Source organism: Enterobacter sp. PL_is379, from assembly GCF_055817355.1.
In genome coordinates, this window is the sequence record NZ_JBVPGT010000032.1 from 229439 (window position 1) to 283545 (window position 54107).

General features: G+C 56.9%; 60 protein-coding genes, 3 tRNA genes and 1 pseudogene (2 of these 64 running past the window's edge). 24 read left to right on the top strand and 40 right to left on the bottom strand.

Annotated features, from left to right (window positions below; all coding sequences use genetic code 11):
* Window positions 1-249: the 5' portion of a MocR-like pyridoxine biosynthesis transcription factor PdxR gene (pdxR, locus tag AC0TOY_RS19910; RefSeq protein WP_473722428.1), read on the bottom strand. The gene continues 1140 nt to the left of window position 1, outside the view; only the first 249 of its 1389 coding nucleotides appear in the window; it begins with the start codon at window positions 247-249; its stop codon lies off the left edge, out of view.
* Between the two features lie 101 nt (window positions 250-350).
* On the opposite strand from pdxR, the gene AC0TOY_RS19915 reads away from it, so the two are divergent.
* Window positions 351-830: a carboxymuconolactone decarboxylase family protein gene (locus AC0TOY_RS19915; protein ID WP_023310248.1), complete on the top strand. Its 480-nt coding sequence runs from the start codon at window positions 351-353 to the stop codon at window positions 828-830.
* Here the strand turns inward: AC0TOY_RS19915 and AC0TOY_RS19920 are convergent.
* Window positions 817-1719: a LysR family transcriptional regulator gene (locus AC0TOY_RS19920; RefSeq protein WP_157188563.1), complete on the bottom strand. Its 903-nt coding sequence runs from the start codon at window positions 1717-1719 to the stop codon at window positions 817-819. The two genes, AC0TOY_RS19915 and AC0TOY_RS19920, sit on opposite strands and share 14 nt — an antisense overlap.
* A gap of 100 nt (window positions 1720-1819) precedes the next feature.
* Here AC0TOY_RS19920 and AC0TOY_RS19925 point away from each other — a divergent pair, with 100 nt between their 5' ends.
* The 7 genes from AC0TOY_RS19925 to AC0TOY_RS19955 all read left to right on the top strand — a co-directional run bounded on the left by AC0TOY_RS19925 (window position 1820) and on the right by AC0TOY_RS19955 (window position 7446).
* Window positions 1820-3235: an aldehyde dehydrogenase family protein gene (locus tag AC0TOY_RS19925; RefSeq protein WP_048992908.1), complete on the top strand. Its 1416-nt coding sequence runs from the start codon at window positions 1820-1822 to the stop codon at window positions 3233-3235.
* 75 nt (window positions 3236-3310) lie between these two features.
* Window positions 3311-3634: an antibiotic biosynthesis monooxygenase family protein gene (locus AC0TOY_RS19930; protein WP_023618387.1), complete on the top strand. Its 324-nt coding sequence runs from the start codon at window positions 3311-3313 to the stop codon at window positions 3632-3634.
* On the top strand, window positions 3627-4004 hold the full coding sequence (locus tag AC0TOY_RS19935) for a hypothetical protein (protein WP_063436513.1): 378 nt from the start codon (window positions 3627-3629) through the stop codon (window positions 4002-4004). The genes AC0TOY_RS19930 and AC0TOY_RS19935 overlap by 8 nt, the downstream gene beginning before the upstream one ends.
* Window positions 3997-4692: an ArsR/SmtB family transcription factor gene (locus AC0TOY_RS19940; protein ID WP_473722430.1), complete on the top strand. Its 696-nt coding sequence runs from the start codon at window positions 3997-3999 to the stop codon at window positions 4690-4692. The genes AC0TOY_RS19935 and AC0TOY_RS19940 overlap by 8 nt, the downstream gene beginning before the upstream one ends.
* 150 nt (window positions 4693-4842) lie before the next feature.
* Window positions 4843-5313 (top strand): MarR family winged helix-turn-helix transcriptional regulator, encoded by a 471-nt coding sequence (locus AC0TOY_RS19945; protein ID WP_473722431.1) that lies wholly within the window; start codon window positions 4843-4845, stop codon window positions 5311-5313.
* Window positions 5310-6377, top strand: a complete 1068-nt coding sequence (locus AC0TOY_RS19950) for an HlyD family secretion protein (protein ID WP_090393039.1) — start codon at window positions 5310-5312, stop codon at window positions 6375-6377. The genes AC0TOY_RS19945 and AC0TOY_RS19950 overlap by 4 nt, the downstream gene beginning before the upstream one ends.
* Window positions 6378-6381: 4 nt before the next feature.
* A complete protein-coding gene (locus AC0TOY_RS19955; RefSeq protein WP_473722432.1) occupies window positions 6382-7446 on the top strand; it encodes a DUF2955 domain-containing protein in 1065 nt (354 codons plus the stop codon).
* On the opposite strand, the gene AC0TOY_RS19960 is transcribed toward AC0TOY_RS19955, so the two are convergent.
* Together AC0TOY_RS19960 and AC0TOY_RS19965 are read right to left on the bottom strand one after the other, a co-directional pair.
* Window positions 7437-7817, bottom strand: a complete 381-nt coding sequence (locus AC0TOY_RS19960) for a tautomerase family protein (RefSeq protein WP_148768522.1) — start codon at window positions 7815-7817, stop codon at window positions 7437-7439. The genes AC0TOY_RS19955 and AC0TOY_RS19960 overlap by 10 nt on opposite strands.
* On the bottom strand, window positions 7817-8125 hold the full coding sequence (locus AC0TOY_RS19965; RefSeq protein ID WP_148768523.1) for a carboxymuconolactone decarboxylase family protein: 309 nt from the start codon (window positions 8123-8125) through the stop codon (window positions 7817-7819). The genes AC0TOY_RS19960 and AC0TOY_RS19965 overlap by 1 nt, the downstream gene beginning before the upstream one ends.
* Before the next feature lie 97 nt (window positions 8126-8222).
* On the opposite strand from AC0TOY_RS19965, the gene AC0TOY_RS19970 reads away from it, so the two are divergent.
* Window positions 8223-9086 carry a LysR substrate-binding domain-containing protein gene (locus AC0TOY_RS19970; RefSeq protein WP_148768524.1) on the top strand — a complete coding sequence of 288 codons (864 nt, stop codon included), beginning with the start codon at window positions 8223-8225 and terminating at the stop codon, window positions 9084-9086.
* Here the strand turns inward: AC0TOY_RS19970 and AC0TOY_RS19975 are convergent.
* Window positions 9076-10344 (bottom strand): DUF445 domain-containing protein, encoded by a 1269-nt coding sequence (locus AC0TOY_RS19975; RefSeq protein WP_473701982.1) that lies wholly within the window; start codon window positions 10342-10344, stop codon window positions 9076-9078. The two genes, AC0TOY_RS19970 and AC0TOY_RS19975, sit on opposite strands and share 11 nt — an antisense overlap.
* 242 nt (window positions 10345-10586) lie before the next feature.
* Here AC0TOY_RS19975 and AC0TOY_RS19980 point away from each other — a divergent pair, with 242 nt between their 5' ends.
* From AC0TOY_RS19980 to AC0TOY_RS19990, 3 genes are read left to right on the top strand one after another with little or no spacing between them, the layout of a single operon-like run.
* Window positions 10587-10949 (top strand): tlde1 domain-containing protein, encoded by a 363-nt coding sequence (locus AC0TOY_RS19980; RefSeq protein ID WP_021240619.1) that lies wholly within the window; start codon window positions 10587-10589, stop codon window positions 10947-10949.
* Window positions 10949-11461, top strand: a complete 513-nt coding sequence (locus tag AC0TOY_RS19985; protein ID WP_024908305.1) for a hypothetical protein — start codon at window positions 10949-10951, stop codon at window positions 11459-11461. Before AC0TOY_RS19980 ends, AC0TOY_RS19985 begins: the two co-directional genes overlap by 1 nt.
* Window positions 11462-11953 carry an Hcp family type VI secretion system effector gene (locus AC0TOY_RS19990; RefSeq protein WP_473722434.1) on the top strand — a complete coding sequence of 164 codons (492 nt, stop codon included), beginning with the start codon at window positions 11462-11464 and terminating at the stop codon, window positions 11951-11953.
* 21 nt (window positions 11954-11974) lie between these two features.
* Here the strand turns inward: AC0TOY_RS19990 and AC0TOY_RS19995 are convergent.
* Window positions 11975-12601, bottom strand: a pseudogene (locus AC0TOY_RS19995) (LysE family translocator).
* Between the two features lie 47 nt (window positions 12602-12648).
* Window positions 12649-13392: a helix-turn-helix domain-containing protein gene (locus AC0TOY_RS20000; RefSeq protein ID WP_032649933.1), complete on the bottom strand. Its 744-nt coding sequence runs from the start codon at window positions 13390-13392 to the stop codon at window positions 12649-12651.
* 150 nt (window positions 13393-13542) lie between these two features.
* Here AC0TOY_RS20000 and AC0TOY_RS20005 point away from each other — a divergent pair, with 150 nt between their 5' ends.
* The gene (locus AC0TOY_RS20005) at window positions 13543-14913 is read left to right on the top strand and encodes an NAD-dependent succinate-semialdehyde dehydrogenase (protein ID WP_473722435.1); all 1371 of its coding nucleotides are present in this window, start codon (window positions 13543-13545) and stop codon (window positions 14911-14913) included.
* 45 nt (window positions 14914-14958) lie between these two features.
* On the opposite strand, the gene AC0TOY_RS20010 is transcribed toward AC0TOY_RS20005, so the two are convergent.
* Both AC0TOY_RS20010 and AC0TOY_RS20015 read right to left on the bottom strand, forming a co-directional pair.
* Window positions 14959-15279 (bottom strand): hypothetical protein, encoded by a 321-nt coding sequence (locus AC0TOY_RS20010; RefSeq protein ID WP_048992924.1) that lies wholly within the window; start codon window positions 15277-15279, stop codon window positions 14959-14961.
* Window positions 15279-15824 carry a YfaZ family outer membrane protein gene (locus AC0TOY_RS20015; protein ID WP_047746519.1) on the bottom strand — a complete coding sequence of 182 codons (546 nt, stop codon included), beginning with the start codon at window positions 15822-15824 and terminating at the stop codon, window positions 15279-15281. The genes AC0TOY_RS20010 and AC0TOY_RS20015 overlap by 1 nt, the downstream gene beginning before the upstream one ends.
* Window positions 15825-16235: 411 nt before the next feature.
* On the opposite strand from AC0TOY_RS20015, the gene AC0TOY_RS20020 reads away from it, so the two are divergent.
* Window positions 16236-17594 (top strand): esterase-like activity of phytase family protein, encoded by a 1359-nt coding sequence (locus AC0TOY_RS20020; protein ID WP_473722436.1) that lies wholly within the window; start codon window positions 16236-16238, stop codon window positions 17592-17594.
* A gap of 289 nt (window positions 17595-17883) precedes the next feature.
* Here the strand turns inward: AC0TOY_RS20020 and yjiA are convergent, their stop codons facing one another.
* The 14 genes from yjiA to hpaG all read right to left on the bottom strand — a co-directional run bounded on the left by yjiA (window position 17884) and on the right by hpaG (window position 32743).
* Window positions 17884-18837 (bottom strand): GTPase, encoded by a 954-nt coding sequence (yjiA, locus tag AC0TOY_RS20025; protein WP_417927890.1) that lies wholly within the window; start codon window positions 18835-18837, stop codon window positions 17884-17886.
* A 10-nt stretch (window positions 18838-18847) separates the two neighbouring features.
* Complete coding sequence (locus tag AC0TOY_RS20030) at window positions 18848-19051, bottom strand: YbdD/YjiX family protein (protein WP_003856610.1); 204 nt, start codon at window positions 19049-19051, stop codon at window positions 18848-18850.
* A gap of 65 nt (window positions 19052-19116) precedes the next feature.
* Window positions 19117-21270, bottom strand: a complete 2154-nt coding sequence (locus AC0TOY_RS20035; protein ID WP_032649928.1) for a carbon starvation CstA family protein — start codon at window positions 21268-21270, stop codon at window positions 19117-19119.
* Between the two features lie 191 nt (window positions 21271-21461).
* Entirely contained in the window at window positions 21462-22379 is a 918-nt protein-coding gene (locus AC0TOY_RS20040; protein WP_024908296.1) for a helix-turn-helix transcriptional regulator, read from the bottom strand.
* Window positions 22380-22558: 179 nt separating this feature from the next.
* Window positions 22559-23071: a 4-hydroxyphenylacetate 3-monooxygenase reductase subunit gene (locus AC0TOY_RS20045; protein WP_024908295.1), complete on the bottom strand. Its 513-nt coding sequence runs from the start codon at window positions 23069-23071 to the stop codon at window positions 22559-22561.
* A gap of 17 nt (window positions 23072-23088) precedes the next feature.
* Window positions 23089-24651, bottom strand: coding sequence for a 4-hydroxyphenylacetate 3-monooxygenase, oxygenase component (gene hpaB, locus AC0TOY_RS20050; protein WP_008501307.1), 1563 nt, complete (start codon window positions 24649-24651; stop codon window positions 23089-23091).
* A 196-nt stretch (window positions 24652-24847) separates the two neighbouring features.
* Window positions 24848-25738, bottom strand: coding sequence for a 4-hydroxyphenylacetate catabolism regulatory protein HpaA (hpaA, locus tag AC0TOY_RS20055; RefSeq protein ID WP_473722437.1), 891 nt, complete (start codon window positions 25736-25738; stop codon window positions 24848-24850).
* Window positions 25710-27062, bottom strand: a complete 1353-nt coding sequence (gene hpaX, locus AC0TOY_RS20060; protein ID WP_473722438.1) for a 4-hydroxyphenylacetate permease — start codon at window positions 27060-27062, stop codon at window positions 25710-25712. Before hpaX ends, hpaA begins: the two co-directional genes overlap by 29 nt.
* 21 nt (window positions 27063-27083) lie before the next feature.
* Entirely contained in the window at window positions 27084-27881 is a 798-nt protein-coding gene (gene hpaI, locus AC0TOY_RS20065; protein WP_090419165.1) for a 4-hydroxy-2-oxoheptanedioate aldolase, read from the bottom strand.
* A 9-nt stretch (window positions 27882-27890) separates the two neighbouring features.
* A complete protein-coding gene (gene hpaH, locus AC0TOY_RS20070) occupies window positions 27891-28694 on the bottom strand; it encodes a 2-oxo-hept-4-ene-1,7-dioate hydratase (RefSeq protein ID WP_049122729.1) in 804 nt (267 codons plus the stop codon).
* A 64-nt stretch (window positions 28695-28758) separates the two neighbouring features.
* On the bottom strand, window positions 28759-29139 hold the full coding sequence (locus tag AC0TOY_RS20075) for a 5-carboxymethyl-2-hydroxymuconate Delta-isomerase (RefSeq protein WP_024908289.1): 381 nt from the start codon (window positions 29137-29139) through the stop codon (window positions 28759-28761).
* Between the two features lie 9 nt (window positions 29140-29148).
* Window positions 29149-30000 (bottom strand): 3,4-dihydroxyphenylacetate 2,3-dioxygenase, encoded by an 852-nt coding sequence (gene hpaD, locus AC0TOY_RS20080; protein WP_032649922.1) that lies wholly within the window; start codon window positions 29998-30000, stop codon window positions 29149-29151.
* 2 nt (window positions 30001-30002) lie between these two features.
* Window positions 30003-31469, bottom strand: a complete 1467-nt coding sequence (gene hpaE / locus AC0TOY_RS20085; RefSeq protein ID WP_048991740.1) for a 5-carboxymethyl-2-hydroxymuconate semialdehyde dehydrogenase — start codon at window positions 31467-31469, stop codon at window positions 30003-30005.
* Window positions 31466-32743 carry a 4-hydroxyphenylacetate degradation bifunctional isomerase/decarboxylase gene (gene hpaG / locus AC0TOY_RS20090; protein ID WP_473722439.1) on the bottom strand — a complete coding sequence of 426 codons (1278 nt, stop codon included), beginning with the start codon at window positions 32741-32743 and terminating at the stop codon, window positions 31466-31468. The genes hpaE and hpaG overlap by 4 nt, the downstream gene beginning before the upstream one ends.
* A 270-nt stretch (window positions 32744-33013) precedes the next feature.
* Here hpaG and hpaR point away from each other — a divergent pair, with 270 nt between their 5' ends.
* Window positions 33014-33454 carry a homoprotocatechuate degradation operon regulator HpaR gene (gene hpaR / locus AC0TOY_RS20095; protein WP_473722441.1) on the top strand — a complete coding sequence of 147 codons (441 nt, stop codon included), beginning with the start codon at window positions 33014-33016 and terminating at the stop codon, window positions 33452-33454.
* Between the two features lie 83 nt (window positions 33455-33537).
* Window positions 33538-35202, top strand: coding sequence for a methyl-accepting chemotaxis protein (gene tsr / locus AC0TOY_RS20100; RefSeq protein WP_048991744.1), 1665 nt, complete (start codon window positions 33538-33540; stop codon window positions 35200-35202).
* Window positions 35203-35294: 92 nt separating this feature from the next.
* On the opposite strand, the gene AC0TOY_RS20105 is transcribed toward tsr, so the two are convergent.
* The 10 genes from AC0TOY_RS20105 to AC0TOY_RS20150 all read right to left on the bottom strand — a co-directional run bounded on the left by AC0TOY_RS20105 (window position 35295) and on the right by AC0TOY_RS20150 (window position 43308).
* Entirely contained in the window at window positions 35295-35810 is a 516-nt protein-coding gene (locus tag AC0TOY_RS20105; protein ID WP_473722442.1) for a GNAT family N-acetyltransferase, read from the bottom strand.
* Window positions 35810-38101 carry a phosphatidylglycerol--membrane-oligosaccharide glycerophosphotransferase gene (gene opgB, locus AC0TOY_RS20110; RefSeq protein WP_090419424.1) on the bottom strand — a complete coding sequence of 764 codons (2292 nt, stop codon included), beginning with the start codon at window positions 38099-38101 and terminating at the stop codon, window positions 35810-35812. Before opgB ends, AC0TOY_RS20105 begins: the two co-directional genes overlap by 1 nt.
* A gap of 270 nt (window positions 38102-38371) precedes the next feature.
* Complete coding sequence (locus AC0TOY_RS20115) at window positions 38372-38854, bottom strand: YjjA family protein (RefSeq protein ID WP_061716004.1); 483 nt, start codon at window positions 38852-38854, stop codon at window positions 38372-38374.
* An 83-nt stretch (window positions 38855-38937) separates the two neighbouring features.
* A complete protein-coding gene (dnaC, locus tag AC0TOY_RS20120; protein WP_032643964.1) occupies window positions 38938-39675 on the bottom strand; it encodes a DNA replication protein DnaC in 738 nt (245 codons plus the stop codon).
* Window positions 39672-40217 (bottom strand): primosomal protein DnaT, encoded by a 546-nt coding sequence (gene dnaT / locus AC0TOY_RS20125; protein WP_473722444.1) that lies wholly within the window; start codon window positions 40215-40217, stop codon window positions 39672-39674. Before dnaT ends, dnaC begins: the two co-directional genes overlap by 4 nt.
* 136 nt (window positions 40218-40353) lie before the next feature.
* On the bottom strand, window positions 40354-40782 hold the full coding sequence (locus AC0TOY_RS20130) for an organic hydroperoxide resistance protein (RefSeq protein ID WP_008502092.1): 429 nt from the start codon (window positions 40780-40782) through the stop codon (window positions 40354-40356).
* A gap of 82 nt (window positions 40783-40864) precedes the next feature.
* Window positions 40865-41317 carry a MarR family winged helix-turn-helix transcriptional regulator gene (locus AC0TOY_RS20135; RefSeq protein WP_023293337.1) on the bottom strand — a complete coding sequence of 151 codons (453 nt, stop codon included), beginning with the start codon at window positions 41315-41317 and terminating at the stop codon, window positions 40865-40867.
* Window positions 41318-41358: 41 nt separating this feature from the next.
* Window positions 41359-42000: a TetR/AcrR family transcriptional regulator gene (locus tag AC0TOY_RS20140; RefSeq protein ID WP_061716003.1), complete on the bottom strand. Its 642-nt coding sequence runs from the start codon at window positions 41998-42000 to the stop codon at window positions 41359-41361.
* A 67-nt stretch (window positions 42001-42067) separates the two neighbouring features.
* Window positions 42068-42541: a threonine/serine exporter gene (locus AC0TOY_RS20145; RefSeq protein WP_024908279.1), complete on the bottom strand. Its 474-nt coding sequence runs from the start codon at window positions 42539-42541 to the stop codon at window positions 42068-42070.
* Window positions 42532-43308: a threonine/serine exporter family protein gene (locus AC0TOY_RS20150; RefSeq protein ID WP_024908278.1), complete on the bottom strand. Its 777-nt coding sequence runs from the start codon at window positions 43306-43308 to the stop codon at window positions 42532-42534. Before AC0TOY_RS20150 ends, AC0TOY_RS20145 begins: the two co-directional genes overlap by 10 nt.
* Window positions 43309-43719: 411 nt before the next feature.
* Between AC0TOY_RS20150 and AC0TOY_RS20155 the strand changes: the two genes are divergently transcribed.
* Window positions 43720-44457: a helix-turn-helix transcriptional regulator gene (locus tag AC0TOY_RS20155; protein WP_024908277.1), complete on the top strand. Its 738-nt coding sequence runs from the start codon at window positions 43720-43722 to the stop codon at window positions 44455-44457.
* Entirely contained in the window at window positions 44454-45089 is a 636-nt protein-coding gene (gene bglJ / locus AC0TOY_RS20160) for a DNA-binding transcriptional activator BglJ (protein ID WP_061716002.1), read from the top strand. The genes AC0TOY_RS20155 and bglJ overlap by 4 nt, the downstream gene beginning before the upstream one ends.
* Before the next feature lie 38 nt (window positions 45090-45127).
* Here bglJ and AC0TOY_RS20165 read toward each other — a convergent pair whose 3' ends face one another.
* Entirely contained in the window at window positions 45128-45586 is a 459-nt protein-coding gene (locus AC0TOY_RS20165) for a YbaK/EbsC family protein (RefSeq protein WP_008502085.1), read from the bottom strand.
* A gap of 328 nt (window positions 45587-45914) precedes the next feature.
* Between AC0TOY_RS20165 and AC0TOY_RS20170 the strand changes: the two genes are divergently transcribed.
* Window positions 45915-47261 carry a PTS sugar transporter subunit IIC gene (locus AC0TOY_RS20170; protein WP_024908275.1) on the top strand — a complete coding sequence of 449 codons (1347 nt, stop codon included), beginning with the start codon at window positions 45915-45917 and terminating at the stop codon, window positions 47259-47261.
* Between the two features lie 537 nt (window positions 47262-47798).
* On the opposite strand, the gene fhuF is transcribed toward AC0TOY_RS20170, so the two are convergent.
* Window positions 47799-48587, bottom strand: a complete 789-nt coding sequence (gene fhuF / locus AC0TOY_RS20175) for a siderophore-iron reductase FhuF (protein WP_473722446.1) — start codon at window positions 48585-48587, stop codon at window positions 47799-47801.
* 95 nt (window positions 48588-48682) lie between these two features.
* On the bottom strand, window positions 48683-49747 hold the full coding sequence (locus AC0TOY_RS20180; protein ID WP_032649902.1) for a GGDEF domain-containing protein: 1065 nt from the start codon (window positions 49745-49747) through the stop codon (window positions 48683-48685).
* A gap of 215 nt (window positions 49748-49962) precedes the next feature.
* Between AC0TOY_RS20180 and AC0TOY_RS20185 the strand changes: the two genes are divergently transcribed.
* Window positions 49963-50232 (top strand): DUF1435 domain-containing protein, encoded by a 270-nt coding sequence (locus tag AC0TOY_RS20185; protein ID WP_048991757.1) that lies wholly within the window; start codon window positions 49963-49965, stop codon window positions 50230-50232.
* A 38-nt stretch (window positions 50233-50270) separates the two neighbouring features.
* Here the strand turns inward: AC0TOY_RS20185 and AC0TOY_RS20190 are convergent.
* The 4 genes from AC0TOY_RS20190 to rsmC form a co-directional block, all read right to left on the bottom strand.
* Window positions 50271-50356: transfer RNA gene (locus AC0TOY_RS20190), tRNA-Leu, on the bottom strand.
* Between the two features lie 47 nt (window positions 50357-50403).
* Window positions 50404-50490, bottom strand: a tRNA-Leu gene (locus AC0TOY_RS20195).
* Window positions 50491-50518: 28 nt separating this feature from the next.
* A tRNA-Leu gene (locus tag AC0TOY_RS20200) sits at window positions 50519-50605 on the bottom strand.
* Window positions 50606-50776: 171 nt separating this feature from the next.
* Window positions 50777-51805 carry a 16S rRNA (guanine(1207)-N(2))-methyltransferase RsmC gene (gene rsmC / locus AC0TOY_RS20205; RefSeq protein WP_024908271.1) on the bottom strand — a complete coding sequence of 343 codons (1029 nt, stop codon included), beginning with the start codon at window positions 51803-51805 and terminating at the stop codon, window positions 50777-50779.
* Window positions 51806-51907: 102 nt separating this feature from the next.
* Between rsmC and AC0TOY_RS20210 the strand changes: the two genes are divergently transcribed.
* The 4 genes from AC0TOY_RS20210 to prfC form a co-directional block, all read left to right on the top strand.
* Window positions 51908-52321 carry a DNA polymerase III subunit psi gene (locus AC0TOY_RS20210; RefSeq protein WP_024908270.1) on the top strand — a complete coding sequence of 138 codons (414 nt, stop codon included), beginning with the start codon at window positions 51908-51910 and terminating at the stop codon, window positions 52319-52321.
* Window positions 52290-52733: a ribosomal protein S18-alanine N-acetyltransferase gene (gene rimI / locus AC0TOY_RS20215; RefSeq protein WP_023334424.1), complete on the top strand. Its 444-nt coding sequence runs from the start codon at window positions 52290-52292 to the stop codon at window positions 52731-52733. Before AC0TOY_RS20210 ends, rimI begins: the two co-directional genes overlap by 32 nt.
* Window positions 52734-52753: 20 nt before the next feature.
* Window positions 52754-53431 (top strand): pyrimidine 5'-nucleotidase, encoded by a 678-nt coding sequence (gene yjjG, locus AC0TOY_RS20220; protein WP_008502077.1) that lies wholly within the window; start codon window positions 52754-52756, stop codon window positions 53429-53431.
* 91 nt (window positions 53432-53522) lie between these two features.
* Window positions 53523-54107 carry the start of a peptide chain release factor 3 gene (prfC, locus tag AC0TOY_RS20225; protein ID WP_473722447.1) on the top strand. Its footprint extends 1005 nt past the window's final position, so 585 of the gene's 1590 nt are visible here — the first part of the coding sequence; its start codon is at window positions 53523-53525; the stop codon falls past the right edge of the window.

A 54107-nucleotide genomic window follows, 5' to 3' on the forward strand; every position in this document is an offset into this window, starting at 1 on the left:
GGGCTGCTCCGCAGGGGCAGTCTTATCCGGCAACAGTAAGTCCGGGTTAACCCGCGTGCCGCGCGCGCCCTGGCTCACCAGATACCCTTCACCCGTCAGAATGGCGTACGCCGTTTCGACGGTTTTACGCGCCACCTTCAGCTCTTCCGCCAGCACGCGGATGGCTGGCACCCTGTCGCCCGGCTTCAGCACGCCGCGCGTGATGTTGTCGCGATAGCGGGAATAAATCTCGTGATAGCCCGGCTTCATGTCCTACCTCATTTCACGCTTTTTGTATCTTTTTACTATGTCATGAACGGCGTAGATTTGCCCCATCGCATGACACATGCCGTACAAAAAGAGGAAAGACAATGAGCACTCGCGTTAACCACCATAAAGTTACACCTGCCCTCGCCAACGCGCTGTCTGCCCTGAGCATGGAGGTAGCAAAAACCTCCATCGACCCGGCGCTGAAGCACCTGATCGACATTCGGGTGTCGCAGCTGAACGGCTGCACCTTCTGTCTGGATATGCACTCAAAAGAGGCGAAAATCGCCGGCGAGCGCGAGCTGCGCCTGTACCATCTGGCGGCCTGGCGCGAGTCCCCGCTGTTCAGCGCCCGCGAGAAAGCGGCGCTGGCGTTCACCGAAGCGCTGACCCAGATTGGCGTTCACGGTGTCAGCGATGCGCTCTACCGCAGCGTGGCGGAGCACTTCTCGGACGTGGAGATTTCAGAGCTGAACTTCGCCATCGTGGCGATCAACGCCTGGAACCGTCTGGGGATCACCTCCCGCATGGCGCCCGGCGCGCTGGACGCGGCTTACGGACTGAATAAGGCTAACCTGGAATAATCCCGCGCTCGCGGACCATCGCCACCAGCGCCCGCAGCCCTGGCGGGACGTGGCGATGCCCGGGGTAGTACAGGCGCAGCCCGGCAAACGGCTGCGCCCAGTCGTTTAGGACGCTCATCAGTTCTCCACGCTCAAGCTCTTCACGGATATACAGTTCCGGTAAAAATCCCACCCCTAATCCCGCTTTCACGGCGCGGATCGAGGCAAAAAGATCGGACGTCGCAAAGCGCGGCGGCACGGCAAGCGCGTACGTTTCCCCCCGACGCGCCAGCTCCCAGCGGTAGATCCCGCCGTGGGCCATCCGCATGCCGATCCCCTGATGTGAAAGCAGATCGTCCGGCGTCTGCGGAATGCCGTGACGTGCAAAATAGTCCGGCGTGGCGGTGACCAGCTGGCGGATCTCCCCGGTCAGCGGCATGGCAATCATGTCCTGCGGAACGGACTCCTCAAGGCGGATCCCCGCGTCATAGCCTTCGGCGACGATGTCGATCATTCGCGCTTCGCTGACGGTCTCTACGCGCATCTTCGGGTAGCGGATCATAAAGTCGATCAGCAGCTGGTCCAGAAACAGGGTGCCGATATGGTTTGGCACGTTCAGACGCAGCGTGCCGGCGGGTTCTCCGGTGTCGCTGTGGATCTCTTCCCCGGCGAGACGGATCTCCTGCAGGGCCGGGCCGATACGTGCCACGTAGCGCTGTCCGGCGTCGGTGAGCGCCACGCTGCGGGTGGTGCGGTTGAAAAGCCGCGTCTCAAGGCGGCTCTCCAGTCCGGCGATGGCATTGCTTACCGCCGTGGCGGACATCCCCAGCTCCTGCGCCGCGGCGCGAAAGCTGCCGCGCCGCACCACCGCCATCACCACTTCCAGCTCTGTCAGACCTGAACGATGCATAGATTATCCTGAAAATCGAAACAACCCTTGCAGCATAGCGTGGATTATCGCAACGGAGAAGCCGTGCCAGACTGTGCTCACACAGCCTGAGGAGGTTTATATGCACACCATCGAACAGATTTTTATTAACGGCGAGTTTGTTACCCCGCACGGCACCGAGTGGTTTGATTTGTACAACCCGGCGACGGCGCGGGTCATCGGCCAGGTTCTTCTGGCGGATGAGGTCGACGCAGAGCGCGCCATTGCGGCGGCGAAAGCGGCGTTTCCGGCGTGGTCGCAGACCACAAAGCAGGAACGCATCGCGGCGCTGAAGCGCATGCACGCCGCCGTGGCCGCTCGCCACGACGATCTGCTGGAGGCGGTCATTGAAGAGTACGGCGCGCCCGCCTCGCGCTCGGCGTGGATGGCCAGCTATCCGGCGGAGGTGATTGCTCAGGCTATCGAGGCGCTGGAGGCGTTTGAGTTTGTCACCCCCGCAGGTGCCGCAACGGTGCAGATGACGCCGCTCGGCGTGGCCGGGCTGATTACGCCGTGGAACAGCGATGCCGGGTTTATCTGCGGCAAACTGGCGGCCGCGCTCGCCGCGGGCTGCACGGCGGTGATCAAGCCGAGCGAAATGAGCGCCCTGCAAACGCAGATTGTCACTGAAGCGCTGCGCGATGCCGCGCTGCCGCCGGGCGTGTTTAACATCGTCACCGGGCGCGGTGAGACGGTAGGTGAAACCATTAGCCGCCATCCGGACGTGGCAAAAATCTCGTTTACCGGCTCCACGAATACCGGCAAGGCGATCCTGCGCAACGCGGCGGAAAGCTTTAAGCGCGTGACCCTGGAGTTGGGCGGTAAATCGCCGACGATCCTGCTGGATGATGTGGATCTGGCGCAGGCGATCCCGCTGGTGATTCAGGCCGGGTTTATGAACAGCGGGCAGGCGTGCGTGGCCGGGACGCGCATTCTGGTGCCTTACTCGCTCAAGGCGGAGATCGAAACCGGGCTGGCGCAGGCCGTGGCGGCGGTGAACTCCGGCGACCCGCGCAACAGTGCGACTGACGTCGGCCCGATGGTCAGCGAAAGGCAGTGGCAGCGGGTGCAGGGCTATATCCGTAAAGGCCTCGAAGAGGGGGCACGCCTGCTGGCGGGCGGTGAAGGGCGGCCGGAAGGCACGCAGGACGGCTGGTTTGTGCGCCCGACGCTGTTTGCCGACGTGAACAACCGGATGACCGTTGCCCGCGACGAGATCTTCGGCCCGGTGCTGTGCGTAATCCCTTATCAGGACGAGGCGGAGGCGATCGCCATTGCCAACGACACCGACTACGGCCTGAGCGCGATGGTGCTGGGCGGCGATGTGGACCGCGCGCGACGCGTGGCGCAGCAGATTGTTTCCGGTCGCGTGCTGGTGAACACCCTGGCCCATGAACCGAAGGCGCCGTTCGGGGGGTTTAAGCACTCCGGTTTGGGGCGCGAGATGGGCGAGTGGGGAATTCGGGCGTTTATGGAGCCGAGGTCGATTGTGGGATAAAACTTCGCTATTTACCGAAGCATCATGCTTTTCCATCCTGCATTCTCTCCTCAACATCACAACGGAGAGAAAACCATGATCGCAGTCCTTTTCGAAGCCAAAGCCGCGCCTGCCCATCAGGCGCGCTATCTTCAGCTTGCCGCAGAGCTTAAGCCTTTGCTGGCGGACATTGACGGTTTTATTGATATCGAACGGTTCCAGAGCCTGACCACCGACGGCAAAATCCTCTCCCTTTCCTGGTGGCGGGATGAAGAGGCCGTCCGCCGCTGGAAGCAGAACGTCTTTCATCAGGCGGCGCAGGCCGAAGGGCGGGAGTCGATTTTTGCGTACTACCGCATTCGGGTGGCGCAGGTCGTGCGGGAATATACCTCTGAAACCGGAGGGCATGCCGATGTATGACGTTCATGTCATTTTTCGCGATATCCCGGGTGAGCTGGCGCGCTTTGGACAGCTGCTGGGCCGCAACGGCGTGGGGCTGGAGGGCGGTGGCGTATTTGGTACACATGCCCATTTCCTGGTGGAAGACGGGGAAAAAGCGCGACGCGTGCTGCTCGACGCCGGGTTTACCGTGCAGGCGGTGCGAAAGCCGGTGATCAGAAAGCTTAAGCAGGAACGTCCTGGCGAGCTGGGCGAGATAGCGGCGGCGCTGGCGGCACGCGGTGTGTCTATCCTGACTCAGTACAGCGACCATGCGAATCACCTTATTCTGCTGACGGATAATGATAAGCTGGCCGCTGAGATCACCGAACCCTGGGCGGCCCATGCTTAAGACGAGTTTACCCCCTGACAACAGCGCGTTGCTGGAAAAGGCGATTGCCGCGGTGGCGGCGGCAATGGCCGATCCGTCGCGCGTGAAGATGCTCTGCGCACTAATGGACGGACGGGCGTGGACGGCTACCGAACTGAGCGCGGCGGCTGACGTTGCGCCGTCGACCGCCAGCGGGCATCTCGCCCGGCTGCTTGAAGGGCAACTGATTACCTGCCTGTCGCAAGGGCGGCATCGCTATTATCGCCTTGCCGGGCACGACGTGGCGGCGCTGGTGGAGCAGATGATGGGGCTTTCGTGGAGCCGCATTACCCCACCGGAAACCAGCGCGCCGAAAGCCATGCGCGAAGCGCGGACCTGCTATGACCATCTCGCAGGCGCGGTGGCGGTGCAGATTTATGATTTCATGCAGGCGGCAGGCTGGCTGGAGGCTGACGGTTCAGCGCTGACCCTGTACGGCCGGGAGCAGTTCCTGACGCTCGGCATTTCGTTAAGCGCGCATCCGCGCCGGAAGGCCTGCTGCGCCTGCCTGGACTGGAGCGAGCGGCGGTTTCACCTGGGCGGAGAAGCCGGCGCGTTGCTGCTCGACCATCTTGAAAGTAAAGGCTGGATCCAGCGGGTGGCGGGGTATCGGGAGGTGGTGGTGACGGCGTCGGGGAAAAGTGCCGTCAGGAAGCATTTTAGCCGCTAAACGCCGCTGCGGGCTGATGCCCTCACCCCGACCCTCTCCCACAGGGAGAGGGAGAACACCCTTTTCGCAATTCCTGCGCTTTCGCCTCTCGTTTCTTGATAGTTACCCTGATAACTATTATCTTGACCGCGTGTGACGAGAGGTTTCCCCATGAGTGAAGAAGAACTGTTCTGCCGCAGGCCAATGGGCATGCGGATGGCGATGATCGTGCGCCAGTGGCGTGCCGTCATCGACGAGGCCATTCTCGATACCGGGTTAACCCAGTCGAGCTGGACGGTGATGATGCAGCTGCATCAGCTCGGGGATAACGTCTCAATGAGTGAGCTGGCGGAGGTGCAGGGCATTGAACTGCCGCCGCTGATGCGCACCCTGACACAGCTGGAAAAGCAGGGATACCTGCTGCGCGCCGTATCGCCTTATGACAAGCGCATCCGGCTTCTGACGCTGACGCCTGAGGGAAAAGCCCTGTTACAAAGGCTCACTCAGGTGATTGAGACGTATCAGGCGCGCGTATCGCATAACATCGCGCCGGAACATCTCGACATTTTCAGCGCCACGTTGAATCAAATCGCCTGCAATTTGCGGACAATCCGCGAAGAAGATAACAAGACCGAAAAATAATGACCCCTGAACAAAAGTTTGCCCGCTGGGTAAGGGTGAGTATTGCCTCTTTCCTGCTGATGTTTGTCTACTTTATCGTCGCGGATATCTGGATCCCGCTGACGCCGGACTCCACCGTGATGCGCGTGGTGACGCCGGTGTCTCCGCGCGTCTCCGGCTATGTGGCGGCGGTACATGTCCACAACAATAGCCAGGTGAAGAGAGGCGATCTGCTGTTTGAGCTCGATGACACGCCGTTTCGCAATAAGGTGGAAGCGGCGCAAATCGCGCTCGAGCAGGCACGCCTGTCCAACGAACAGCTGGACGCGCAGATCGCCGCCGCGCAGGCCAGCCTGAAAACCGCCGTGCTGACCGCGCGTAACGACAAAGTGACTTTTGATCGCTACCAGAAGCTGAGCACGCTGCAGAACGTCTCGCAGGCGGATCTGGATAAAGTCCGCACGACCTGGCAGAGCAGCGAACAGTCCGTCAGCTCAATTCAGGCCAACATTCAGAACCTGCGTATCCAGCGCGGCGAGCGGGACGAGCACCGCAACGTGACGCTGCAAAAATACCGTAACGCGCTGGATGAAGCAGAGCTGAACCTCGGCTGGACGAAGGTCTACGCCCAGGCGGACGGCACGGTCAGTAACCTGCAGTTGAGCCCCGGCTTCTACGCTTCATCCGGTTCCGCCGCGCTGGCGCTGGTGAACAACCAGACCGACATCGTGGCCGATTTCCGCGAGAAGAGCCTGCGCCATACCCATCAGGGCACCGACGCCGCCGTGGTGTTCGACGCCTTCCCGGGGCACGTTTTCCGCGCCCACGTCACCAGCAGCGACGCGGGGATCCTTGCCGGTCAGGAGGCGGTAAACGGCCAGCTCTCCGAGCCGGAAACCTCCAACCGCTGGGTGCGCGACGCTCAGCGGATGCGCATTCACGTGACGCTGGACGAGGCGCTGCCGAAGCATCTGCCGACCGGCGCCCGCGCGACCGTGCAGCTCTACAACAGCGAGGGGCCGTTTGCGCGCTTCTTCTCCGGGATGCAGATCCACCTGGTGAGCCTGCTTCACTATGTTTATTAGTTCGATGTCTATTACTACCCTGGCGCGGGTGTTTACCCCGCACGGCAACATCGTCTATACGGCAAACGACTTTCGCCAGACCCTGCGCATCGTCTTTGCCGGGATGATTGCGCTCAGCATCTCCAGCTTCTACAACACCAGCTATGGCGTATTTTTCGTGGTCTACCCGATTATGCTGCTGTCGCTGGTGCCGGTGTTTAACCGCCACGTGGCGAAGCAGTTTATCTTCAGCGCATCGCTCAACTGCGTCGAAATGGTGATTATCATCGGCTATCTGGCGCAATGGCCGGTCATCATGACGCTGGTGGTCTTCGCCCTGTACGTGATGCGCTTTCGCTTTATGAGTAAAGGGCCGCTGTTTTTGTTCGGGTCCATGGGCGTGGTGTGCCAGAGCGTGATGCTCAACTTTATGAGCTACCCCACCACCAACTGGCACACGCTGCTGTTTTCCAACATCGAAGCGAGCGTGATGGCGGTGTGCCTGAGCGCGCTGATGAACTATCTTCTGCCGGACGTGGAGCCCCGCAAGCCGCCGCCGCTGATTGAGAAAGACGACGCCCGCGTGCGCCACGAGTCGCTGCTCTCCGGCACCGTCGCGACGCTGATATTCGTCGTTTTTCAGATCAGCGATTTAAGCGATTCGCTTTCGGCGCTGATGGCGGGGATTTTAATCCTGTTCCCGATGCACTATCGCGGTTCGGTGATGAGCTCCATCTGGCGCGTGGTCGGCGTGGTGCTGGGCTGCCTCTATATTCTGGTGGTGCAGCTGATCCTCTACGATCACAGCAGCCATATGCTATTGATGATGCCGCTGATCGGCCTCGGGCTGGCGTTTGGCGCGCGCCTGCACGTGATGGAGAAGGTGGGCGCAGGCGTGGGGTTCTCCAGCATCACCACCATCGGCATTATGTTCGGGCAGAACATGCACCCGGACACTGACCTGGTGTTCAGCGATCTGTACCGCATCACCTCCGTCACCTTTTCGCTGGTGGCGACGCTGACGATGGTCTTTCTGGTGCACCTGATCCTGAACCGCTTCGAGGCGACGCGCTACGTCATTCAGGGCTGATAGCGTATGCCGCCGCTGAAGCTCCAGTCTTCAGCGGCAGTAAACTGGATAACGACCATCACGTCCCCACCATTGATGCCCATCTTCTCATTCAGCTGCGCAGCCAACTGGCGGTAGAGCGCCGCTTTTTGTTCTTCGCTCCTCGGCTTACCGGCCACGATATTGAACAGTATCGCCCCCTCCGTTCTGCCCGGGCTGAGATAGTGCCGATCAACGTATCGATCCCCGGCAGCGAAGCATTCAAAAAAATGAAACCGGTCCTGCGCGGGAACGGCGAAGGTTTCCGTCAGCGCCTGGTGCAGAATGTCCGAAATCTGTTTTTTCTGCATCTCGCTATAGCGGCCACCCGTCATGATGCGAACAAACGGCATTATTGTTTCTCCTCTGCCAGGCAGGTCAGGGCGCTGACGGCTGCCGGCCAGCCTGCGTAAAACGCCAGATGAGTAAACGCTTCGGCAATCTCGTCGTCCGTCACGCCGTTTTTTCGGGCAAAGTCGATATGCCAGGGAAGCTGCGCGGTACGCCCCAGGGCGGCCAGGGCGGCAAGCGTGATCAGGCTGCGATCCCGCGGGGCCAGCTGCGGACGCTGCCAGATATCGCCAAACAGCACCTGCTGGCTGAGTTCCGCCAGCTTAGGGGAGACCTGCGCAAGCGTGTCGCGATTCAGTGTTGTGCTCATTTTTATTCCTCCTGTGGTCTGGAAATCACTCTCGCAGGCTGCCACCATAAATAAAATTGCAATGTTCAGGACCAAATGTCCTGAAAATGAGGATGATATGGATAAACGCTTTTCAGCATTAGACCTGGACGCGCTGCGCAGCTTTGTGGAGGGTATTCAATCCACCAGCTTTGCCGAGGCGGCGGACAGGCTGTGTCGGTCCACCTCTGCGGTCAGCGCCCAGCTAAAAAAGCTGGAGCAGCAGTGCGGCGTGGCGCTCACCGTGAAGCAGGGGCGTACGCTGGCTCTGACCCGGGAGGGTGAAATTCTGCTGAGCTACGCCCGACGCATGCTGGCATTAAATGATGAAGCGCTCCGGGCTATCAGGGGGGAGTTGCTTCAGGGCGAGGTGCGTCTGGGTATGCAGGAGGACTTTGGGGAGTCCGTGATGCCGCAGGTTATCGGCGATTTTCACAGACAACACCCTGAGCTTCGCATGATCGCGCGCGTCGATCGCAACCCGCCGCTGCTGCGGGGCGTGGCGGCAAACGAACTCGATCTGGCGCTGGTCTGGCAGGAAGGACGAGAAGGCGACTATGTGCGAAGCGAGCCGCTAAAGTGGATTTGCCGGTCCAGCGAGGACATTGAGGCACTTCTGCAGCGAGGTGAGCCGCTGCCGCTGGTAATGTTTGACGCCCCCTGCCTCTTGCGAAGCCGGGCTATCGCATCGCTGGATGCCGCAGGTATTCCCTGGCGTATAGCTTTTACCAGCTATAGCCTGAGCGGACTGTGGGCGGGCGTCAGCGCGGGGCTGGGTATCACGCTCCGCACGCGTATTGGCCTGCCCGAGACGTTACAGGTCGACAGCCGCCAGCTGCCAGATACAGGAGAGTTGGGAATAGCGCTGCATCAGGGAAGCGCCTCCGCCAATGCCGCTATTTCCAGCATGAAGGCGCTGATCCTCAGGACGCTCAATGGATAAGCGTCGGGATTTGCGAGAGTAAAAACAGAATCAGGCCAATCGTCCCGCCCACCAGGGTGCCGTTGACGCGGATAAACTGCAGATCCTTGCCAATGTTCAGCTCAATCTGGCGGGACATGTCTTTGGCATCCCAGCTTTTCACCGTGTCGCTGATATGGCGTGTCAGGAACGCGGCAAAATCCGGCGCGAGGCGGTGCGCGGCCTGCTCCAGATGCTCGTTCATTGAGGCCTGCAGGTTCGCATCGTTCGTCAGCGTTTCACCAAACCAAAGCCCGGCGTTGGCGATGCGCTGCTTCACGCGCGAGTCCTCACTCTGCATGTCCGCCTTCAGCCACTGGCGCAGGTCGGCCCACATCTCACCCAGATAGCGGTTAAACGCCTCATCGTTTTTCAGATAGTGCTTGATGTTGTCGGCTTTGGCCGCCATGTCCGGATCGTTTTTCAGGTTGTCAATAAGCTTCAGCGTGGCGCGGTCAAATGCCTGGCGGATCTGGTGCGTGCGGTCATGGCTGATATCGTCCAGCAGCGTGTTCACCGCGTTTGACACCATCTCCGCGCTTTGATCGCCCAGCCACTCGGTGGGCAGCACCATCGCCTTGCGCGGATGCTCGGTCTTGAGCCAGTGGACGATCTGGTCGGCGATAAAGTCCCGCGTGCTTTCCCGCTGAATGAGGGTAATCAGGCGATTGATGATGGCGTCCAGCAGCACCTGATGGCGGTTGTTTTTGGTCATGCTCTCCAGCATCACGGCGCTGGTTTCAGTGAAGTCGACCTTGTCGATGGCCTTATGCACCGCGCGTTTGAGCAGGCGTTGAATGCGCCCGTCGTCGGTCAGCTCGAGAAAACCGCTCATCACCTGCATCAGATGCAGCCCGACGCGCTGGGCGTTGTCGGGCTTGCTGAACCAGGCACCAATCATCTGCGCGGGCTCATAGCGGCGGATCAACGCCACCAGCGACTGGGTATCGAGAAATTTCTCCTGCACAAACTGGCCGAGATTGTCGCCGATCCGGTCTTTATTGCGCGGGATGATCGCCGTATGGCGGGAGATAAAGGGAATCGGCACCCGGCGGAACAGCGCGACGACCGCAAACCAGTCAGCCAGCGCGCCGACCATTGCCGCCTCGGCAATGGCCTTGACGCCGCGCACCCAGAAGGTCTGCGGCAGGAACAGGGTGGTGATAAACGCCGCGGCGGCAACCAGCAGCAGCGCCAGCGCCAGCAGCTTGGCGCGTTTGAGTTCAGCTATTTTTTCCATGGGTTAAGGATAGAGGCAAGTGAACCAAAAGTGCAAAACTGGTGTAAGGGGAGAGACGCATTCTCTGCCTGACACACGGCTTTTATATAAAAATTATATAAATCAAAATTATCTATTATTAATTTTTCTATATTTTTTGTGCTTATTTATTTTCGGACGTAATGTTTTGTGACCGTCGTAGTCATTTTAACGCTCCTGTTAGCCATACGATAAAGGACTATTTATGAAAGGAGACGGTATCGATGACATGGGAGTATAAAGTTTCGACGGGGGTATTGAGCCATAATGGTGTGTTTGTCGCTAACTGCTACAGCGGTGCGGGTGAATCGAAAGATAAGCCAGAGTGTGAAAGTCAACGAAACAGAGGCCCCATTCCCAGAGGTATTTATTTTATTGCCGGGTGGAATAATCATAAAAGTGCTGAGGCCATTATTCTTGAGCCTATAGCGGGGACCAATACCTTTGGTAGGGATCATTTTCAAATTCATGGTGATAAAAAAGGTCAGCCACCAGGCTCTGCATCAGCAGGTTGTATCATTATGAATGGTCAGGACAAGCGTCATATGATTTATGATTCGGGTGATACAATACTGGTGGTGCGATAATGAAGTATATTATGGTGCTATTCTTCTTGTGCTTACCGATGGGTTTATTTGCCAAAAACCACACTCCTGAACAGATCCTGCAAATGATAAACGGCAAAGGCGCCATGTCTGTTGTAGCGGAGCTGGATTCAAATGATACGGGTGAGTCGGAATGGTGGAATCATGTCATACCAGAGATAAGTAAAGGAACTCAGGCATGGTTAGCCGTGGCGAGTGCCCTTGAACCCGGAGTGGACGCCAGTAAGGCTGAAGATTTAAAGGCGGCGCTTTCTGAAGCCATCCCACATAACCCTGAAGGTGTCTTAGCAATCTTAAAAGACGATAAACCGTTACTCACTGTTGAACAAATTTGCGCGTTTGCTAATTTCCCCGAAACGGAGGCAGAAAGTAATAAGCTTTTTGTGGATTCAATCAGGGAGATGTTCAAAATAAAAAGCCCGCAGGGTAAAAGATGTCTCGCCGTTATGATCTCAACTGTTGAACACTCTGTTCCATTCGATAAGGATATGTAAATGGCCATTCCGGGATATATGTCATTAACTGACGATGCGGGTAATAACATAAAAGGCAGCGTGAAAGTTAAAGACCGTGAAAACCAGATTGAGGTTTTAGGGCTCTATCATAACGTAAGCTATAATTATGACCTGCATAATGGCAGAGCATTGAGCAAACGCCAGCATCGTCCCTTTCTGATTGAGAAAGAAATAGATGCCTCCAGTGTTTTTCTCTATAAAGCACTCAGCACGGGCGGTACGTTCAGGAAAGCGACTATCGACCTGTACAGAATCAATGATGCCGGTCAGGAAGAAATCTATTTCACGATAACGCTGGAAGCGGTGAAGGTCGTCACGGTGTTTTCATTAATGCATGACGTGAAAGAGACTTACCATGAAAAACAGGGGCATCTTGAGCTTGTTTTGCTTCGTTATGAAAAGATTACCTGGCATTACTGTGACGGTAACGTTATTCACACGGATGACTGGGATTATCGGTTAGGGGCATAGAAAACGGCTGATAAGATTCTTTCATATCACCCGCCACAGCACCCACCCGCCAAACCCCATCAGCACCACACCCGCCGTGCGCTCAATACACCACAGCGCACGGCTGAGCTTCTGTTGAACCGACGATAGCCCCATCAGCGATACCAGCGCCAGATCCCACGCCAGCACCACCATCACCATCCAGACGCCGCACGTTGCCTGCTGAAGCAGCGTCACGTCCGGCCCCAGCAATGCCGTCATCAGGGCAAGATAGAACAACGCGTTCTTCGGATTAAGCAGCGCCGAGCCGAGCCCCAGCAGGATCTGCTTGCGCAGCGAGGGGCAGCGTTGACGGGTTTCATTCAGCCTCATCGCCTGCGGTTGGCTGCGCACCAGATGCGAGCCGATCCACAGCAGGTACAGCGCCCCGCAAAGCTCTATCAGAGTAAACAGCCATGCAAACTGGCGCAACGCGTTCCAGCCGATAATCACCAGTAAGATTTACAGCCCGTTGCCCGCAGCGATGCCGACGCACAATCCGGTGCTGCCGCGCAGTCGGTAGCGCGCCGCGTAGCCCACCAGCAGGAAAAAGTCCGGACCCGGGCTTAACAGGGCGACAAAATGCGCCAGCGCCAGGGCGAGAAAAGCAGAAGGGAAGAACAGTTCCATAGCAACCTCGGTTAACAATCTGAGGTCAGGCTACGGTGATGCCAACGTTATTTATTGTCTGATATTGATCGGCCCGTCGCGTACTGGCGCGGCGTGGCGGCGGTATAGCTGACGAAGGTCTTATGAAAATGGCTCTGGTCGGCAAAGCCGCTCTGGTAGCCGACGTCGGCGATGTCGTCCCCGGCACGTAGCCGCGCTTTGGCGAACTCCACGCGGGAGATGTTGAGGAAGCTGCCCGGCGTCAGGCCGGTATCCTGCCGGAAGGTGCGGATCAGCGTCTCTTTGCGCAGCGAGAATCGTTGGGCAAGTTCGTCAAGCGAAGGCGGTGCGGCCAGGTCGGCAAGAAACGCCTGCCGCACGTGCTGACTGGTTGAGCGAAGCGCATCTGCGTTTTCCAGGCGGCGGGGCAGGGCTGAAAGCAGCGTGTCCACGGAGGCAGGCGACATCGTCTCAACAATCTCAAGGTAGCGCTTAAAGAGCGTACGGTCGCGAATCACCTGGAGCGCCAGAGGAAGATCGGTGTCGATATAGAGCATATGGTAGCTGCGCGGTTGCCCGGCGACGGGGTTGCAGCTGTGCGGCGCATAGGCCGGGATCACAATGAGGTCCCCGGGGTTAAGGATGTATTCTCTGTCATGACACACGCAGCAGGTCTGGCCTTCCACAATCGCGCCGATGGAGAGCTGCGGGTGACAATGACGTTTATACGCCTGCGTGCTCTGCCACGTGCTGCGCAGCTCAAGGCCTGAGGCGCGGTGAAAAGTCTGCCGGATGTGTCGGGTATCGGTCATATGAACTCCTTCAGGACGTTTTTATACCACGTCAGCGAACCGTCTGGCAGCGCTTCATTAAGAACCTTCCGGATATACCCAACTTTACGTCCACAGCCAGTCATGTTGACTACCCTTAATACCCTAAGCGGTAAAACAAGGAGATTCGACATGGCTTATCAGACAGTAAATCCTGCCACTAACCAGCTCATCAAAGAATACCCCTCACATACCGACGCGGATATTGAAGCGGCCCTGAAGGCGGCCGATGCGCTTTACCATTCGGACTGGGCGAAAGGCGACATCAGCCAGCGCCTGCCGGTGCTGCATAAGCTTGCCGACCTGATCGACGAGCGCACCGAGGATCTGGCGAAAATCGCCAGCCAGGAGATGGGTAAGCTCATCGAACAGAGCCGCGGCGAGGTGAAGCTGTGCGCGCAGATCGCCCGCTATTACGCCGACAATGCGAAGCAGTTCCTGGCCCCGGTGAAGTACGACTCTGAGCTTGGGGAAGCGTGGGTGGAGCATCACCCCATCGGCGTGCTGATGGCCGTTGAGCCGTGGAACTTCCCGTATTATCAGCTGATGCGCGTCCTGGCGCCGAACCTGGCGGCGGGCAACCCGGTGATCGCCAAGCATGCCAGCATTGTGCCGCACTGCGCTGAGACCTTTGCCCATCTGGTGCGCGAGGCGGGCGCACCAGAAGGGGCGTGGACCAACCTGTTTATTTCGTCCGAGCAGGTGGCGAACATCATTGCCGACGATCGCGTGCAGGGCGCCGCATTAACCGGCTCCGAAAAAGCCGGCAGCGTGGTGGCCGCACAAGCGGCGAAGCACATTAAGAAATCCACGCTGGAGCTGGGCGGTAACGACGTCTTCGTGGTGCTGGATGACGCGGATCTGGACAAAGCCGTGAAGACTGGTGTGAATGCGCGCCTCAACAACGCCGGGCAGGTCTGCACCGCGGCGAAGCGCTTTATCCTGCATGAAAAGATTGCGGATGCTTTCCTGAGCAAATTCACCGAAGCGTTTAAGCAGGTGAAGATTGGCGATCCGCTGGACGAAAGCACCACGCTGGGGCCGCTGTCGTCGAAAGATGCGCTTGAAACACTGACCAAACAGGTTAACGAGGCGGTGAAAAGCGGCGCCACGCTGCACTATGGCGGCAAGCCGGTGCAGCGCGACGGGAGTTTCTTCGAGCCGACGATCCTGACGAACATCTCGCGCGACAACCCGGCGTACTTCGAAGAGTTCTTCGGCCCGGTGGCGCAGATATACGTGGTGAAAAACGACGACGAGGCGGTCGCGCTGGCGAACGACTCCCACTACGGCCTGGGCGGGGCGGTATTCAGCCAGGATATCGAGCGCGCGAAGAAAATGGCGTCCCGGATCGAGACCGGGATGGTGTACATCAACTGGCTTACCGATACCGCGCCAGAGCTGCCGTTCGGCGGCGTGAAGCGCTCCGGTTACGGACGCGAGCTGTCGGATCTGGGGATCAAAGAGTTTGTGAACCAGAAGCTGGTGGTGGTGCGTAAGTAAGAGGCCATAAAAAAACCTGCCAGCCGGCAGGTTTTTTTAAGGGGATTATTGCACTTCGATCTTGTCCCAGCCGCTTTTAAACATGCAGCTGTCAACCAGCGTATCCCGGCGATATTCATTCGCGTCTTCAACCGTGTAGCTCGTGGAAATATCCTTTTTCTTTTTCGATTTGTCCGTTTTTTCCGAGCTCGAACCGGTCACCACGTTATCCGGGGGAAGGTCGATCAGTGCCTGCGCTTCGCATTCCGTGAGCTTTTTATTCATTTCCACGTCGCTGACGCCCGGTTTCACCCATTTGTACTGGACGCAGCCGGTGAGCATCAGCGTGAGGCTCAGAACGCAAAGCGCGGTCATGCGGTGTTTCATCAGAAGGTGACTCCACCGCCAACATATGCGCCGTCAATAAGCGTATGGTTCGGACGACCGTCTTTGCCATCAACGCTCACGTGGCGGTAGCCCACTTTCAGGGTCACCGGCGCGATCGGCGTCCAGCTTACGCCGCCGTTGGCTTCCACGTAGTTTTTCACGCTGTTGTTCAGCCCTTCTGGCGCCACGTAGCCTTCACCGTACACGTGGATGCTGTCGGTCAGGGCAACGTTTACGCCGCCGCCGATCGGGAACGCCACGCCGTTATCGCCTTTTTTCGGGCCGATGTAGATGGCTTTGGCACCCGCATTCAGCATTACCGGGCCTACTTCCAGGTTGTAGCCTGCGCCCACGCCGCCGGTCTGGGTACCGTCATCGGTGTTTTTAAGCCAGTTGCTTTCGGCATACAGGCCGGATGAGGATTTCCCCATTTCCAGGTTGAGGTTGGTAAAGTTTTTACCCTGCTCAATGCTGCCACCCATTGCCAGAGCGGAACCCGAGAGGGCGGTCAGAGCAGAAAGAAGAAGGATATTCAGTTTTTTCATGTTTTATGCCTCGTCATTAAATTCATCTGGGGGCACCTTAACAAGCGATTTTTATGACTGCAAATGTGATGAAAGTCGCTGTTTTATGCTGATATTGTTAAGTTTTTTATAGAAGTTGTTGCAATGCTGTTTGATTGCCGGGGTGTCAACGGGTGATGTTTTGGTGTTTAGGAACCGTTTAATTTTTTGACTAAACATAAACTGAACGAAGAAGGGATAGTGATTAGAGGTGAATTAATTGAGTTTCTAATAATTTCCAAAAGTATTTCAGTTGTCACACAATACAACACAACCTTACATTTCCGGGCATTGAATATACGTTCACTCGCCCATGCCGGTTGCCTTTCCATGTCATTTTTCTGACACGTTTATTCTTTACGTTGTTGGCTTCACTAACTGGATGCTAACAATATGAAAAGAAAAATTATTCCTGTGTTTATCGGTTGTGCGCTCTCTTTCTCTGGCCTGGCGGCACAGCCTACCGCTGAGCGCTATGTCGTCAGCTTCCCTGACGGCTCCCATGTGAAATACAGCGGCGCGTTTGCCGATGCGTTCCCGAACGGTCTCCCGGTGGGGATTGGCTCTGGCCTGCTGTTTACGGGCAAGCAGGACGATGCCCTGACGTTTGCGACCGTGACCGATCGCGGTCCCAACGCCGATGCGCCAAAAATGGGTAAAAACGAAGCCAAAATATTTGTCACGCCAGATTTCGCGCCGCTGCTGATGACCATCCGCGTCCAGAACGGCAAAGCAGAGGCAACGGATGCCCGTCCGCTGCATGACGATAAAGGCGAGATTAACGGTCTGCCGCTGCAAAGCGGCGTGATTGGTTCCACCAATGAAGTGGCGTTCAGCGATACCTTAAAGACGCTCAAGGGTGACAACCGCGGACTGGATACGGAAGGCATCACGCCGGACGGCAAAGGCGGCTACTGGCTGTGCGACGAGTACGGCCCGTTCCTGATTAACGTCGACAGCAAAGGCAAGATCCTCGCGATCCACGGGCCGCAGGCCGCGGAAGGGGAAAAATCCATCGCGGGCGGTCTGCCAAACGTTATTAAATGGCGTCAGGCAAACCGGGGCTTTGAAGGGCTGACCCGCATGCCGGACGGACGCATTATCGCCGCCGTGCAAAGCACGCTGGATATCGACGGGAAGAGCAAAAAACAGGCGCTGTTTACGCGTCTGGTGAGCTTCGATCCGGCGACCGGCAAAACCGCGATGTACGGTTACCCCATCGACAGCGCGGCCTACGATAAAAACAGCGACGCCAAAATCGGCGACATCGTGGCGCTCGATAATCAGCACATCCTGCTGATTGAGCAGGGAAGCGATAAAAACGACGGGATGCGTAACCTGATTTACAAGGTGGATCTCAGCAAGGCGAGCGATCTTTCCGCCTTTGACAAGCCGGGCGAGTACCCGGAGTTTGATGATGAGAAAACCCTGGCGCAGCGCGGGATTACCCTTGCAGCAAAAACGCAGGTCGTCGATCTCCGCGCGCTGGGCTGGCAGCAGGAGAAGGCCGAAGGGCTGGCGCTTATCGACAGCAAAACGCTTGCGGTGGCGAACGATAACGACTTTGGCGTGAAGGTGGCGATGCAAAACCCGGTCGAGGGCAAAAAGCTCAAGGATTATCGGGTGAACGCGGAAGGCAAGCTGACGCTGGATGATAAGCCGGTGGAAACCACGCTCAGCGTGAAGCCGCTGAAGAAGCCGGAGTCCGACAGCGAGCTGTGGATTGTGACGCTGCCGGAGGCGGTGAAATAAGTTTTCTACTTACCCTCTCCCCACAGACTGAGGAATCTCCAGTAATTTTTTTTACTGAAAGCGACGAGAGTAGTTACAAAAATGACGGGCTTATAGCGACGACCTGGTCCGGCTGTAAATCGCTGAGGCGTTTCCTGCAGGCCGGGGCGAGGCGCAGGGATGCGCCGAGAAGGCGGGCTTTACAGGGATGTTACCTCCGCCCTCTCCCTCAAGGGAGAGGGGGCCGTCTGTGCAGGCAATATTTTGTGGGGATCCCTCAGCCCCACAGAGGAGAGGGGATGCATGGCGGCTATTTCTTCAGACCCGCAAACGCCGCCCGAATCTCCTCTTCCGGCAGCTGTATACCAATAAACACCATCACGCTGCGCGGTACTTCATCGCCCCACGGTCTGTCCCAGTCGGCGCTGTACAGGCGCTGAACGCCCTGGAACAGCAGGCGGTTGGGTTCGCCGTCAATCCACAGCATCCCTTTGTAGCGCAGCAGCTTGTCGGCAAACGACAGCAGCAGGTTCTCCATCACGCGCGAAACCTCGCTGATGTCCACCGGGTAGTCCAGTTCCACCACAATCGACGCCACGTCGTTTTGCTTGTCTCCCATAAAGTGGAAGCGCGGTTTCGCGGTGACGTTCTCTTCCAGCATAAAGCCGTTGGTGTTGAACAGCTGAGACAGGTCGATATCACCGTGCGTCACCGTGTAAATTGGCGCGCGGGAGTTGATGCGCGTCAGGCGCTCGCGAAGCTTAACGCTTTCGCCCGTCACGTCGGTTTTGGTCAGCAGGATGCGGTCGGCGTAGCCCACCTGAGACTGGGCGATGGTGAACTGATTCATCTGCTCATCGGCGTGGACCGCATCGACCAGGGCAATGACGCCGTCCAGCAGATAGCGCTGGCAAAGGATCTCATGAGAGAAAAAGGTCTGAATAATCGGGCCGGGGTCGGCCATGCCGGTGCACTCGATCACCAGGCGGTCAAAGTCGATTTCACCGCGATCGCGGCTGTCGAGCAGGTCCAGCAGGGCGTCTTCCAGCTCGTTAGAGCGGGTGCAGCAGATACAGCCGTTGGTCAGGGTTTTGATCTGCGTGGCGCGATCGCCAATCAGCTGGTCGTCTACGGAGGCTTCGCCAAATTCGTTTTCGATGACGGCGATTTTAAAGCCGTGCTGTTCATTCAGGATGTGGCGCAGCAGGGTGGTTTTACCGGCGCCGAGGAAACCGGTCAGCAGGGTAACGGCAATCGGGGTCATGGTCTCTCCTTTAGCAGCAGCGGACGCCGCCTTCTCCACTTCCGCCGTAGCGCGCTTCCTGACGCTCGCGGAAGAATTCGGTGTAGGTCATGTACGGCTTATCCGGATGGTTGGTCTTCATATGCTCAACGTAGTTGTCATAGTCCGGAATGCCAATCAGCATTTTCGCCGCCTGACCGAGGTATTTTTTTGCTTCGCCTAAGTTACCAAACATAACGGGTCCTGATAAGAAAAAGCCCGGTGGCGCGCAGCGATCCGGGCCTACAGTTACATGCTGGATTAATGGTGTGAAGAGGTCTTCACGCCGCCTTCCGGCACCGGCACGTACGGGGTTTCTTTGTCCGTACGGCCTTCAGCGTTACGCACTTTCAACCAGGTTTTGATGCCGTAGAAGATAATGCTGTACACCACCACCAGGAACAGAATGCTCAGACCCGCGTTGGTGTAGTTGTTCACCACGATATGGTTCATGTTGGCAATCTGCTGGGCAGTCAGGTCTGCGCCGCCTGCGGCAATCTTCTCTTTGTACTGGTTAGCCATGAAGAAGAAGCCTTCCAGCTGCGGGTTGGCGCTGAACAGCTTCAGGCCAAGCGCCCAGGTGGTGCAGAGCAGCAGCCACAGCGCAGGAACAACCGTTACCCAGATGTATTTGGTGCGTTTCATCTTCACGAGGACCACGGTGCCGAGCACCAGCGCCACGGCAGCCAGCATCTGGTTAGAGATACCGAACAGCGGCCACAGGCTCTTCACGCCGCCCAGTGGGTCGACAACGCCCTGATACAGCAGGTAGCCCCACAGGCCGACGCAGCCCGCCGTACCCAGGATGCCCGCTACCAGAGAGTCGGTTTTCTTCAGGAACGGCACGAAGTTACCGAGCAAATCCTGCAGCATGAAGCGGCCTGCACGGGTACCGGCGTCCAGCGCGGTCAGGATGAACAGCGCTTCGAACAGAATACCGAAGTGGTACCAGAAGCCCATGTCCGCCCACGGCAGCACTTTGTGGAACACGTGTGCGATACCGACAGCCAGTGTAGGAGCGCCACCTGCGCGGTTCAGCACGGACGGTTCGCCGATGTCCTTCGCGGTCTGCATGATCTGCTCAGGCGAAATCACGAAGCCCCAGGAGCTGACGGTCGCCGCCGCGTGTGCGCTGGCGTCTTTCAGCTGCGCCATAATCAGCGCCGCGTTGTCGCCGCCCATCTCGTGCAGGTTAGGCATAGTAATGCCGAGACCCGCCGGCGGGGTGTTCATCGCGAAGTACAGACCCGGTTCTATGATGGACGCGGCAACCAGCGCCATGATCGCCACGAAGGACTCCATCAGCATCGCGCCGTAGCCGATCAAACGTGCGTCTTTCTCGTTCGCCAGCAGCTTAGGCGTGGTACCGGAGGAGATCAGGGCGTGGAAGCCGGAGACCGCACCGCAGGCAATGGTGATGAACAGGAACGGGAACAGGGCGCCTTTCCACAGCGGGCCGGTACCGTCGATGTACTGCGTTACCGCCGGCATTTTCAGATCCGGGTTAATCACCAGAATGCCGATCGCCAGACCGACGATAACGCCGATTTTCAGGAAGGTCGCCAGGTAGTCGCGCGGGGCCAGAATCAGCCAGACCGGCAGCAGCGCGGAGATAAACGCATAGCCAATCAGCGCGAAGGTAATGGTGGTGTCCTTGAAGGTCAGCGCCGGGCCCCAGTACGGGTCGTGCGCAATCACGCCGCCGAAGTAGATGGAGGCCACCAGCAGCACGATACCGATCACCGACACCTCACCCACGCGTCCCGGTCTCAGGAAGCGCATGTAGATACCCATGAACAGCGCAATCGGCACGGTTGAGCAGACGGTGAAGACACCCCACGGGCTTTCGGCCAGCGCTTTCACCACGATCAGGGCCAGCACCGCGAGGATGATGATCATAATCAGGAAGCAGCCGAACAGGGCGATAGTCCCCGGCACGCGGCCCATCTCTTCTTTGACCATCTCACCCAGAGAGGCGCCGTTACGGCGAGAAGAGATAAACAGCACCATAAAGTCCTGCACCGCACCCGCCAGCACTACGCCAGCGAGCAGCCACAGGGTACCCGGCAGGTAGCCCATCTGCGCGGCCAGCACCGGGCCCACCAGCGGGCCTGCACCGGCGATAGCGGCAAAGTGGTGACCAAACAGCACGTAGCGGTTGGTTGGCACGTAGTTCAGGCCGTCATTGTTAATGACCGCCGGGGTGGCGCGCGTCGGGTCGAGCTTCATGACCTTCTGCGCGATGTACAAGCTGTAGTAGCGATAAGCAACAAGATAGACGGAAACGGACGCGACCACGATCCACAGGGCGCTTACGTGTTCGCCCCGGCGTAATGCGACAACCGCCAGACAAAAAGCGCCGAGGATCCCGAGTAAGGCCCAGGGCACGTGCTTCAGTAGTTTTTTAGTATCCATAGTAAGACCTGGTTTTTTATGTAAAGAAAAAAGGGTCAGGGTTCGTTGTGAGGAGGTATTGATTAATGCTGGAGCGATCGTGCCAGATCCTCGCGCGTGTAAAGGACGGTAAATGAATGAGTGGTTGAAAGTGACAGGTGAGCGGTCAAAGGCGGCGACGAGCGGTTCCGGCTCGCCGCCAGGGGGCGAAATTATGTGATTGAGATCACTTGATTATTCGGGTTGCGCTCCACCGCCAGATAGTGCTCCAGCGTTCCGAGCAGTTTTTCCTTCAGCCAGTTCGGCTCCAGAATCTGAATATGAGGCAGCCAGTAGAACAGCAGCGGCAGGATCTGGTTCTCGTGGGCCGCCTGGCAGCGCAGCGTGACGCCGCCCTGTTGCTCCGCCAGCAGCTCTTGTTCTGGCAGAAGATCGCGACGCAGGAAGTAATGTGAAATATTATCTTTGATGAATATTTTCACCGCGAAAGTATTTTCAGAGACCCAGGGGTCGAGGCTTTTTTCCAGCAGCGCAAGGACATTTTCTTCCGGGGTGAAGGTCGTTTTCTGAATATCAAACCAGCTAATCTGACTCAATGAGAAGGATTTCAGGCGGCTATTTTCGGTGGCTTGTAAATACCATATATTTTTTTTGTTAATGAGTTTATAGGGATTAATCAGACGGGTTTTCCCCTTATAAACAATCTGACAAACATTATGGTTTTTAATCGATCTCTCGATTTTCGTTAAATGACGGCGAATATCACGTTGTACCGTGTGTTCGGCTTCATTCGCAAGAATAAGAATATGGTTTTCGTCAACGCGCGTTTCAAGATTCTGCCAGAATTCCGTATTTCTTTCAGGGAAAAAGCTGTCAGCATTCAGGAAGTTAGCAAGAGTGTGATGTAAGCCTTGTCCACCGGGCGATTGTGCCGAATGGATCAGTCGATATAGCCCGTTACCGGTATGTTCAACAATGGGAGAGAGGGCATTTAAATCCCGGTAGACGGTGCGCTCGGTAATTTTGAATTTCTCCATTAGCGCACTGCGGTTTACCACACCGTTTAAATGTAGCTCAACCAGAATATCGACCAGACGTTCAGCCGAGCGGCTCCGCGTCGTTTTAGCCATAAGGTCATCCTGTATATTTAGGTATGCGCTGAATGATGCGGGTGCACTGACACAGAATGTCAGTATTCAGGCACAGAAAATTTCTCTTATGGTTATATAACGGCGTGATTTAGCGGAAACCTTAGGAGTTTTTGTAGAAAGCGGCGCTGGCCGGAAAAAAAAGGCCAGCGCGAGGGGGATTACAAGGCGGCTTCCGCCTCCAGCATAACCGGGTGGAAACGGCGCCTGAAGTAGATCAGGCCGTGTCCTGCGTCACTCAGAATGATGTTTTTAATTTCAACAAGGTAGACAAGATGCGTGCCGATGGTTTGCACCTGGCTAATCTCGCCTTCAAGGCTGGCCAGCGCGCCCTTGAGTACCGGCTGCGCCAGCGGGCCTTTTTGCCAGCAGGAGAGGGCAAAGCGCTCCTCCATCGTTATTCCGGTCATCCCGGCGAAATGACGAGCCATGATCTCCTGCTCGTGGTTCAGCACGTTAACGCACAGCCTGCCGTTACCCTGAAATACCGGATTCATGGCGCTGTTGGCGTTGATGCACACCATCACTGATGGCGGGGTGTCGGTCACCGAGCAGACGGCGGTAGCGGTGATGCCGCAGCGTCCGGCCTCACCCTCGGTGGTGATCACATTGACCGCCGCCGACAGGCTACTCATTGCGTCGCGAAAACGCAGGCGTTGTTCATCTGAATGCATTGCAACCTCCCGCTGCGCTATTTCAGCAGCTTGTCGAGCATGTTGATATCGCTGTTGTTGTGCAGGTGCGGTACGGTCCAGCCGTGCTGATCGTATTCGGACATGCAGCGGTCGACCATCGCCATCATCTTGTCCATGTTGCCGGAGCTCTGCGCCTGGCGCAGACACTGCAGGCGGATCTCATCCTGGCTGCCGGAGTAGTTAATTTCGTACAGCTCGTGACGACCGCCAAACTCGCTGCCGATGGCATCCCACATCAGTTTCAAAATCTTGATGCGTTCGACGTGATCCATGCCGTTGGAGCCGCGCACGTATTTCGCCAGATACTGGTCGATCTGCGGGTTGTTCAGATCCCGGGCGCTGGACGGCAGGTAGATCAGCCCGGAGGTGACGTTACGCTCGATGATGTTCTTGATCTTGGCGTAGGCCATCGGGGCCATCACGCGGTAGGTCTGCAGGGCGGCGTGATCCGGCAGATACGCACCGTTGACCCACGGTGTGGCTTCGGAACACATGGAGTCGCTCAGCGCCCAGAACATGTTGCGCCAGGCCACCACTTCGCCGAGATCCGCCTGCACGCCGCGGAACTCCAGGGTACCGGTGCACTCCAGGGATTTCTTCAGCAGGGCGGTGATAAAGTCGAGCTTCACCGCCAGACGCACGCAGGCCTGCAGCGGGTACATGCGGGCGAAACCGCCTTCCATCGTCCAGCGACGGCAGCGGTCGAAATCGCGGTAGATCAGCACGTTTTCCCACGGGATCAGCACGTGATCCATCACCAGGATGGCGTCGTTCTCGTCAAAGCGGCTGGAGAGCGGATAGTCGTACGGGGATCCGGTTGCGCCTGCCACCATCTCGTAGGAGGCGCGGGAGATCAGCTTCACGCCCTCGGCATCCATCGGCGCGACGAACATCAGCGCGAAGTCCGGGTTTTCGCCCATCACCTGCGCGGAACCGAAGCCGATCATGTTGTAGTGGGTCAGGGCGGAGTTGGTTGCCACCACTTTCGCGCCGCTGACGATAATCCCGGCGTCGGTCTCTTTCTCCAGCTTGATGTAGACGTCTTTTACCTCGTCCGCTGGCTTGTGGCGGTCGATCGGCGGGTTAACGATGGCGTGGTTGAAGTACAGGCCGGTTTCCTGAATGCGGGTGTACCAGTTCCGGGCGTTCTGCTCGAACTGGCCGTAGAAGGCCGGGTTGGCGCCCAGCGCGCAGCCGAACGCGGCTTTATAGTCCGGCGTGCGGCCCATCCAGCCGTAGCTCAGGCGCGACCACTCGGCGATGGCGTCGCGCTGCTGGCGCAGGTCGTCGGCACTTTTCGCCACGCGGAAGAATTTATGGGTGTAGCCGCCGCTGCCGGTGTCGGTGCCCCAGCAGAGCGTGTCCTGCATGTCCGGCTTGTGCAGCGCGTCGTACATCTGCGCGATGGAGGCTGCCGCATTGCGAAACGCCGGATGGGTGGTGACGTCTTTGACGCGCTCGCCGTAGATATAAATCTCACGACCGTCCTGCAGGCTTTTTAAATACTCTTCGCCGGTTAACGGGCGTTTGGCATCAGCGCGGAACTCTTCAGGCTTCATAGGGGACCTCGTATCGGAATAGGGTTGTTAAATTTATGTTTTGTTTTTGTTGTTTAATTGAAGCCTGAGAGGGACGTAACGTGAAGGGACGATTGGGACAACGACGGGTACTTTTCGGGTGGGATGTGGTTTTGTGATCTGTGCGGCTTTTCGGCGGGTGGCGCTGCGCTTACCCGCCCTACGAACCGTGATGCGTTCAGGAAACCGGTACTTTCTGCGCCCGATACGCGCTCGGCGAGCACCCCACTAAGCGGTTAAAAAATCGGGCGAAATAGGCCGGATCTTTGAACCCCAGCTGCCAGGCAATCTCGCTGACGGTGCTGTCGGAGAAGAGCAGCAGGCGCCTGGCCTCCCGCAGCTGGCGGTCGAAGATCAGGCGTTTTGGCGGGCGGTTGGCGAAGCGGCGGCAGATATCGGTCAGGCGAGATTCGGTCAGGTGCAGCTCGCTGGCGTATTCCGGCACCGTCCAGTGCTGGTGGTAGTGGGTGTCGATCAGCTGGGTAAAGCGCTGGAACAGCTTCAGCTCGCCGCGCATGCCGCCTGAGGCGTGGTCGTCGAGCTTCGCGTTGCGCAGCAGCAGGGTAAACACCGCCTGCGCCAGCAGGACCAGGGTATGCTCGCGCCCGGGCAGCTGCTCCGTGGATTCCCGGGCAATCAGCTGCCAGTAGTGCTTCAGCGCCGCCAGCTCGTCCGGCCTGTCGGAAAGCGAAAGGCAGATCCCCGGCAGGCCGAACGCCTCCCGCGTGCCGGGGTAAAGCACCTCCAGCAGCGGCCAGATCAGATCCTCGCGCACCGTCAGCACGTGCCCGTCGCTGTCGGATTCGGTGATAAACGCGTGCGGTACCGACGGCGGCGTGAGGACGAACAGCGGGGCCTGCACCGAGTAGCGGTGATCGTCGAGCTGGAGCTCAATCTGCCCGGTATCGAGAAAGTGCATCTGAAAATACTGGTCGTGACGATGCGCCTGCATGTCGCGGCCAAAAAAGGCCGCCATGCGGGCGAACGACTGGTAGTGCACATCGTCGGTGCCCAGACTTTCGTCGTACTCCTTGCTGATATCAATGTTGGCGATAGGGCTGTGGCACATGACCGTTCCTCTGTTGATCCCGCTGCGTCATCGGAATGCGCGTCAGCACCAGCGCGCCGACCACCAGCAGCCCGGCCACGAACCACAGCCCGGAGCTGAAGCTGCCGGTCGCGTCGCGCAGGATCCCAATCAGCAATGGGCTGACGGCGGATCCGACGTTGCCGATGGCGTTGATCACCGCCAGCGCCACCGCGCGGGACTGCAGGCTAATAACCCGATCCGGCGTGGTCCAGAATATCGCCATGGCGGTAAACGATCCGGTTGAGGCCATGATGATGCCAAGCAGCTGGATCAGGCTGTGATCCGTCGCGGAGGCCAGCATCCATCCCGCCGCGGCGAACAGGTACGGCAGGATGGTGTGCTTTTTTCGCTCTTTCAGCCTGTCGGAGCGGCGGCTCCACCAGATCATCCCGAGGATGGTGCAGAACTGCGGGATCGCCGCCAGCAGGCCGATGACGATGTTGCTGCTTCCCGTGTTGAAGCTTTGCAGGATCTGCGGCGTCCAGATGTTGATCGCGCTCAGCGTGTTGGTCAGGCAGAAGTAGGCCAGCGTGTAGAGCAGCACCGCCGGGGTCAGCACTTCGCGCAGGGTAGAGCGTGCCGAGGCAGGCTGCGTTACGGCCAGCTCCTGCTCGCGGGCGATCATCGTTTTCAGCGCCTGTTTTTCGTCGTCATCCAGCCAGGTGGCCTGGTCCGGCGTGTCGTTGAGGTAAAACCAGGTCACCACGCCGAGCACCACCGACGGTAGCCCCTCCAGCAGGAACAGCCACTGCCAGCCCTTGAGGTTCCATAGCCCGTCCATCGCCAGAATGTACCCGGAGAGGATCGAACCGAGCATCATGGTCACCGGCATGGCGATCATAAACAGCGCGTTTGCGCGGGCGCGGTGATACGCCGGGAACCACCAGGTGAGATAGACCAGGATCCCCGGCAGGAAGCCGGCTTCGGCAATGCCCACCAGCATGCGCAGGACGTAGAGCGTTTCAGGGCTGGTGGCGAACATGGTGCAGGTGGAGGCGATGCCCCACACCACCATGATCCCGGCGATCCAGCGCCGCGCGCCGATCTTCGCCAGCATGATGTTGCTCGGGATCCCGCACAGCACGTAGGTGACGTAAAACAGCGTCGCGGCCAGGCCAAACATGGTTGACGTGAGGCCCAGATCTTTGCCCATCGTCAGCCCGGCAAAGCCGATGTTGATGCGATCGAGAAACGAAAAGACAAACAGGATAAAGAGAAAGACGATCAGGCGTCGGAACAGCTTGTGAATGGCGCGATGTTCAACAGCTTTATTATCATGGGTTTGCAGGGTAGAGGTCGTCATGGTGCGCTCCAGATCTTACGTTTAGTAGACGGATTTATTGTTATTAACTGACGTAACCGGTTGTTCGATAAAACGTGCCGCCAGCGCTTCCGCGCCGCGGGCGAGCAGGGTGGTGTCGACGCCGACGGCGACAAACAGCGCGCCGAGTTCGAGGTAGCGTTTAGCCAGCTGCTCGTTCGCCATCAGGATGCCGGGGGCCTTACCGGCAGCGCGTATCTGCGCGATCGCCTGCTCGATGGCGGCCTGCACTTCCGGGTGCTGCGGGTTGCCGGCAAAGCCCATGTCGGCGCTCAGATCCGCCGGGCCGATAAACACGCCGTCGACGCCTTCCACGTCCAGGATCTGCGGCAGGTTTTTCAGGGCCTCGCGGGTTTCGATCTGCACCAGCACGCACATGGCGTCGTTGGCCTGCTGCAGGTAGTCCGGGATGCGGTTCCAGCGCGACGCCCGCGCCAGGGCGCTGCCGACGCCGCGAATGCCCGCAGGCGGGTAGCGGGTGGCACGTACCGCCAGCCGCGCTTCGTCGGCGTTTTGCACCATCGGCACCAGCAGGGTTTGCGCACCCACGTCCAGCAGCTGTTTGATTTGCACCGGGTCGTTCCACGACGGGCGCACCACCGGCTGGCTCGGATAAGGGGCGATAGCCTGCAGCTGGGTTAAGACGGTCTGCACGCTGTTCGGCGCGTGTTCGCCGTCGATCAGCAGCCAGTCGAAGCCTGCTCCGGCCAGCAGTTCGGCGCTGTAGCTGCTGGTCAGCCCCAGCCATAACCCAATTTGCGGACGGCCTGCTTTCAGCGCCGCTTTAAATGCGTTTTGCATCGTGCTCTCCTAGACAAAGCGGCAGCTGATGGAGCCCATGTTGCCGTAGTCGACGTGGAAGGTGTCGCCTCTGCTGGCGGGCACCGGGCGGGTAAACGAGCCGCCGAGAACGATCTGGCCAGGCTCAAGCTGCACGTCGTACGGCGCAAGCTTGTTGGCCAGCCACGCCACGCCGTTGGCCGGGTGGTTCAGGACGCCTGCGGCCACGCCGGTCTCTTCGATCACGCCGTTGCGGTAGAGCAGGGCGGAGATCCAGCGCAGGTCCAGCTCGTCGGGCTTAATCGGGCGGCCGCCGAGGATCACGCCCGCGTTGGCGGCGTTATCGGAGATGGTGTCGAAGACCTTGCGCGGACGCTGGGTCTCCGGGTCGACGTTGTGGCAGCGGGCGTCGATCAGCTCCAGCGCGGGGATGACGTAATCCGTGGCGTTGTAGACGTCGAAGATCGTGCAGTTCGGGCCGCGCAGCGGTTTTGCCAGTACGAAGGCCAGCTCCACTTCAATGCGCGGGACGATGAAGCGATCGACGGGAATGTCGCTGCCGTCATGGAAGAACATGTCGTCCAGCAGCGCACCGTAGTCCGGCTCGCTGATTTGCGAGCTGGCCTGCATCGCTTTGGAGGTGAGGCCGATCTTGTGGCCCTTCAGCACGCGGCCTTCGGCGATCTTCAGGCTGACCCATTCGCGCTGGACGGCGTAGGCGTCGTCGATGGTGATCGTCGGGTAGTCGAGGGAGATCTGACGGATCTGCTCCCGGGACTGTTCCGCCTGATGCAGACGATGGGCGATCAGGGTATGGGTATGTTTGTCGAGCATGGCGATATCCTGTTTTATGTTTTTTCTCCCTCTCCCTGTGGGAGAGGGGACAGACCGTGCGGTATTACTTAAACAACGCGTGCACGTTGTTCTGTTTGTAATTAAGCGTCGGGTGCAGTTCGTCGAGCTCAAACGACAGCGCCAGGTAGCGGCTCGCCATCAGTTCCGCAAAGTGCGCTTTGATCAGCCCAAATAGCATCTCCCCCACGGCTTCCCGGCTCTCCAGGCTGCGCCCCGCGCCAATCTTCAGCGTCATATGGACAAAGGCGTAATCGTGCTTGCCGTCGGCCATCTGCCAGGTGTCTAGCCAGTGGGCGCGGCTGCGGATACCGCCGAGCGGGAAGATGCCCGTGGCGGCGAGCGCCTCGTTCACTTTGGCGAACAGCCCCGGCAGGTCGGCCTGCTGGCGGATGTTGTCGGTACATTCAGCAATAAAGTGCGGCATGGTGGCTCCTTACGCGGGCAGGGGGAAAACGGCGTTGACCTGGCCGGTGCCGGAGCTGGCGAACAGCTCGGTGAGAAACTCCACCTTGCCGTCGTATTTGTCCCAGCCGAGCATGCCCAGCAGCATCACCGTGTCGTGCATGTTGCCCTCGCCGTAGCAGTAGTCGGCGTACTCCGGCAGCATGCTGCAAAACTCCTTAAATTGACCCTCGCGCCACAGCTTCACCACGCGCTCGTCCATCTGGCGGTCGAACTCGCGGGTATAGCTGTTCATCCCTTCTTCCGCGCGCTGGTCGTCGATAAAGCGGTGCGACAGCGAGCCGCTGGCGAGGACCGCCACGGTGCCGTCGTATTTTTCGATGGCGCTGACGATGGCTTCGCCCAGCCTGCGGCTGTCGGCGAAGTCGTGAACCGTGCAGAACGCCGAGATGGAGATCACTTTGAAGTGCTTATCCGCGTTCATGTAGCGCATCGGCACCAGCGTGCCGTACTCCAGCTTGAGGCTCGGGATGTTGTGCGCTTTGGCACGCACGCCGAGCTTCACCGCCTCGTCGGCAATCAGCTGGCCGAGTGCCGGGTTGCCGTCGTAGTCGTAGGTCATGTCGCGGATAAAGTGCGGCAGCTCGTTGCTGGTGTAGACGCCTGAAAAATGGTCCGCACAGTTGATGTGGTAGGCGCTATTCACCAGCCAGTGGGTATCGAACACGATGATGGTGTCCACGCCCAGCTCCCGGCAGCGCTTGCTGATCTCTTTGTGTCCGTCGATGGCCGACTGGCGGCAGCCGTGGTTTTTGCCCGGCAGCTCGGAAAGGTACATCGACGGCACGTGGGTGATTTTCGCTGCTAACGCTAATTTACCCATTTTCAGATCCCCCACTTTGGAATCGGATGGTCGCCCATGGAGATGCAGACGTTCTTCATCTCCGCGAACACTTCGAAGCTGTACTCGCCCCCCTCGCGGCCGGTGCCGGAGGCCTTCACGCCGCCAAACGGCTGGCGCAGATCGCGCACGTTCTGAGTGTTGACGAACACCATGCCTGCTTCGATATTGCGCGCCAGGCGCAGCACCTTGCTGACGTCCTGGGTCCAGATGTACGACGCCAGGCCGTACTCCACGTCGTTGGCCAGGCGCAGCCCTTCCGCTTCGTCCTTGAACGGCAGCAGGCAGGCCACCGGCCCGAAGATCTCCTCCTGCGCCACGCGCATGCGGTTATCAACATCCGCCAGCACGGTCGGGCGCAGGAAGTTGCCGCCTTTCAGGTGTGCAGGCAGGTCGGTCGGTTTGTCCGGGCCGCCCGCCAGCAGGGTTGCGCCTTCCTCGATGCCGAGGCGGATATAGCCGGAGACTTTTTCCCAGTGCTGCTGGCTGATGAGCGCGCCAATCTGGGTGGTCGGATCGGTCGGGTCGCCCACGCGCAGGCGGTTGGCGCGCTCGGCAAAGCGCTTGACGAATTCCGGGTAGATGCTCTGCTGGATAAAGATGCGCGAGCCCGCGGTGCAGCGCTCGCCGTTGATGGAGAAGATGGTGAACAGGGCGGCGTCCAGCGCGCGCTCGATGTCGGCATCCTCAAAAATCAGTACCGGGGATTTGCCGCCCAGCTCCATGGAGTATTTCTTCAGCCCGGCATTTTTCATGATGTTGCGCCCGGTGGCGGTGCCGCCGGTGAAGGAGACCGCGCGCACGTCGTGATGGCGCACCAGCGCGTCGCCTGCCGTCGCGCCGTAGCCCTGCACCACGTTCAGCACGCCCGCCGGAATCCCCGCTTCGAGGGCCAGCTCGCCCAGACGGTCGGCGGTCAGCGGGGAGAGCTCGGACATCTTCAGCACCGCGGTGTTGCCCAACGCCAGGCAGGGTGCGACCTTCCAGGTGGCGGTCATAAACGGCACGTTCCACGGCGACACCAGCGCGCAGACGCCCACCGGCTGCACCAGGGTGTAGTTGAGCATCTTGTCGTCGACCGGATAGGTTTTGCCGTTCATCTGCTGGCACACCTCGGCGAAGAACTCGAAGTTGTGCGAGGCGCGCGGGATCAGCACGTTTTTGGTCTGGTGGATCGGCAGCCCGGTATCGGCGGTTTCCATGGCGGCAATCTCGGGCACGTTCTGGTCGATCAGGTCACCCAGACGACGCATCAGGCGCGCGCGCTCCTTCATCGGCAGGTTGGCCCACTTCGGGAACGCCTCTTTGGCGGCGGCAACGGCCTGGTGAATTTCAGCTTCACCGCCGGAGGCAACTTCTGCCAGGAGCTCGCCGGAGGCCGGGTTAGTAGTGTGGAAGTAGTCGCTGCCCGCGACGTTTTTACCGTTGATCCAGTGGTTAATCTTTTTCATTTTGCCGTCTCCTCACTCACAATTCGGTTCACCAGGCGTCCAACGCCTTCCACTTCCACCACCACCTCATCGCCCGGCACCACGTCGGAGAGCCCCTTCGGCGTGCCGGTGGCAATCATGTCGCCCGGCTGCAGGGTCATAAAGTCGCTCAGGTACGCAATCAGGTACGGGATGCTGAAGATCAGATCCGCCGTGGTGCCTTCCTGACGCAGCCCGCCGTTAACGAAGGTGCGCAGGGCGAGGTTGTGCGGGTCGGGAATGGCTGCTTTTGGCACGATGTTTGGGGAAATGGGGGTCAGCCCGTCGCGGCTTTTCACCCGCAGGTTCGGGCGGTAGTAATTTTCCAGGTAGTCGCGGATGGCGTAGTCGTTGCAGACCGTGTAGCCCGCAACATAGTCCATCGCCTCGTCTTCGCTGACCTTACGCGCGGTTTTACCGATGACCACCACCAGCTCCGCTTCGTAATGCATGTATTCGATGTTGTTCGGGCGCACCGACGTCTGGTTGTCGCCGTTGAAGGTGTTTGGCGCTTTGATAAAGACCAGCGGCTCGGTAGGCGGCTTGAAGTCCAGCTCGCTGGCGTGGTCGGCATAGTTCAGACCGAGGGCAAACAGCGTGGCGTGCGGCGGCGTGCGGTGTGTGTTAGCAACGTCGCGTTCATCCACCACCGGGTTTTCCAGCGGCGGAAAGCCCTCCGCCAGAATACGCACGCGATCGCCCGGGCGGATCTCAACGCGGCTGTGAGGGGTACCGAGCAGGATCGCATCGCCGGGATTGAGGGTGGCGAACTCGCTCAGGGCGCTCAGCAGTTCGGCAGCGTTACGCTGAAGATCGGTGGTGTTCCAGTGGTCCGCTTCGCGGCCGTTGATCTCGGTGATGATGGTCAGGTTATCTACGTTATCAACGGCGACAAGTTCGCCGAGCGGGCAGAATCCATCACGACATTTGGCCTTGATGGCCGGGCGATAGAAGCTCTCTTCCGGCAGGCTCACCTCGTTGGCGAGCGCGTATCCCGCAATATATTCCGCAGCGTCCTCCACGCGTACCTTGCTGGCGGTTTTACCCACGACCAGCGCCACCGTGGCGCCGCTGAGCACCTTTTCCCCCTGCGGGAACGGAATGGGTTCGCCCGCACGAATCACGGTGTTATGGGGTTTGATAAACCACACGGCTGTTTTCGGCGGCGTGTTGTAGGGGGCTTTTTCAAATGCCTCACGCCAGGCTTCACGCTGGCTTTGATGGTTGAGGGCGACGGCAAAAACGGTACCTTTCATTCACATACTCCTCAGGCCGGATGTCCTGTTTGTATTTCATTAATATGTTAATGATCTGGTTTTATGCTTTTGCTGCTCATTTCGCAATCAGAAGTGAAAAATTTGTGATATGAATAACAATAAATTTACATATTGAGTTTTATATATATTAAAATCAGTGTGTTAATAAAATTGATGGGTTTCTGTTAGACTTTTTGAGGGAAAACGTGTTGTTTATAAAAACATCTTTTAGTGATTGTTTACTTGTTAATGATGTGAAGGGAAGAGGCTATGCATGATTCATTAACCATCGCGCTGCTGCAGGCGCGGGAAGCGGCGATGTCCTACTTCCGCCCGATCGTGAAGCGCCATAATCTGACCGAGCAGCAGTGGCGCATTGTGCGCGTGCTGGCTGAACATCCGTCGATGGATTTTCACGATCTGGCGTTTCGCACCTGCATTTTGCGCCCGAGCCTGACCGGTATTCTGACGCGCATGGAGCGTGACGGCCTGGTGCTGCGCCTAAAGCCGGTGAACGACCAGCGCAAGCTGTACGTGTCGCTGACCAGAGAGGGGAATGCGCTGTATGAACACGCTCAGGCGCAGGTCGAAGAGGCGTATCAGCAGATTGAGGCGGAATATACGCCGGAGAAGATGAAACAGCTGACGGCGCTGCTGGAAGAGTTTATTGAACTCGGAAACCGGCATAACGCAGCGCGGGAAGAAGAGTAAAAACCCCAAATTCCAGGATGATTTTCGTAAAGTTTTCCCTTTCCAGGCCGAAAATTCTGTATCTGCCTGAGGAAAGAGAAAACATGTTAAACCGTATCAAGATTGTCACCAGCTTAATGCTGGTTTTAGCGATATTTGGCCTTTTACAACTCACGTCCGGTGGTCTTTTCTTTAATGCTCTGAAGAATGACAAAGAGAATTTCACCGTCCTGCAAACCATTCGCCAGCAACAGTCCACGCTGAACGCCAGCTGGGTGGCATTGCTGCAAACCCGTAACACCCTGAACCGCGCGGGTATCCGCTACATGATGGATCAGAGCAATATCGGCAGCGGCGCGACCGTTAACGATTTGATGCAAATCGCGTCTACGTCTCTGAAACAGGCGGAAAAAAACTGGGCTGCCTACGAAGCCCTGCCGCGCGATCCGCGTCAAAACGACGCGGAAGCGATGGAGATCAAGCGTAACTATGATATTTACCACGGCGCGCTGGCGGAGCTGATCCAGCTGCTGGGCGCGGGCAAAATCAACGCCTTCTTCGACCAGCCGACCCAGAGCTATCAGGACGGTTTTGAGAAGCAGTACGTGAGCTACCTGCAGCAGAACGACAAGCTGTACCAGATGGCGGTCGAAGACAGCAACAGCTCCTTCAGCCAGGCTATCTGGGTGCTGATCAGCGTCCTGATTGCCGTGCTGGTGGTGATCGTGGCCGTCTGGCTCAACATCAAGCAGACGCTGATCTCCCCGCTGAATCGTCTGATCGACAACATTCGCCATATCGCCAGCGGCGACCTGGTGAAGCGTATTGAGGTTCAGGGCACCAACGAGATGGGTGAACTGGCCGACTCGCTGCGCCATATGCAGGGTGAGCTGGTGCGTACCGTCGGCGACGTGCGTAACGGCGCGAACGCGATCTACAGCGGCGCGAGCGAAATTGCGATGGGCAATAACGACCTCTCCTCCCGTACTGAGCAGCAGGCCGCTTCCCTGGAAGAGACCGCTGCCAGCATGGAGCAGCTGACGGCGACCGTTAAGCAGAACGCCGAGAACGCCCGTCAGGCGAGCCATCTTGCCCTGAGCGCCTCCGAAACCGCGCAGAAAGGCGGCAAAGTGGTGGATAACGTGGTGCAGACCATGCGCGATATCGCGGGCAGCTCGCAGAAAATTGCCGACATTATCAGCGTGATCGACGGCATTGCTTTCCAGACCAACATCCTGGCACTGAACGCGGCGGTAGAAGCGGCGCGTGCGGGCGAGCAGGGCCGTGGCTTTGCGGTGGTGGCCGGTGAAGTGCGTAACCTGGCCCAGCGCAGTGCCCAGGCGGCTCGTGAAATCAAGAGCCTGATTGAAGACTCCGTGGGTCGCGTGGAAGTGGGTTCAACGCTGGTAGAAAGCGCCGGTGAAACCATGGGTGAGATCGTGAACGCGGTGACCCGCGTAACGGACATCATGGGTGAAATCGCCTCTGCGTCTGACGAGCAGAGCCGCGGTATCGACCAGGTGGGTCTGGCGGTAGCTGAGATGGATCGCGTGACCCAGCAGAACGCCTCGCTGGTTGAAGAGTCTGCCGCGGCTGCGGCCGCACTGGAAGAGCAGGCGAGCCGCCTGACTCAGGCCGTGGCGGTGTTCCGCATTCAGCAGGAGCAGATGAAAGCGCGCGAATTCGCTGCGGCTAAAGCGGTTTCCACGCCGGTGATGGCGCGTAAAACCGCGACGGTCGATTCAGGCGATAACTGGGAAACGTTCTAACTCTGTGCGTTGTGCCGGGTGACGGCTGCGCCTTACCCGGCCTACGGTTCAGGGTTTTGTAGGCCCGGTAAGCGCAGTGCCACCGGGCGATATTACAGAGGCAGGCGCATGGCGCAGCGCGTTTCATACGCGAAACCGTGCGCTGTCTCTTCTTCCCTTTTCTGACGCAGTTCAGGCGTCAGCGTCGTCATTTTTTTAAACCCTAGCTTTGCATAGAACGGCGCGTTCCACGGTACGTCCCGGAACGTCGTCAACGTCAGCGACGTCAGCGCCAGCGTGCGGGCATGGTCAGCCGCACAGGCGATAAGCTGCCGGCCAATCCCTTTTCCCTGCCAGTTCAGATCGACCGAAAGCTCCACGATAAACAGCGACGAAGAGTGCGCTTCGGTGAGGATAAACCCCACGGGGCGGTCGTTCACCCGCGCCAGCCAGCTTAGCCCACGTTCGACATACTCAAGGTGCTTCTCAGCAGAAATGACTTCACCGTCGGCAAGCCAGGCGAGCTCCGGGTCTTCACGAAAGCGCTCGCCCGCCGCGCGTTCAATGGCGGGCAGGGCGGCAACGTCGCCGGGACGTGTGGGTCGAAGGGTGATGTTAAGGTCGACCATTAGCCTGCTCGACTCACAATTTTAATTTCGACCATGCCAATTCCGAGCTCGCGCGGTGAATGGCCAAGAATATTCCCTTCATTGGTGGACTGCGGATCCGGCGGGACGATCACCAGGGTATTGCTGCGCGAAGGATTCTCAAAATGCAGCGTATGCGTGCTCACGTCGTTCCCGAGCGTCAGCGTCTGCTCCCGATCGCCCACGCGCACCGGTACGGGCTTGTTAGCGTTAGGGCCATACGCTCTGGCGGTGATCACCAGGTCGAACTGTTCCGGCAGCGGATGGGTGTACTCAATTTTCACCTCATTGCCCAGCTGCGCGTTTGACCAGCGTCCCCAGGACTCCGGCCGCGAGATGCCGCTAAACTGCTTCACTTCTTCCGGCGCGCCGGCCACGTTAAAGATAAAGCTGTCCGCTTTGTAGCGAATATCGTTGTCGCTGATTTTCAGCATGTCGATGTTGTGCTGATAGCGCGCCGTATCAATTACCGTATCTTTAAACGCGGTTTTGCCTTTCCACTGGGCTTTATCCACGTGCTGTACGGTTTGCTCCCCGCCAAGCTGACCCTGAGAGACGCACCAGTCGGTAGAGAGCGCCAGCGGCTGCGACCAGAGCTGGCCCATCTTGTAACATCTGTCGACCCAGACGAAATTATCGCGTGGCGCAAAATCGGCCAGCTGATAGCGCAGCGGCGCGGAATATTCGCTTTCCGGCAGGGGCTCAACGCGTCCCTCCGACACGCGCACCAGCAGCGGCAGACGGAAGTTGCTGCCCGAGAAGGCAATGGTGTTTTTATCCCGATCGACGGTGAAGTCCTTCATCTCTTTCGGGAAGTTCCACAGGCGGATGATGTCGGGCTTCCAGGCAAGGATTTTTTCCTTCATGTTGAGGAACACTTCCGACAGGGATTGCCCCGACAGCGTGCTCCGGCCCAGGCCAATAAAGTTGTCACCGCCCAGGATGTCCAGCACGGTGGCGCCGTTATCCATGGAGTTGCGTTTGGTGGCGATCTCCTCCTGCTGCGGCTGGTCGCCGCGCAGGACGAAGAACAGATTGCTGCGATCCTGCTTGTTGAGCTGATCCCAGGCGCTGTTTTTCATCGCCAGATGGTCAGACGAAACGACGATGACGGTGTTTTTAAACCAGGGTGAGGCTTTGATTTTCTCGACCAGCGCGGCAATGTGCTCCTGACTGCAGGTGACGGCGCTGAACGATTTATTGTTTTTACCATCAATGTCATAGCTTTTGCGCTTGCAGGTGCGCGAGACAAACCCGTCCGGATGGTGGGTGTCCACCGTCAGCGCAAAGAGAGAGAAACGCTTGCCCGCGCGGGACAGCTCCTCGAATTTCTTCCAGGTTTCGTCGAGTACCGTATCGTCATAGAAGCCCCAGTCGTTGCGGTAGTTTGGGTCGGCAACCGTCGTTTTTAACTCTTCTGAGCCATACAGGTGATCAAAACCGTGGGATTTCAGGAACACATCTTTTCCGGCGAAGCGCAGGTTTGCCCCCTGCACAAAATAGTTTTCGTAACCGGAGTTTTTCAGGATATCGCCGAGGCAAATATTCTGCGGGAAGAAGGTCGACATGGAGGCTGAGGCGTTACCTTCAAAAGGCGCGAACAGCGGGATACCGCACTGGGAGGCAACCATCCCGGCAATCGTGTAATCCGTACCGGGCAGCTGCATGGTGTGGCTGAAATCAAGACCTTCATTTTTCAGCGCACCCAGGTCCGGCGTCAGGTCAGGGAACGCATCGTTATCAAAGTACGTGCGTTCCAGGCTTTCACCGTAGATGTAGACCAGGTTGAGCTTCGGGTTGGCGATCGTTTTCGACGGCTCTTTGTAGTAAGCCACGAAATCCGGATCGCCGTCGCGCGACTGGGATTTCACCAGCTCGGTGATCTGATGGAACGCCGGGCTGGCGTCGACGGAGGCCAGCGCCAGGAATAACGCCAGCAGGCTGTAGCCATGATGGTGTGGATGATGGCGACGTCGACGCAGCACCCAGGCCAGCGCGCCAAAAATGGTGACCAGCGCGACGACAAGGCCGAGCCCCGGAAGAATGTACTTGCTGACCCCCGCGCCCGTCAGGCTGTTTGTCAGCGTGTAGAGCACCGCATCGTTAATGCCGTCACCGGTAAAGTAATCGCTGGCGTATAAGGTAATGTTTAAAATAATAAAAATGCCGAGCACAACCAGCGTGGCGATAAACCACCAGGTGTGACGGCCGGCTTTGCAGGCGTAAACGCCGACAGAAGCCAGAAAAAGGATAAGAGACATGAATTCAGACAACAGCATATCCTCGTGACGCCAGATGCTTCGCTGGCTAACTGTTTATTTTTTGGGTCATACAATGTAATTGCGATGTCGTTAAGCTGCAATTTTAGTGTCACGAAAGTGTGCTGTTGTTAGGATTTGGTTTAGAAAATCGTTTTTATGAAGGTGTGCACATCCTGACAAACGGACGCTGAGACGGTGGCAGGTGGGAAAAACGCTCATTTAGCGCCGCGCTGCAAGACTATCGCATTAAACGCGGCGTGTTGTGGCAGAAAATGGGGTGGATCAGGAGATGAAATTAACGCCTTGTTTCAGCACCAGATCGCAGGCTTTGGTTTTCACCTGTTTGGCCAGAGAGGAGTTGCCGAGGGTGCTCAGGTTAAGCTGCTGACCGTTCTGCGCGTTAAGCAGGCCCTGAATGCCGTCCATATAGTTGGTGTCCGCTTTTTGCTCCTGGGTATCCAGACCCAGTTTACCCAGCACCTGGTTTTTCACGTTTTGCGCATCGGTCACGGAGGCCAGTTTTTGCTTCGCGCAATATTCCAGAATCCCCGCCGCGTTGTTCATCGTGCCCGCGCTCAGGCTCTGACCGCTGTTGCCCAGCAGGCTGGTGAGGGAAGAGGCGGAGAGTCCGCCCTGCGTGCTGCTGCTCTCTTTGGTCAGCTCGTTTGCTGCGCTTGACAGGGACTCCTGCCAGGACGCCGCTTGCGCTGCGCCGGTCACCAGCAGCGCGCCTAAAAGGGTGCTGACAATCATCTGTTTTTTCATCATGGCTCTCTCAAAAAGGTCCGTTTTGGGCCGAAGGGGTTCCAGTATATACCTGCGACCTGTCGGCGATTCCTGGAACTGTCTTAATACTCTTTGCCGGTGACGCGGCTGCGGTAACTTTCCCAGTCGAAGATGACATACAGGCTGTTACCCAGCTTCATGCGGTCCATGACGCGTTCCCCCAGCAGGCGGGTCATCTCGTCAATATTGTGGTTCGTCAGCATGCCGGTGGGGCGCTTGGACGAGGAGCGGCGATCGACAATCTGGTTGATGATCACTTTTTCATAGCGCGATTCCGTCTGAACGCCAATCTCGTCGATGACCAGCAGGTCGACATTACTCAGATCGTTAAGCAGCTGTTCTTCGCTGGTTTCGCGGTTGCTGAAGGTGTCTTTCATCGCAGACATGATATCGGCCACGGTGATGATAAGAACCGATTTACCGCGCAGAAGCAGCTCGTTGCAGATAGCGGCAGCAAGGTGATTTTTTCCGGTGCCCGGCTTGCCGCTAAAGATGAAGCTGGCGATATTGCCGTCGAATTCATCCACGTACTGCCGCGCTGCGGCCAGCGCGTTCATCTGCCCGGTGGTCTCAATTTTATAGTTATCGAACGAGCAGTTCTGGTGCAGGGGACGGATACCGGAACGGTTAAAGGTGCGCTGCATTTTCATCGCCCGGTTTTCGCGGGCGAGCGCGGCGGCGCGGATCTCACCTTGCTCTTTTTGCCATGCCAGCAGCTCTTCACCGGTGGTGAAAGCGGGCTTCACGTTGGCAGGCATCATTTTTTGCAGACGTTTCATCAGGTCGCCGACGTTCTTCATTTCGCACCTCGGAATCCGCTGGGGATCTGTTTATCCGGTTCTGAAAACGCATTGATATCACGTTTTGGCTGGCCGTTGTTGCCGGCGCGGGTAATCTGGAGATGACGCGCGAGCTTTTGCTGCCACTGAATGTGGGTGAACACTTTCCCTTCTGCCTGCCACCAGGCGGTAAACGCGGCGAGTTCTTCCGCGGTGGCGGGTTGGGTTAACGCAATGCCCCACAGCGCGGCCTGCCGCTGGAAATCCACATCCGGTTGCCAGCCCGCATAGAGGGCAAATTTGCCCATCGGAACGGTCACGGGAACGTTAACCGGTTCATCAAAGAACTGGCTATCCAGCGTGACATCGCTCGCCGGGCGTGACACTTGTGCTTCGATCTCCAGAAGCTGTGCCAGACGTTCCGGTGTGATTGCGTAAAACGCCGGCGCGTTGTCGGCAAAAACCGCAACCGTGCCGCCTTCGGCGTGAGTCAACACGCCGCGTGGGTCGCGCATAAAGGCATCAATGCCAGCAATGCTGGTGGTCAGAAGTCTGGAGGACATAACGCTTACTCTACTGATTACTACGGGCGTGATATGGACTTATGGTAGCACAGAGAGGGGAAAGGAAAGGAGGGGTAAAGTGCGGGCTGATGCCCTCACCCTGACCCTCTCCCACTGGGAGAGGGAACAGAAGGGATTACGCGATGATGTTCAGCGTCACGTCAATGTTGCCGCGGGTCGCGTTAGAGTACGGGCAAACAATGTGCGCCGCATCGACCAGCTTTTTGGCTTCCGCAGGATCCATACCTTCAACGTGGATGTTCAGTTTCGCTTCGATACCAAAACCGGTTGGCAGTGGGCCAATGCCGACTTCGCCTTCAATAAAGGCATCTTTAGGTAGGGTAAATTTGTCGCGTGCGGCCACAAACTTCATCGCGCCCAGGAAGCAGGCAGAGTAGCCGGCAGCAAACAGCTGCTCAGGGTTCGTCACGTCTCCCCCCATGCCGCCCATCTCTTTTGGCACACCCAGTTTGACGTCCAGTACGCCATCGGAGGAGGTGGCTCGGCCGTCACGGCCTCCGGTGGCTTTTGCTTTGGCGGTATAAACAACTTTTTCTAAAGACATGGCAGGTTCCTCATCTTGTTTAATGTGCACTATTAAATAGCGTGCGATATATATGGGTAATAATCACGCGTAAAGTATAGCTTTACGCGCGGTGTAGCTGTTGTCGCAAAAGTTCGAGCTGCTGTTTGAGCGCCAGCAGGGTGTCGGTATCACACTGCGCTGCGCAACCCACCGCATGGGGGATACCCAATGCCTGCTGCTGCAGTTCACGTCCCGCTTCACTCAGGGTGACGGCGACCTGGCGTTCATCTTTGCGTGAACGGTGGCGGTTGATGAGCCCGGCGCTTTCCAGACGCTTCAACAGCGGCGTCAGAGTTGCAGAGTCCAGAAACAGCCGTTCACCGATGTCCGACACCGTCATATCATCCTGCTCCCACAGCACCAGCATCACCAGATATTGCGGGTAGGTGAGGTTCAGCGGTGCCAGCAGCTGCCGGTACAGCTTGTTAAGCGCCAGGTTTGCCGAATAGAGGGCAAAGCAGAGCTGGTTATCCAGCTTGAGCGCAGCGGTTGCGTCGTTCGTTTTCGCGTTCATGAGATGAATATAGATAGTGCACGATTTAATTGCAAGCAATTTTATGGGCAAGTATAGCGGAGCGCCACCTGAACGGCCATTTTGCGGTAGTGCTGGCGCTGAGCCTGCTCGTTTGCGCTTTCTTCAAACAACAGCGTAAAGGTGTAGCTGTTGGCAACGTAGTGAAAGCTGAAGCTGCTTATCAGACGATGAAGATCGCGGGCGTCTACCGTCTCACTGAAGAGCTGTTTTTCTTTGCCCCGGCGCAGGATCTCCTCCAGCAGGTCGAGCGCGCTGCGGTTGACCTGGCGGAGATAGCTCGACTGCTGCATAAAGCGGCCGCGCTGCATGTTTTCCATGCAGATAATCCGGATGTAGTCAGGGTGGTCGGCATGGTAGTCAAAGGTGGCTTCAACCAGATTGACCAGCGCTTCGACCGGGGGCATTCCCGTCAGGCTTAGCGCTTTTTCACTGGCGCGAATCTGGGTGTAAACATGTTCCAGAACCAGGAGATAGAGGTTCTCTTTATTCTTGAAATGGTAAACCACCATGCGTTTGGTGGTGCCCGCTTTCTCTGCGATCTGCTCCATCCGTGCACCGTTCAATCCGTACTCGGCAAAAAGCGCGATGGCGCTCTGAAAGATTTTCTCTTTCAGGCTGGATTCTTCACTGTGCTCGGGGTGTTCGCTGCCAGGGTTAGCCACATCCTTTCCTTATTTTCACCAAACGGACCAGAAGGATTATCTCCACGGCAGCGAAATAACACAAATATCAAACGCGTGGGCGTTTGCGGTACAGCCACAGTCCGGGGATCGACAGCCCGATAGAGAGCGCGCCGACGATGGATGACGCCTTAAGGAAGTTGCTCAGGAGGAGGATCATCTGAGGCTCGGTGTAGCCGAAATGGCTGATTTTCACTGCGGAAATCATCGCCGTATACGCAGATATGCCTGGGAACATCGGGATCACCGCGGCAACGGTGAACACTTTGGGATGCGCCAGATACCAGCGCGACCACTGGATGCCGATACTGCCGACCAGCATGGAAGCGATGAACGTTGACCATTCGATGTTAAAACCCGCCGTCATCATCACCATTCGCGAGCCATGGCCAATCGCACCCAGCAGCGCGCACCACGGCAGCGCGCGTTGCGGTACGTTAAATACCATCGCAAAGCCAACGGCAGGGATGGCGGCCAGAAGCATGTCCTGTGCCAGCGCCAGCAGAAAATCTATCACGCCCATCCGCGTAACCCCCAGAGAGTCATGGCCATGACCACGCCGATGCAGGTCGCCAGCGTCAGCAGGCTGGCGATAGCCCAGCGTGCCAGACCGGTATTGATATGCCCTTTAAACATGTCGGCGACGGCGTTGATCAGCGGAAAGCCCGGGACCAGCAGAAGCACGCTGGCGGCCATGGCAACGGTTGGGGTGTTGGCAAACTGCGGCAGGCGCAGAAGCAGGCCGGAAACCGTGGTGGCGACAAACGCGGTAATGCAGAAGTTAATTTGCGGGTGCAGCTGCCGGTGCGTGAGCAACTGGCGAACATACATGGCGATACTGCTGGCAAAAAAGGTGACGAGCGCGCCGTCCCAGCCGCCTTTATTGAGCTTACAAAAGCAGGCGCACGAGAGCCCTACCATTAACACGACGAGCCAGCGCGGATAACGTAATGGCTTGATCTGGTTGAACCGTTTTTCAATTTCATGAAGATCGAGAAGCTTGTGTTCAGCAAGGATGACGATGTGCTGCACTTCGGTCACGACGTGCATGTTAATACCGCGGTCATGGTTTTTGCGGGTGGAGGTCAGGCACTGACCGTCTTTGATCGTGGTCAGCACAATGGCGTTAGATGAGATTGCGCTTTCAACGCTATCCATACCCAGCGCCACTCCCAGCCGGGTTGAAAGCTCCTCAACCAGCGCGCTTTCCGCGCCGTGCTGGAGCAGAAAAAGACCGCACTTTATACATAGCCGCGTGATAGCACGCTGCGTTGACCGATCTGCCTGCATGTATTGTCCTGAAAAAGATGGATAGGTTGCCGGTTAGCCCGTAGTGAGTACTTTTAGCACAAAGTGCAGTCCCTCTTGCTGTGGGCCAGATCAAGGTTTATGCAAACAGTTTCAGCCCGTATCACGAAAGGGGAGTTGGATTAATTTATCAATGCGGTGAATTATAAATATAAAAATATAGAATATTTGTATTTAGTTATTCTAATTTTATATTGTCGTTATTTTAATGGCTCCGCAATTAAATTTATTTGCGCTTTATGAGATATTACCGTTGTTTTAGGCATTTCTTATACTAAGAACATATCTCATCTTCTGCTTGTATTAATCAGTTTTACACTCAGGGACGAAAATACTCATACATTGGTGCGTTTTAACGTTACTCATCAAATGAAGAATGGACACGGAGGGTCTATGTTGTCATTGCATGGTAAGTATGGCGTTGTCATTAGCCGGATGCCCGTGATGCAAAACGGGTTAGGGGGCGTGATGGCACGCCATTTCCCGGATTTTGAATTGACCTATTGTCGTTCATTGCAGGAGTTAACACTGCTCCAGCTACGCCGCGCAGATGTCATTATTGCCGATATTTCAGGTGAATATAGAAATCCTCGGGGAACCCTCGAAGAGTATTACGGTTTATTGAACCAATACCGGGACATTCACTGGATCTTTTTAGTCTCGCGGCCGCTTTACCCTATTGCGGTTGAGTTGCTTATGCGCCCGGAAAGCACGTTGCTGTCTGATATGGAGCCCATTGAAGGCGTGGTTAACGCGATTCGGGCAGGTAGCGAGCGGGCAGAGCGGATAAGCCAGACGTTATTAACCCCGGAGCCTCAAAGTACGGAGGATGAAGACGAACACGTTATCGCACTCACGCACTCCGAACGCAAGGTACTGCGTCTGTTAGGTAAAGGATGGGGGATTAACCAAATCGCCACATTGCTGAAGAAGAGCAATAAAACCATCAGTGCGCAGAAAAACAGTGCGATGCGGCGGCTATCTTTACGTAGTAATGCCGATATGTACGCCTGGATCAACAGTACACAGGGAATGAGAGAGCTGAATTTGATGTCAGCCTATGGAGAGTTTGAGGAATGGAAAAAACCGATTCAACACGACATATCGCCATCGTCGAAAATTGCACGATGAGTGCTGTTGGGCTACAGCATTTTTTTGCGATGCCCGGTCTGAATCACTATCAGCTGCATCTGTTTAGCGAATTTGACAGCTTCAAGAGAGCACTTCAGCACGTCAATTTTTTCTCGCTGATCTATTCACTTTCCGATGCACGAGAGGAGCGCCGTAACTGCCTGGCGCACCTGCGGGAGCTCGCGTTTACGCATGGTCATATCCAGCGCATTATCCTGGTTGCTGATGAGACGGAAGCACGGTTAGTTAGCCATCTTTCACCGTCACGCCTTCACGGTGTGGTCAGTAAATCGCTGTCGCTTGAGCACCTGCAGCAGGAACTTATGGTGTTGTTGAGTGAAACGCTACGCATCAATGACAATATGATGAATCACTGGTACCGGAGCCAAAACAGAATGTTAAGCCCAACGGAACGGGCAATATTGCGTTATATGTCTTGCGGCTATTCTATTCCTCAAATCGCGGCACAGCTTGAACGCAATATTAAGACCATCCGGGCGCATAAGTTTAATGCGATGGTGAAGCTGGGGGTGAGCTCTGACGTCGGGTTGCTCGATGCAGCGGATATTATTACTCACCTTCCGGCAAGAGAACCGCGAAGTTCGGCACTCAGCAAGCCGACCTTTTTATAGCCAGCCCGCTGCGCGCCAGACAGGCTCTGGCGCATCAATCAGATGCAAACGTCAACCCACTTTGCGGAAGTCAGCTCTGCCATTCTGTCAGGTGAAATACGCACGGCACTATGAATTGCGCCTGCGGCGGGCAGGACTTCGGCGTACTGCTTTAATGAGATATCGCAGTAAACCGCGAGCGGATTTTCCAGCCCGAACGGGCACACGCCGCCAACGGGATGACCGGTGATGGTCACCACTTCATCACTGCTGAGCATGCGCGCTTTCGCACCAAACGTGTCTTTCAGCTTTTTGTTATCCAGGCGCGCATCGCCTTTCGCCACCACCAGAATCACCTCATTTTTAACCTTGAGTGACAGGGTCTTGGCGATTTGTCCCGGTTCAACACGATGGGCGGCAGCAGCCAACGCAACGGTAGCGGTACTCTGGCTAAGTTCAATTACGTCTATATCCGGCGCGTTGTCGGCAAAAAACTGCTGTACAGACTGCAAACTCATTGTTTCCTCCTGACAAATATCCTGCGTAATCTGTCATAAGAATTTATGCTCTGTAAATATCTCTTAAGTAACAAATATCCCGAACGGCTGATTTCTGGATCCTCTTCACATTCACAGAAACCGGTTACAGTAACCGGTTGCAGAGCGTGATGCGTCGATTAATACTGAGTACGTAACGTCCCCTGTATCCAATAATAAGAGCCAAATATGAAACCATTTCGTCTGAGCAGTACCACTGGTACACAAGCCAGCAAGGTTGTGAAGCTGATTTATGGAACAACGTGCGGCGCGAAAGTGCCCGTAACAAACGTCTGACAGGAGATCTGCCATGTCTGCCAACCATGCTGCGTTTAACCTGATATTCCGTTTCGTTGAAAATTACGTGAGCCCGATTGCCGGGCGGATCTCTTCCCAGCGTCATGTCATGGCTATTCGTGATGGGTTTATCTCCGCGATGCCATTTATGATTGTGGGTTCATTTTTGTTAGTGTTCGCTTACCCACCTTTTTCGCCTGATACCACGTGGGGTTTCGCCCGCGCCTGGCTGGATATGGCGAAGCAGTTTGAAGGCCAAATCCTGACGCCGTTTGATATGACGATGGGCATTATGTCCATTTATATCTGTGCGGCCATTGCCTATAACCTTGGCAAACACTATGTCAAATCGCACCAGTTAGACCCGTTCATGTGTGCCATGCTGTCGCTGATGGCGTTTCTGCTGGTCGCGGCACCGAAAACCAAAGGTACGCTTCCTGTCGACAGTCTGGGGGGAACGGGGATTTTTACCGCGATTCTGGTGGCGATTTACTGCGTTGAAATGATGCGTTTCCTCAAAGCGCATAACATCGGCATTCGCCTGCCGGACCAGGTTCCTCCGATGATCAAAAACTCTTTTGATCTGCTGATCCCGGTGCTGGTGGTGGTGTTAACGCTCTATCCTCTGAGCCTGGTCATTCAGTCTCAGTTTGGCATGCTGATCCCGCAGGCCATTATGTCGGTCTTTAAACCGCTGGTTTCCGCGGCGGATTCACTGCCTGCGATCCTGCTGGCGGTGTTGATTGGTCATCTGCTGTGGTTCGCCGGGATCCACGGCGCAGCCATCGTATCCGGAATGTTGCAGATGTTCTGGCTGACTAACCTGGGCGCTAACCAGACCGCACTGGCCGCCAGCCAGCCTCTGCCGCATATTTTTATGGAGGCGTTCTGGACGTTCTTTATCGTGATTGGCGGATCGGGCGCGACGATGGGGCTGGTGATTTGCTATCTGCGCAGTCGTTCAGCGCATTTACGCTCTATCGGGCGTTTGAGCGTGGTGCCCAGCTTCTTTAACATCAACGAACCTGTCATTTTCGGTACACCAATCGTGATGAACCCGGTGTTCTTTATTCCGTTCCTGCTGGCACCGATGGTTAACGCCGTGCTGGCGTGGGCGGCGATGACGTTTGATTTGATTGGGCGCGTCATCTCGGTCGTTCCCTGGACGGCACCGGCGCCGATAGGGGCAGCATGGGCTCTGGGCTGGGACTTCCGCGCGGCTATTCTGGTTGTGGTTCTGGCCTGCGTATCGGCGATCATCTACTTCCCGTTCTTCAAAGTGTATGAGAAGCAGCTGCTGGAGCAGGAAGCGGAAGAAGCGCAGCGTAATGCTGAAGAGGACAATCAGCAGGTGGCTTAGGTAAAAGCAAAACGGCAACGCAGGTTGCCGTTTTTTGTGTTTGTTCCCTCTCCCCGTGGGCTGAGGAATCCCCACAAAATAATGCCTGCACGGACGACCCCCTCTCCCTTGAGGGAGAGGGCTGGGGTGAGGGGGAACATACGGCTGTGGTGGTCATTCCGTTCACTTTATGTTTCTTGCTACTCTGTAAGGACATGACCGGTGAACGTGCCATGGCGGCTCAATCGCCGCCGCCCTGGCGACCCGGGCTCCCGGCGGTAAATCGCCGCTTCGCGGTCCCCTCAGCTTATTCCTTCAGGCTATCGGGTCGGGCATGAGCCTGCATCCCTGCAGGCCACGCCCTCTCGGCGCATCCCTGCGCCTCGCCCCGGCCTTACGGAAACGCTTCGGCGATTTACAGCCGGACCAGGGCGTCGCTGTAAGTTATTAATTTTTTTGAAGCAACGTTCATCGCTTCAGGTAAAAAAATTACTGGGGATTCCTCAGTCCTGTGGGAGAGGGTCAGGGTGAGGGCATCAGGCCGGGCAATTCACTGCTCTACTTCAGCGTGCAATCCCCGCACTGCTTAACGTCCGGCAGGCGATAGCGCTGGCAGCAGGTGCGACGAACCAGAAGCCCATCACGGAGCACGACGGTTCGGAACAACGGGTTGTCACGGCCATCGGAAAGCTGTTTTGCAAAGAAGCAGGACTGACGCAGGGCGTCAACGTTCTCATCACCGAGAAGCGGCTTCATTTCCGTTAAATACCAGTGGATTAAATAGCCCGTATTGCTCCAGATAAGCTTCCCGTTAATCTCTCCCGTCGCTTCCAGCGCTTCCACCACCGGGATCAGGGCCTGAGTGATAAGCTGTTCCATACGCTCCTGAGCCGTCAGGCGTTCCGCATTCTGGTCTTCGTGAAGATCAATCCAGAAGCAGGCTGCACGCCCGGTTTCGTGAAACTCGACGTGGAAATTATCCGGCGAGAGTTCCAGCATGCTCTTCTGTGTTAAGAGCGCCAGCATGAGGGGAGGCACCATCAGCCCGATATACCACTGTGCCCAGAGTGAGAGCAGGGGTTTATATTCCCGCGTAAGGGTGGGCTGATTGCGATAGATATGGTCGGAATAGGTGGCCAGCAGCGATTGCATTTTTGCCGGTTGGCGCCACTCTGAGAGCGTCATGGCGTGGTTCGGGGGGGCTTCATCAAGCCGGATAAAGTCCAGCAGGTGGGCGCGCGTTTCCGCAATCTTATCCCGTATGGCATCCGCAAGCGAAGCATTCCCGCTGGTGAGGGGCGCTCGCCAGAGGAGGGGTTCGACGATGTGTGCGGTATGCGTGGCCATAGTATAGATAGAAATCTAAATGATAATGATTGCCAATCCTAACTATTGCTCATACCAATGGCAAGACTTTTGTCCTGGTGACATCGCCGTGATGTTTACGCCGTCTGAATCTCTTCACTCAACAGAATGTTGTTGCGCCCCATATGCTTTGCTTCGTAGAGGGCTTTGTCCGCTTTTTCCAGCGCGCCTTCCACGTCTTCATCCTCGAAAATGGCAATACCAATGCTGATGGTGACGTTTGTCGCAACGCTTTCGTTAAACAGATGCGGGATTTTCAAATCGTAGACTTTCTGACGGATCCGCTCGGCTGTCTGGCGGGCATGTTCGAGTGAAATGTTGGTCAGCAGCACCATAAACTCTTCCCCACCAAAACGCGCCACAATATCGCGAGAACGCACGGCATCGCGGATTGCCGCAGAGACGCGCTTCAGCGCCTGGTCGCCCATCATATGGCCGTAATGGTCGTTATAGGCTTTGAAGTGGTCGATATCCATCAGCAGGACAAAGTGCTCACCATTCTCTACCGTGGGCAAATTCTCCAGACGGCTTTGCAGACCGCGACGATTATAGAGCCCGGTAAGCGGGTCCATCATGCTGAGATCGGTAAGGGTTTCTCGTTCCTCCAGAAGGCGAGAAAGGAGCTCCTGAGCAAAACGGTCGTTGCGTCTTTGCAAAATGTTATGAATAGCAATTGCCACCACAGGAAGTGCGAAAGAATAGGTCATTCGCAGCCATATATCGTGATCGCTTAACCACAGGCAGACAATAAAGGTGGGCAATGAATGCAGCGTAAAGGCTTTGATATTACTGGCGAACGCCAGCGTGCCGATAAAAAGCACCGTTAAAAGGGCGATTAACAAATACGTCGCATGATCGTGGGTAATTAAGGCGAATTTGGAGACAATTTGCCAGGCCCACAAAATACCGAAGATCCCTGAAACGACAGGAATATTTATCTTCCGCGCGCGCTTTCTCCAGTGCCAGACGAACAGGCCGGTACTGATGGAGAATATAGCAATCAGAGGGGCGGAAAACAGTCGTACAGAATTGAGCGGGTTTGTTACCGAGAACACTGCCGATGTTGCGTTCAGAAATAAAAATAAACGTAACGATAATTGATATTTTCTGTGAACCAAAGACCGCCAGGATTGTGATGTCATAGTCGTGTATTTTTATTAAAATTTAATTAAAACAAATAAATAGATGTCGTTTCGCAATTAAATATGCAAAAAGCTCAAAGAGTAATTATCAGAAAATCTTTAGACGTTGTTAACAGGTGCGCAATTTATCACCTTAGGCAATTCCTGTCATTACGGGAAAGGTAAAGGTCGATGGATTTTGATTCATTCAGCTGACAAATGATAATCCTTGTCATATGATATTGGTTATCATTATCGTTGTGAGAGGGCAGATCATGTTGAACAGGGCGCTGGGAAGTTGTTGGGGGGTATTGCTACCGGGAGCCATTCTCTGCGGTTTGACGTTTGCCGATCTCTCTCTCGATACCTGGAAAGCCATCATTGTATCAGGACTGTTAGTCACGTCAGGCATGATCTGGCATAAGCAACTACGTCACTTTGTTTTACTGCCATCCTGCGTAGCACTGGTCAGTGGAATTCTGGTGATACTGATGAGTTTGAAATAACAGGGAAAAGAAGATATTCAGAGGGGTTGTAAGATAATTGGTGCGAGGGGGGGGACTCGAACCCCCACATCCTAAGGACACTAACACCTGAAGCTAGCGCGTCTACCAATTCCGCCACCTTCGCACAGTCATCTTACTATTTACATCATTACTATGTTGATATCGCCTCGTTGGTGCGAGGGGGGGGACTCGAACCCCCACATCCGTAAGGACACTAACACCTGAAGCTAGCGCGTCTACCAATTCCGCCACCTTCGCCCAGTGCGAGCAATATCATCGTGATTTATGGTGCGAGGGGGGGGACTCGAACCCCCACATCCGTAAGGACACTAACACCTGAAGCTAGCGCGTCTACCAATTCCGCCACCTTCGCATACCATCGATACTGTAAAAGTATCGTAACCACGGAGGCGCATTCTAGATGTTTTCAGCTTTACGTCAACTGAAAAGTGCGCACCTTTTATTGATTGCTGCAAAAATGGCCGGAACTGAGACGCCTGCTTGCCGGATAGTGATTGCGCTTATCCGGCCTGCAGGATTGAGATTACTTTTTGGCCTGGCGCGTCATCACGGTACGATAGACCTTAAAGCGGCCGGTCTGGGCGATCACTTCGTGGAAGCCAAAGGTTTCGTCCAGCACTTTCGGGTACGCCAGGAAGGCGTTCGCAACGATACGCAGCTCGCCGCCGCTGTTAAGGTGACGGGTTGCGCCACGGATCAGCGTTTGTGCCGCTTCAAGGCTGGTTTCCATACCGTCGTGGAACGGCGGGTTGGAGATGATCATGTCGAAGCGACCGGTGACGTCAGAGAAGACGTTGCTGGCAATCACCTCGCCTTCAATGCCGTTTGCGGCAAGCGTTGCGCGGCTGGCCTCAACCGCCGGGGCGCTAACGTCACACAGGGTTAAGCGCACCTTTGGCGAATGGCTGGCGAGCACGGTAGAGAGCACGCCCGCGCCGCAGCCCACGTCCAGCACTTTGCCTTTGGTGTGCGGCGTCAGAGTGGAGAGCAGCAGCTTGCTGCCCGTATCCAGCGCGTCACGGCTGAACACGCCCGGCAGGGTTTTGATGGTCAAGCCGTCAAGCTGGTATTCGTCCCAGTAAGCCTGCGCATCAAACGTTGTCTGTTTTTCCAGTCGTCCGTGGTACAGACCACAGCGGCGAGCGCTGTCGACTTTATTCAGCGGCGCGTAGTCTTCCAGCATCTGTTCAGCGCTACGCACGCCGCTGCGGTTCTCTCCTACCACGAAAATATCGCAGCCGACCGGCAGCAGGGAGAGCAGGTTCATCAGCTGGAACTGGGCTTCCGGTTTATTCTTCGGCCAGTAGTAAATCAGCGTATCGCAGTCGGCGATATCGCTCTGCTCCGCCACCAGGCTAAAGCGCGCGCGCTCGCCCATCTGACGGCTCAGCACCTGCCAGTGGTGGTAATATTGGGTGTGGGCACGGCTTTCAGCACAGTCGAAACGCGCGGGCAGGTCATCCTGCATATCTCCGGCAAACAGAATACGGCTTTCTTCGAAATCATCACTGTGACGCAGCAAGACTTCACTTGCCGGGGTAAATGCAGACATGAATTGTTCCTCAATAAACTCAGGCGGGGATTATAGTAGGTAGATGGCGCACTTTCGACACATTTGCTATATTTGCGCGCCTGAGAGACAGGAGTTTTCCCTATGACATCCCGACGAGACTGGCAGTTGCAGCAGCTGGGCATTACCCAGTGGGCTTTGCGTCGCCCGACGGCGTTGCAGGGCGAAATCGCCATCTCCATCCCGGCGCACGTTCGCCTGGTGATGGTGGCGGAAGAACTGCCTGCCCTGAATGAACCCCTGATCGATGATGTCCTTCGCAGCCTGAAGCTGACGGCCGACCAGGTTTTACCGCTGACGCCAGAGCGTGTCGCGATGCTGCCTCCTGATAGCCGCTGTAACAGCTGGCGTATCGGAGAGACAAACGAGATCCCCCTCCAGGGGAGCCAGATCTGCTCGCCAGCGCTGGACGAACTGAAAGCCAACCCAAAAGCGCGCAGCGCGCTGTGGCAACAAATCTGCGAATATGAACACGATTTCTTCCCTCACGACGCCTGACCTGACCACAGCGTTTGCGATTGAAACACGCGCCCACGCGTTTCCGTGGAGCGAAAAAACCTTCGCCAGCAATCAGGGCGAACGGTATCTGAACTACCGCCTGGACGTTGACGGCACCATGGCCGCTTTCGCGATCACACAGGTTGTTCTTGATGAGGCGACGCTGTTTAATATCGCGGTTGATCCCGCGTTTCAGCGTCGTGGGCTGGGAAGAGAACTGCTTGAGCACCTCATCCGTGAGCTCGAAACCCGTGACGTTTTCACCCTGTGGCTGGAGGTGCGCGCGTCGAATGTCGCCGCCATCGCGCTCTATGAAAGCTTAGGCTTTAACGAGGCGACAATCCGCCGTAACTACTACCCCACCGCAGAGGGACGTGAAGACGCCATCATAATGGCTCTGCCGATTGGATAATAAAAAATAAGGTTGTAACGATGAAATGGGACTGGATTTTCTTTGATGCCGACGAAACGCTATTTACGTTCGATTCGTTCGGCGGCCTGCAGCGGATGTTTCTCGACTATAGCGTGACCTTCACCGCTGAAGATTTTCAGGACTATCAGGCGGTAAACAAGCCGCTGTGGGTGGATTACCAGAACGGTGCCATCACCGCGTTACAGCTTCAGCACCAGCGCTTTGACGTCTGGGCGGAACGTTTAAAGGTCAGTCCGGGGACGCTGAACGAGGCGTTTCTGAACGCGATGGCGGATATCTGCGCGCCACTGCCGGGCGCGGTTTCCCTGCTGAACGCGTTGAAAGGCAAGGTCAAACTGGGGATCATCACCAACGGCTTTACCGCCCTGCAGCAGATCCGCCTCGAGCGCACCGGCCTGCGCGATCATTTCGACGCGCTGGTGATCTCGGAAGAGGTGGGTGTACCTAAACCGGATCCGCGAATTTTCGATTATGCGCTGGCGCAGGCCGGTAATCCCGACCGCGATCGCGTCCTGATGGTGGGGGATACGGCAGAGTCAGATATTCTGGGCGGCATGAAGGCCGGTTTGTCGACCGTCTGGCTCAACGCGCATGGCCGCGTTAAGCCTGAAGGCATCGAGCCGACCTGGACCGTGACGTCGTTGAACGAACTGGAGCAACTCCTGTGTAAACAATGATTGCCTGCCCCCCGTTGATGGGTAAAATAGCCGCAATTTTGTATTCCATGATGCGTGGCGTGCTGCCGCGCTTATAAAAGAAGATTTAATTATGACGTTGTCTCCTTATCTGCAAGAGGTGGCCAAGCGCCGCACTTTTGCCATTATCTCGCACCCGGATGCCGGTAAAACGACCATCACTGAGAAGGTGTTGCTGTTCGGACAGGCGATCCAGACTGCGGGTACCGTTAAAGGCCGTGGCTCCAGCCAGCATGCAAAATCTGACTGGATGGAGATGGAAAAGCAGCGTGGTATTTCGATTACCACCTCCGTGATGCAGTTCCCGTATCACGACTGCCTGGTGAACCTGCTGGACACCCCGGGTCACGAAGACTTCTCCGAAGATACCTACCGTACCCTGACGGCGGTGGACTGCTGTCTGATGGTGATCGACGCCGCGAAAGGTGTAGAAGACCGTACCCGTAAGCTGATGGAAGTCACCCGTCTGCGCGATACGCCGATCCTCACCTTTATGAACAAACTCGACCGTGACATCCGCGATCCGATGGAAGTGATGGATGAAGTGGAAAACGAGCTGAAGATCGCCTGTGCGCCAATCACCTGGCCAATCGGCTGCGGTAAGCTGTTCAAAGGGGTTTATCACCTCTATAAAGACGAAACTTACCTGTATCAGACC

Excerpts from the sequence above, each read along its gene's own strand:
- AC0TOY_RS19915 (WP_023310248.1), top strand. The coding sequence starts at position 351 with ATGAGCACTCGCGTTAACCACCATAAAGTTACACCTGCCCTCGCCAAC.
- AC0TOY_RS19920 (WP_157188563.1), bottom strand. The coding sequence starts at position 1,719 with ATGCATCGTTCAGGTCTGACAGAGCTGGAAGTGGTGATGGCGGTGGTG.
- AC0TOY_RS19925 (WP_048992908.1), top strand. The coding sequence starts at position 1,820 with ATGCACACCATCGAACAGATTTTTATTAACGGCGAGTTTGTTACCCCG.
- AC0TOY_RS19930 (WP_023618387.1), top strand. The coding sequence starts at position 3,311 with ATGATCGCAGTCCTTTTCGAAGCCAAAGCCGCGCCTGCCCATCAGGCG.
- AC0TOY_RS19935 (WP_063436513.1), top strand. The coding sequence starts at position 3,627 with ATGTATGACGTTCATGTCATTTTTCGCGATATCCCGGGTGAGCTGGCG.
- AC0TOY_RS19940 (WP_473722430.1), top strand. The coding sequence starts at position 3,997 with ATGCTTAAGACGAGTTTACCCCCTGACAACAGCGCGTTGCTGGAAAAG.
- AC0TOY_RS19945 (WP_473722431.1), top strand. The coding sequence starts at position 4,843 with ATGAGTGAAGAAGAACTGTTCTGCCGCAGGCCAATGGGCATGCGGATG.
- AC0TOY_RS19955 (WP_473722432.1), top strand. The coding sequence starts at position 6,382 with ATGTCTATTACTACCCTGGCGCGGGTGTTTACCCCGCACGGCAACATC.
- AC0TOY_RS19960 (WP_148768522.1), bottom strand. The coding sequence starts at position 7,817 with ATGCCGTTTGTTCGCATCATGACGGGTGGCCGCTATAGCGAGATGCAG.
- AC0TOY_RS19965 (WP_148768523.1), bottom strand. The coding sequence starts at position 8,125 with ATGAGCACAACACTGAATCGCGACACGCTTGCGCAGGTCTCCCCTAAG.
- AC0TOY_RS19970 (WP_148768524.1), top strand. The coding sequence starts at position 8,223 with ATGGATAAACGCTTTTCAGCATTAGACCTGGACGCGCTGCGCAGCTTT.
- AC0TOY_RS19975 (WP_473701982.1), bottom strand. The coding sequence starts at position 10,344 with ATGGAAAAAATAGCTGAACTCAAACGCGCCAAGCTGCTGGCGCTGGCG.
- AC0TOY_RS19980 (WP_021240619.1), top strand. The coding sequence starts at position 10,587 with ATGACATGGGAGTATAAAGTTTCGACGGGGGTATTGAGCCATAATGGT.
- AC0TOY_RS19985 (WP_024908305.1), top strand. The coding sequence starts at position 10,949 with ATGAAGTATATTATGGTGCTATTCTTCTTGTGCTTACCGATGGGTTTA.
- AC0TOY_RS19990 (WP_473722434.1), top strand. The coding sequence starts at position 11,462 with ATGGCCATTCCGGGATATATGTCATTAACTGACGATGCGGGTAATAAC.
- AC0TOY_RS20000 (WP_032649933.1), bottom strand. The coding sequence starts at position 13,392 with ATGACCGATACCCGACACATCCGGCAGACTTTTCACCGCGCCTCAGGC.
- AC0TOY_RS20005 (WP_473722435.1), top strand. The coding sequence starts at position 13,543 with ATGGCTTATCAGACAGTAAATCCTGCCACTAACCAGCTCATCAAAGAA.
- AC0TOY_RS20010 (WP_048992924.1), bottom strand. The coding sequence starts at position 15,279 with ATGAAACACCGCATGACCGCGCTTTGCGTTCTGAGCCTCACGCTGATG.
- AC0TOY_RS20015 (WP_047746519.1), bottom strand. The coding sequence starts at position 15,824 with ATGAAAAAACTGAATATCCTTCTTCTTTCTGCTCTGACCGCCCTCTCG.
- AC0TOY_RS20020 (WP_473722436.1), top strand. The coding sequence starts at position 16,236 with ATGAAAAGAAAAATTATTCCTGTGTTTATCGGTTGTGCGCTCTCTTTC.
- yjiA (WP_417927890.1), bottom strand. The coding sequence starts at position 18,837 with ATGACCCCGATTGCCGTTACCCTGCTGACCGGTTTCCTCGGCGCCGGT.
- AC0TOY_RS20030 (WP_003856610.1), bottom strand. The coding sequence starts at position 19,051 with ATGTTTGGTAACTTAGGCGAAGCAAAAAAATACCTCGGTCAGGCGGCG.
- AC0TOY_RS20035 (WP_032649928.1), bottom strand. The coding sequence starts at position 21,270 with ATGGATACTAAAAAACTACTGAAGCACGTGCCCTGGGCCTTACTCGGG.
- AC0TOY_RS20040 (WP_024908296.1), bottom strand. The coding sequence starts at position 22,379 with ATGGCTAAAACGACGCGGAGCCGCTCGGCTGAACGTCTGGTCGATATT.
- AC0TOY_RS20045 (WP_024908295.1), bottom strand. The coding sequence starts at position 23,071 with ATGCATTCAGATGAACAACGCCTGCGTTTTCGCGACGCAATGAGTAGC.
- hpaB (WP_008501307.1), bottom strand. The coding sequence starts at position 24,651 with ATGAAGCCTGAAGAGTTCCGCGCTGATGCCAAACGCCCGTTAACCGGC.
- hpaA (WP_473722437.1), bottom strand. The coding sequence starts at position 25,738 with ATGTGCCACAGCCCTATCGCCAACATTGATATCAGCAAGGAGTACGAC.
- hpaX (WP_473722438.1), bottom strand. The coding sequence starts at position 27,062 with ATGACGACCTCTACCCTGCAAACCCATGATAATAAAGCTGTTGAACAT.
- hpaI (WP_090419165.1), bottom strand. The coding sequence starts at position 27,881 with ATGCAAAACGCATTTAAAGCGGCGCTGAAAGCAGGCCGTCCGCAAATT.
- hpaH (WP_049122729.1), bottom strand. The coding sequence starts at position 28,694 with ATGCTCGACAAACATACCCATACCCTGATCGCCCATCGTCTGCATCAG.
- AC0TOY_RS20075 (WP_024908289.1), bottom strand. The coding sequence starts at position 29,139 with ATGCCGCACTTTATTGCTGAATGTACCGACAACATCCGCCAGCAGGCC.
- hpaD (WP_032649922.1), bottom strand. The coding sequence starts at position 30,000 with ATGGGTAAATTAGCGTTAGCAGCGAAAATCACCCACGTGCCGTCGATG.
- hpaE (WP_048991740.1), bottom strand. The coding sequence starts at position 31,469 with ATGAAAAAGATTAACCACTGGATCAACGGTAAAAACGTCGCGGGCAGC.
- hpaG (WP_473722439.1), bottom strand. The coding sequence starts at position 32,743 with ATGAAAGGTACCGTTTTTGCCGTCGCCCTCAACCATCAAAGCCAGCGT.
- hpaR (WP_473722441.1), top strand. The coding sequence starts at position 33,014 with ATGCATGATTCATTAACCATCGCGCTGCTGCAGGCGCGGGAAGCGGCG.
- tsr (WP_048991744.1), top strand. The coding sequence starts at position 33,538 with ATGTTAAACCGTATCAAGATTGTCACCAGCTTAATGCTGGTTTTAGCG.
- AC0TOY_RS20105 (WP_473722442.1), bottom strand. The coding sequence starts at position 35,810 with ATGGTCGACCTTAACATCACCCTTCGACCCACACGTCCCGGCGACGTT.
- AC0TOY_RS20115 (WP_061716004.1), bottom strand. The coding sequence starts at position 38,854 with ATGAAAAAACAGATGATTGTCAGCACCCTTTTAGGCGCGCTGCTGGTG.
- dnaC (WP_032643964.1), bottom strand. The coding sequence starts at position 39,675 with ATGAAGAACGTCGGCGACCTGATGAAACGTCTGCAAAAAATGATGCCT.
- dnaT (WP_473722444.1), bottom strand. The coding sequence starts at position 40,217 with ATGTCCTCCAGACTTCTGACCACCAGCATTGCTGGCATTGATGCCTTT.
- AC0TOY_RS20130 (WP_008502092.1), bottom strand. The coding sequence starts at position 40,782 with ATGTCTTTAGAAAAAGTTGTTTATACCGCCAAAGCAAAAGCCACCGGA.
- AC0TOY_RS20135 (WP_023293337.1), bottom strand. The coding sequence starts at position 41,317 with ATGAACGCGAAAACGAACGACGCAACCGCTGCGCTCAAGCTGGATAAC.
- AC0TOY_RS20145 (WP_024908279.1), bottom strand. The coding sequence starts at position 42,541 with ATGGGCGTGATAGATTTTCTGCTGGCGCTGGCACAGGACATGCTTCTG.
- AC0TOY_RS20150 (WP_024908278.1), bottom strand. The coding sequence starts at position 43,308 with ATGCAGGCAGATCGGTCAACGCAGCGTGCTATCACGCGGCTATGTATA.
- AC0TOY_RS20155 (WP_024908277.1), top strand. The coding sequence starts at position 43,720 with ATGTTGTCATTGCATGGTAAGTATGGCGTTGTCATTAGCCGGATGCCC.
- bglJ (WP_061716002.1), top strand. The coding sequence starts at position 44,454 with ATGAGTGCTGTTGGGCTACAGCATTTTTTTGCGATGCCCGGTCTGAAT.
- AC0TOY_RS20165 (WP_008502085.1), bottom strand. The coding sequence starts at position 45,586 with ATGAGTTTGCAGTCTGTACAGCAGTTTTTTGCCGACAACGCGCCGGAT.
- AC0TOY_RS20170 (WP_024908275.1), top strand. The coding sequence starts at position 45,915 with ATGTCTGCCAACCATGCTGCGTTTAACCTGATATTCCGTTTCGTTGAA.
- fhuF (WP_473722446.1), bottom strand. The coding sequence starts at position 48,587 with ATGGCCACGCATACCGCACACATCGTCGAACCCCTCCTCTGGCGAGCG.
- AC0TOY_RS20180 (WP_032649902.1), bottom strand. The coding sequence starts at position 49,747 with ATGACATCACAATCCTGGCGGTCTTTGGTTCACAGAAAATATCAATTA.
- AC0TOY_RS20185 (WP_048991757.1), top strand. The coding sequence starts at position 49,963 with ATGATATTGGTTATCATTATCGTTGTGAGAGGGCAGATCATGTTGAAC.
- rsmC (WP_024908271.1), bottom strand. The coding sequence starts at position 51,805 with ATGTCTGCATTTACCCCGGCAAGTGAAGTCTTGCTGCGTCACAGTGAT.
- AC0TOY_RS20210 (WP_024908270.1), top strand. The coding sequence starts at position 51,908 with ATGACATCCCGACGAGACTGGCAGTTGCAGCAGCTGGGCATTACCCAG.
- rimI (WP_023334424.1), top strand. The coding sequence starts at position 52,290 with ATGAACACGATTTCTTCCCTCACGACGCCTGACCTGACCACAGCGTTT.
- yjjG (WP_008502077.1), top strand. The coding sequence starts at position 52,754 with ATGAAATGGGACTGGATTTTCTTTGATGCCGACGAAACGCTATTTACG.